Here is a 57,671-nt window from a genome sequence, read left to right as displayed (position 1 = left end):
TACTTGATTGGCATAACCGATATCTGCTAAGGCCTTTACTCGTGCTGGCTTATCCATGAATTCTCCGCTGGCAGCCCATGCATCTAGTTCATCTGCCACACGGTAATAATGCATGGAAGCGGTATCAATTTTCAAAGCAGCATCAGCAAGTAATGAATGGAGAGTAGGTGAATCAACTAAATTTTCTACACCAATATGAGCAGCTTTTCGATTAGGCAGTACTTGCTGGAAAAATTCTAACGCTGCCTTTACCAATCCTAATCCTGGCAATGCCAGAGACAATGCTAGAGCTGGAAAAAGTGCTGTATTATATAAAGGTATATCCCTGAGATGATCTGATTTAAATTGTCCATTCAGAACTTCTGCAAATGAAACCACTCGGTGTTCTGGAATAAATACGTTCGTCATTTTCACACTGTTACTTCCTGTACCCTTCAAGCCCATAACATGCCAGTCATCCATTATCTCTACTTCCTCAAAAGGCACTGTCATTAAGGCCTGATCTACAAGGTTTCCTTCATCATCCCTGATCGCCATTCCGAAGTATCCCCAAGTGGCATGAAGTGAACCTGAACAAAACATCCAAAAGCCTTCTTCGATTAAATAACCACCCTCAACTTTTCTAGCGATACATTTTCTAGGTTCATAGACTCCTGCGAAAAGAACATTATCTTCATTTTCTCCGAATATTTCTTGATGTGTTTTTTCCGTAAATGATTCCGCTACCATCAGTTCACGAATAGCACATAGTGATAAAATCCAGCCAGTCGAAGCACAGCCGCGGGAAATTTCAACAATAACATCAGAATAGGTTCTCATACTCGTTTGATAACCGCCATAAACTTGTGGACGAAGCAGCTTAAAAAGCCCAGCTTCTTTTAATTCATTTATGGTTGCTTCAGGAATTCGTCGAATTTCTTCCGTTTCTTTAGCTCTTTCCTTTAGCTTTGGAACAAGTGATTTTGCTTTATCTACAAGATAAGTGTCACTATAGGCTACTTTGTTCATTATAAAATCTCCTTTTCAACTTTATTTCTCGTATTCGTTTAAGATCTTATTTAAATTTTAGAAAATTTCAAAACCTTTTTATAGGGTAAAAACCTTTCAATTTTCAAATGTTTTTAGGTAACTTTTATTAGTTTTTAGGATTTTAACTAATGGCTTTGTCGCCAGGACCAGAATATAGTAAGGAATTTTTTACGAATTTTGTAATTCCTTTATTTTGATAAATTGGGCTGCATTTTCACCTGCAATTTTTCCAAAAACAGATCCAGCCGTTAATCCTGCACCGCCAGGGTAGTTAAAGTAAAATAAACCACCTACCACTTCTCCTGCAGCATATAGTCCTGGAATAGAGTTGGATAATACATCTTGAACTTCAGTTGTTGAGTTAATTTTTAAGCCGCCAAAGGTAAAGGTGATGCCGCAAGTAATGGCATAGGCTTCAAACGGACCGTCCTCCAATGTGTTTGCCCAGTTTGATTTACGTACCGCTAATCCTTCTGTACATCTGCCATCTTTGATATTTGGATTAAACGGGATATCTGTCCGAATAGACGCATTGTATTCTTTTACAGTTTGTAAAAACCCTTCAGAGTCAACACCTTCAAGTTTTCCAGCTAATTCCTCCAGAGTATTGGCTTTAACTTTTGTAACCTGTCGGCCTTTATATTCCTCTCGTAATAGTCGAGCTGTTTTTTGATCGAAAATCTGCCAGGCAAATTGTCCCGGCTGTTCAAGAATTAACCTTCCATATTTTGCATAGGTGTAATTACGAAAATCAGCTCCCTCGTCCACAAAGCGCTTTCCTTCTGCGTTTACCATGATTCCAAAAGGATAGCTAAGCTTTTGAAAGCCTTCCGTAAAGTCTGGGAGATACCTGTCCCCGCCGACCGAATGGCAGCCCGACCAGTTACCAGTGGCAAGAGCACCAATGTTTAATGCCATCTGAATACCTTCACCGGTGTTAAATCGGCTCCCTCTAGCATGAGCCAAATCCCATTTTGGTCCTAAGTATCGTGTCCGCATTTCAGGATTTGCGTGAAAGCCCCCAGAGGCCAGGATCACACCTTTAGCATGTACCCTTGTTGTTTTGCCATTGTGCTTAAATATCACTCCATGCACACCATTGTCATCATGAATCAACTCAGTCGCCATGGCATTGAAAAGAGTTTGAACACCTAAAGAAGATGCTTCTTTATGCAGGGCTTCTACTAATCCAGGCCCCCCGCCCACGGATTCAACAATCATTCCGCCCCAGAACTTAAATTTACCGTCAACCTTAAAGGCTTGACGACCATATATAGGTACCCAGCGTACCTTATGGGAGGAGAGCCATTTAATCGTTTCAAAACTTTTTCCTGTTAAAATCGAAGCTAATTCTGGGTCAGTCCGGTAATCTGTTACACGGCACATATCTTCATAGAAATTTTCTTCGGAATAGACTCCAAAATCTGAAGACTCAATATCCTCTGGAGAAAGATCTGGCATAATCTCCTTTAAATCTTCGACACCATTATAAGCAAACCGAATGGAACCATGAGTATAGGTACTGTTCCCTCCTTTTTCAGCTTCCGGCGATTTTTCAAGCACCAAAACATTAGCGCCATTTTCCCTGGCTGAAATGGCTGCGCACATTGCAGCATTTCCTGCACCGACTATAACAATATCTGTTTCATAAATTCTGTTATCACTCATTACGATCTGCCTCTCTTTCCTATGGTGGACACTTCCACCTAAAAATCTCTTTGAAAAAAGCTGACTCAATTACTTTTGAGTCAGCTTTTTAATTTAAGCCTCAATTGTTGGTTTGTTCATTTCCTTGTCCATAACGGAATCGCCCCAATAGGTGTTAGCAATGGAATGATCCTCCTCTGTCCACTCGACAGGCTCCCAATCCGGTTCAAATATTAAATAGGAATTACTAAACAATTCAACACGGCAGCCACTGCCTGGATCAATTACATATAAGTATAAAGCTTGAGAAACTCCGTGCTTACCAGGACCGATGAACTTTATGCCTTCTTCACTTAAAATATCTGCTGCCCTTAAAACATCCTGTGCGTTATCCAGCCAATAGGAAATGTGGTGAAGCTGGTTTGGCGTTTTTGCCTGTGGTCTTGTAATAACAGCTATATCGTGAACGAGAGGCGTTACGCTCATCCAGCCGGCTAAGGTTGTTTCATTGTTATACCTCACATATTCACGCAGCTTAAAGCCTAATTGGTTACCCAAGTAATCTAGAATTTCTTGAACATCCATGGATGTAGCAATATTTACATGGTCAAATCTTCTAGGTGAGCAGCCACGTGCCCAAGCCTTGTATGTTTGATTTTTCAAAACTGAACGTCTTTTTTCATCCGCTTTCGGTTTTTCTACATCATAATAGATTTCAAAGGAATGCTGACTTGGCAATTTAAAACGAATCGCTCGTCCTTGACCAGTCTCTTCTCCTGCTTCAATCCATTTTACTTCTGTTCCAGCTTTTTCAAGCAGCTGAGCAAAACCTTCCACATCTTCTGGACGCTTCGTTCTCCAGCCGATATGATCAACATATCCTCTATCCCCTGCTGTTAATGAAAGTGAGTGGTGTTCAAAATCACCCCATGCACGTAAATAATACGTACCGTTTACTTCCTCCGTTACTTCTAAACCGATTACATCACGGAAAAACCAAAGTGATTTTTCAAGATCCGGTGTTACGAGTGCTACATGCCCTAACTTTGCAATTTCAGGTAAAGACATTCTACATTCCTCCTTTTATTAATTAAATGATATCTGCAAAATAATTTTGAATGAGCTGATTGAAGCTTTCCTGCTTTTCGATTTGTGTCCAGTGACCGCATTTACCGTATACATGCAATTGTGAATTCGGGAGATGTGAAAGTAAGTAATAGCTGGACTCTACCGAGCAAACCATATCATCTCGACCATGAACGAGTAGGACTGGATGCTCGATTCTTCTTAGTGCTGTTACAGGAACAGGCACCGCAGCTGTTGCGAAAATAGAATCATTGGAAATTCGGACATCTGGTTTCATGGCTGTTTCATATCGATAATCGGTGATTGCATCGATGATTGGCGCCATTGCCTCCGCATCATATACAAACCAGCTCATAATTTGACGCAATTTCTTAGGTGATGGATTGTCATAAAATCCTTTTGCACGAGCTAACTCTGGGCTTAATTTGGTATTTGGTGTTCCTCCTGGTCCCATCAAAACCACTCGGCCAAATCGCTCTGGATGTTCTAACAGAAGCTCAAGTGCAATGGAACACCCCAACGAATTCCCAACTAAATGGGCCTTTTGAACGCCTAAATCATCTAGAAGCTCCATAAGTTGATCTACCCATAAATCCATCCAACCTTGTCGATTCTTTGGCAAACTTTGCGGATGACTGCTGTTTCCAAACCCTAGAAGATCTGGTGCAAGACAGTCATATGTTTCAGAGCAGGCATTTAAGGCATAACGCCAATTGGCAAACGCTGTAACACCTGGTCCTGAGCCATGTAAAAATAAAATCACTTCCGAGTTCCCTTCACCAGCACGATTTAAATATGTTTCAAAATTAGTAGTTTTAATTGATTGTTGAGTAATGTTCGTCACTTCCTATTCTCCTCCTTGTAAAAACAATCTCATTTGAAATCCCTTACATTTTGTTGTTACTGAAATTTTAGAAGATTTGATTATATTTATCTAGAATAATAACTATTTGATTTTACCTTGATTTTTAGTAGGTTTTTATTGGATTTTAAATCTATATTTCTAGCTCCCCTAAAGCTAAGAGTGAATCTAAAATCAGCAGTAACTGATAGCTTTGTGATGAGTCTCGTAAATCTTTATTGATTAGATTTTCTATCTTGTTAATCCGATACATAAGTCCGCTCATTGATAAAGATAAATCATCCATCGTTTGTTGAAGTTTTCCACCATTTGATAAAAAAACATAAAGTGTTTTCAATAATTCTTTTTGTTTGCTCTCCCCTAATTTATAAAGAGGTCCTAATTCTTGTTTGGCAATTTTCTTAATCCCGCTAACATTTTTCGAATTAATCAAGATACCCACAATCCCCAAATCTTTAAAATGAATGATTTTTTTCTCCGTGGACATTCTCAGGCTGATTAGTGATTCATCTAAATGTTCCAAAACATGTTCAATTTCTTCAGATTTGTCACTAATTCCAATTTTATATTTGTAGGAAGGATGCGTCGTTTCAATATGTTTTAAGACTTTTTGCATATTAGGTAATAGATTTGACAACTCAGGTATCAGCATAATAATTTTACCGTCATATTGACCGATAAGTGCTTTATATCCTTGAATATCCAAATATTTTGCCATTGATTCTAAGATTTGGTCATAGTGATCGTTTCTATCTTTTACTGCCTTGCCATTCTCTATATAATCTATTGCTGCAATATAAAATGGAGATTCAAGATCAACCCCCATGTATCGACCGCGATTAATAATTTCTTCCCTGCAAGTATATTGTCCCTTTAGAATTTGTTCCAAAAAATAACCCTTCATTTTTTCAAGTGCTTCAAAGCTAGTCTTTTCATTTAAAAGGTATAAAGAAGCTGCATTTGCTACCCTCTCAATAAACATAATATTATTTTCAGCACTTTTCTCTGTATCATTTAAATAAAGAAATGTACAATATCCAATTACCTTTTTTTGCACAATGATTGGAGTTACTAGTCGTTCCTGATTTTCAGTTTTTAGTCTAGTGGTCTCTTTAAAAAGGGGCAGTATGTTGTTTTTCCTATTTTTCCGAATTAAGCTCTCTTTCAATTCTTTACTCAGACTGCTATATTCTTCCTCGTTCATTCCCGAGTAAACAATTTTTTGAAAGCTTAAATCTTCGATTGATATTGGAATTTGTAATAACCCAAAAGTGGAATCGGCAATATCCTGCAAATTGCTGCCATTAGAAATACTTTCCGTTAGTTTTTTATGAAATTTGGATACCTTATCGATATAATTACGCTGCTCTAACAATTGTTCGTAAGTATACTCTAATTCTTCAATTATATTTATCTCATGATAGAGTTTTACCTCTTCCTGAATCTCCAATCCCCAATCCTCTTGGAGTTTCATTTCGAAACAGCATTCAGGGTCTCCTTTAGCGATACAACTAATTTCTTTGACAATGACACTCTTTTTACAAATCGTAGACATATAGCCACTTGCATATCCTGTTAGGGTGTGACATACAGGTGCATCTGATTTTCCATGATGTTTAAGATGCTCATATGCTTCAAATGAATGGATCCACTTCCCTTTTGCTCTGATTGTTTTTATATTTTCAGGATCAACCAATTCAATAAATCTTTCAGACTGGACATCTCCAATATGCCCTGTACTTAAATGGAGAAGGGAGGCTTGTTTAATAAGATATTCTATTGAGGTACTCGTTACCATTGCTTCTTCAGCGTCACTGACACCCAAGCTCCAGCCATAACGAAGCAAAAAACCCTTGGCTCTCTTTGACCCTAAGTTCTCTATTATTCCCTTACGTAATAGTCCAAAGGCACCAGCAGTGGTAAGAATTTTTTTATTTCCATCTTCTATGTAGTTAGGTTCCAATAGTTTGCCTGAGTTACCCTTCATAAACTCACCTTTTTCCCATTTAAGATTAAGTATTAAAAAGATTCTTTTCATATATTAGTTCTTAATTTAAAATAAAGACTCCTTACATTTTACATACAAGGAGTCTTAATCTTTTTTAGCGTGTTTCTATTTCTTGAAAGAAGCAGTTACAACGCCTATATTTTCAAATTCAGCTGTGAATGTATCTTCATCTTCAATCGGAATAGCTTTTGAAAGTGCTCCTGAAAGAATTACTTCACCAGCATTAAGAGAAATGCCGTAGCTGCCAACTGTATTGGCTAACCAAGCAACGGCTTCGGCAGGATGTCCCATTACCGCTGAACCAAATGCTGAGTCTAAAAACTCACCGTTTCTTGTTACTGTCATACTAACCGATGCTAAATCTAAATCATCAAGTTTAGCAGTTGTACTTCCAATAATTGCACCGGCAGATGAACCATTGTCTGCAACTGTATCCTCAAATTTGATTTGCCAATCCTTTATTCGACTGTCAATAATTTCAAGCGCAGGGACGACATAATCCGTTGCTTCAATCACATCGTTCATAGTCACTCCCGGACCTATTAAATCCTTTTTCAGAACAAACGCAATCTCAAATTCAATCCTCGGCTGAATAAATTTATTAAGACGAATCGTGTCACCATCTCCATATATCATGTCATTTAGGAGATGTCCATAATCTGGTTCGTTAACATTAAGCATTTCCTGCATTGCTTTGCTTGTTAGCCCAATCTTTTTTCCAACAATAACAGCACCGTTTTCTACCTTTTGGCGAATTTGGTAAAGCTGGATGTTATAAGCATCGTCAACAGAAATTTCTTCTGTTGACGATGTGAATGGAGCAATCGGTTTTTTCTCATTTTCTGCTTCCAATAAAGCAGTTCCTGCTTTTTGAATATCCATTACAGCTTTCCCCTTTTCAATTAAGGCTGTTTTCGTAAAGATTGTTGTTAAAATCTTAAAGCCGATTTTAACGTGGAATAAGCTGTTTTGAGCTCTAGAACTAAGTTTGCAGGCTCTTTTCTCATTAATTTAGGCTATTCTCAATGTAAATAATGCACAATCAATGGTATTTACTTTCAAAAAGCAACAATATTTGAGAAAAGAGCCTTAATTAAAGTGTTAATTATACCGGTACTGCTTTTTCTTCAACTAAAGCTCGGTACTTTCCACTGTAAAATACAAGCGGTTCAGCATCTTCTAAATGAATATCTGTGACTCTTCCAATGAATAGTGTGTGATCGCCTTCAAGATGTTCTGCTGATACCTCACAGGCAATTTGTGCAACTGCCCCTTTTAAAACAGGCTTTCCATCAAGTTGGTCAAACTCCACTTCGCGGTGTTCCTTCAACTGTCCTGCAAAAATCATCGAAAGTTCCTGTTGGTCAGCAGCTAAAATATTGACTGAAAAGGATTTGCTTTGTTTAATTTTTTCAAGAATTCGAGCTTTTTCTCCAATAGAGATTACAACCAGTTTCGGATCAAGTGACACGGACATGAAAGCATTCGCTGTCATCCCATGCACATCTCCTTCCACATCTGTAGCAATAACGGTTACTCCTGTTGCAAATTTCCCCATAGCAGTTCGAAATTGACGATCATCCATATCATAAGTACCTCTTTTCTATTTAGTAATTATCGAGACGGCTGTCTAGACACTTGCCATTCTATTACGCTTCAATGGTTGGATTATTTTCAGGTAAGGTGTCTGTTTGGTCTCCCCAGAAGGTAAAGCCTACATCCATTTCATCTAAAGTCCATACAATCGGCTCCCAATCAGGTTCAAAGATTAAATAACCATTCGTGAACAATTCAACGCGTACTCCACTGCCTGGGTCGACAACATATAAATACATCGCTTGGGAAATACCGTGCTTACCAGGACCTTTAAACTTGAGTCCATGCTCAGTTAAGATATCAGCGGCTCGAAGAAGGTCTTGGGCATTATCAAGCCAGTAGGACAAGTGATGAATCCGATGTGTTGATGGTGAGAATGGGTCATGGCTGACTGCAATATCATGAACCAGAGGTGTTACGCTTAACCAAGCACCTAGTAATGAATCATCTGGAGCTTGAACACATTCTCTCATTTTGAAGCCAAGCTTTTCCATTAAGTAATCTGATATAACATTTGCCTTTAATGATGAAAGAATATTAACATGGTCAATTCTTCGCGGTGAACATCCTTTTGCCCAAGATTTATAAGTCTGATTCTTTAACACTGAACGTTTGGATGGCTCAGCTAATGTTTTTTCCATGTCATAGTAAATTTCAAACCGGTGCTCACTTGGCAATTTAAAGCGAATTGCCCTGCCTTGACCTGCTTCCACTCCAGACTCTACCCAGTTTACTTCTGTACCTGCTTCTTGAAGTAGATTAGCAAATTGCTCTACATCTTCCGGACGTTTTGTTCTCCATGCGATATGATCAACATATGACTTTTCACCCGCAGTTATGGACAACGTGTGATGTTCAAAATCTCCCCATGCGCGTAAATAATGGGTGCCATTCACTTCTTCTGTTTCTTCTAATCCGATTAATTCCTTAAAGAACCAAAGTGACTTTTCAAGATCCGCTGAAACTAAAGCGACGTGTCCTAACTTTGCGATTTCTGGTAAACTCATGTTTACTCCTCCTATAATTTTCTTGTAATTTTCTTGTAATTTTCAGAATATAGAAAGCCTTTTCATTTTAGATTAAACAAAATAGGTATTTGGTTCTTGACCGCAAAGAATTCTTCCGTATGTTTCAATTAAGCTTGATGGTGTAATGAAACCATGTAGGTGCATGGCGAAAAAGTCACGATAAACTAACTGTAACGGATTATTATGGTAGGTAAACATGGAACCGACTCCAGCAACTAGAAGATCAATCGCTTCCTTACATAATTGATTTACATAGCCGAAATCCGCCTTCACTTTTACAATTTCAGCAGAATCCATTACCTCTCCGCGTTCAGCATAGCTATCAATTTTATCCACAGCACGGTATAAAAACATTTCAGCAGTATCAATTTTCAATTGCGCTTGGGCAACTTGGTGATGTGTGATTGGTGCTTCATTTTGTTTATGATAAAAGGTGTTTCCAATTCCAGCTTTCGGAAGTCTTTCCATATATAGATCCATCGCTGCCTGTGCAAGCCCTAAAGCCGGCCCTACAATCGATAAGGTAAGTGATGGAACAAAAGAAGATTTGTATAAAGCAACATCCTTAAGCGGATCAATTAAGTAATGACCTTTGCTCGCTAGTCGATCCAATGATACCCTGTGTTCAGGTACAAATACATTTTGAATTCTACAGCTATTGCTGCCGGAACCCTTTAGTCCCATAACATGCCAGTCGTCAAGAACCTCAAGTTCTTCATGCGGAATAACCATAATGGCCATTTCCATTCCGCCTTTTTCATCCACCAATGGGAATCCAAAGTAGCACCAGTCAGCATGAGGGCTGCCAGAAACAAATGGCCATTGGGCTTCTTCAATGTAATAGCCGCCATCTACTTTTTTGATATCACACTTAATCGGTTTGAAATTTCCTGCAAGGACTACATCTTTGCCAGTATTATAGATTTCATTCAGTGCTTTTTCTCCAAATGTGTAAGAGATCATATAATCACGAATATTACTTAGACATACGAACCAACCTGCTGAACCATTCCCGCGGGATATTTCGGTAACGACCTCTGTGAAAGCTCTCATATTTGTTTGATAACCACCAAACATATGTGGTCTAAGTACTTTCAAAAGACCCTGATTTTTCAATTCGTCAATAATAACATCAGGAATTCTGCTATTCTTATCAATGTCATCACTATACTCTCTCAGTTTAGGAATAAGAGCCCTCGCTCTTTCTACCAATTCATTTTTGGTTTCCAACACACTTTGTTCCATCTTAATACCTCCCGCAAAATAGTGGCAAATCCGTGTCTTGCACTAATTCTAGTTAAACATATGCTGATTTGAATCTATATCCTGGTATTTCAAACCTACTGCTTCGGCAACCCGAAGCAAATGTTTTTCCATCAGCTTTTTTGCTAATTTAGAGTCTTTTTCTTTTAAACTATAATAGATTAACCAGTGTTCAGCTTGTGATTGCTTTCTTCTATCCTTTGAAAACAAAACTACTGGATTTCCAACATAATTAAGGTAATCCCAAAGCTGCTTAGCAAGACTAAGTGCATACGTTAACTTGGAGGCTTCATAAATAGTTCGGTGAAACTCAATATTGAGGGCAGAAAACTCATCCTCGGATAAATCTGGATTGTCCATCATCGTCAATGTCTCTTTCATATATGTAAGTTCATCTTCGTTGAGCTTAAATGCAGCACGTTCTGTCATTAAGGCATCCAGATTTGCACAAACCAATAACCGTTCTAAAACGTCACTTTGCTCTGGTCTTTTAACATATACCCCTACTTGAGGAATAATAGATAGAAATCCCTCTTGTTCAAGCCTCGCTAATGCCTTATGAACAGGAGTTCTGCTTATGTTCAGATGTGCAGTAATGTCATTAACATTAATTGCGGATTCAGGTTCCCATGTACCATCAATAATTTGCATTTTAATATATCGATATGCCTGATCTATTTTCATTTTTCTATACACCCTTTATCCTCTTTTTGTTTATGTTCCCTTAATAATAAGGTAAGGGATTCAACGGTATATTTAAATAGATAAATACTATCAATATATTAATTCTTATATTTCACCGTTGAAAAAATCTGATGTAAGTTTAATAAATCTCTCTTTTTGCTCCACCTGAGCCCAATGTCCACAACGTTTGAAGATATGAAGCTGTGCATTTGGCAAATAATCCATAACATAAAGACTGCTTTGAAGCGGTACAAAACGATCTTGATGTCCATGTATAAGTAAAATTTCATGCTTCATTTCTTTGAGTGCTGAAGGTGGAACCAGCATATCTGACAAATGGGTCTTTGAGAAATTTTCTTCATAAGATTTGCGAACATCCTGTCTTAAGAACAGCTCTAACCGCTCTGATACGATTTTCTCAAGTTTATCCTCAAGAATACTTTTATCATATAAGAACCAGCTCAATAAGTTTTTAAAGGCAACTGGATCCGGATCTTTGTGGAAGTTTGCCAGTTTTGCCAACTCAGGTGTAGGTTCTGTTAATCCTCCGCCTGCTCCCATTAAAACGACACGGTCAAACCGTTCTGGAGCATACATTAAAAGGTGTAGAGCGATAACACCTCCAAGAGAGTTTCCAACTAAATGGGCTTTATCAACCTCTAAAGCATCCATTAGCTCAATCACCTGCCTAACCCTGATGTTCATCCACTCTGCCCCATTTTTCGGGTAATTCTCAGGATGATCGGTATTTCCAAAGCCAAAGATATCAGGTGCCACTACATGGAATACCCCCTGAAAATGAGGTAATATTTCCTTCCAATTTGACTGCGCACTTACCCCTGGGCCGCTGCCGTGAAGAAAAATAATGGTCTCAGCTGACTGCTTATCTCCACCCTCATTAATAAAAGTTTGATAGTTTCCGGTTTGAATTTTTCTAGTATTAACATCCGACATCCTTCATAACCTCACTTTCTAAAAAACTTTAAAGTAGTAATGTTTCTCTTAACTGGAATTTTAGTTTTGTGTTTTTAACCTATAAACAGTGAAAATATTAAATTAAAAACGCTTTCATTAACTAACTATAATTTTACTTCCGCACTTTTAATTTGTCAATGAATTCTAAATATTTTATAAATTTAAAATTAAATAAGAAGACAAGCCTAAAGGATTCTAATCCAAAACCAACAAAACTACTAAAAAAAGGATGTACAAAATTTCTTTGTAACATCCTCTCATTCATATAATGTTAATGATTTAAGGTAGCCTTTAAATCCTTGTTCGATTTCATTACAGCTATCGCCCATATCAGAGCCAAGATAATTAATCCTATTGCACTTACTGCTAATGGAAATCTACCAATATCCTGATTAAAAATGTTCTGTACCATCAGGAATCCAAATGGCCCTAAAATACCGCCTAAACCCTGGCCTACCACAACTAACCCTACTGCTGGAGGGGCACCAGGAGGAGTAAGTTCTGAAACTTTAGTGAATACCCCAGGAAGTCCAATTCCCATTGCAAACCCACCAATAATACTGCCAACAAAAATCATTGTTAAGGTTGGTGAGAAATAACAGATAGCCATCCCAATACCTGTTACTAAAACGCCTGCAGGCAGATAGAAGGTTGGCAGTGCATGTTTTATTTTTCCGAATATAAACCCAGCTATCAGTGTACCAAAAGTGAATACGGATATCGCCATACCTGCCTCTGTTGCATTACCTAGTTGGTCCCCCTGTATAACAACTGAAATATTCGTTACATAACCAAAAATCAAACCAGAATAAAATACCTGTCCTAAACAAACCCAATAAATTGCATTCGGAAGCTTGACCTTAACTTTCGAGCCAGTAGCTTCTGATATCTGTTTCTTCTCAGGTTCAGGAAGATACAACATGGTAATAGCTAAAATCCAAATTGGGAAAAGGTATGTTAGGAAACCATATTGCCAGCCAAAGGAATCAGCTAAAATCCCGCCGCCTAACTGGAAGAATATTGCCCCAATACAAGCAACCGTGGAAGTCCCAAATCCAATTAAGAAATCTCTTTCTCTACCGTCAAAGAAATCTGTAATTACATCTATTGATAACGGCATTGTTATCCCTACACCTAACCCTAAAAGTCCTCTCATTGCAATAATCAGCGGCAGGTTATCTATAAAGGTTGGGAGTGTGCCACCAACAATAAATAAGGTCAAACCGATAAATAACAATGTTTTCTTTTTAAACATTTTTGTCAGTTTTCCATAAAAAAGTGCAGGAACGATTTGTATGAGACCCGGGAATGTAGCTACCAACATGACAATAGTTGGATCATATTCAGGAAATGCCTTAATGATGTCAGCCATAATGGATCCTGCTACACCAGCAGCTACATCTTGGAACGCTAGAATGACGACTAAAAACTTAAGCATATTTTTACTGATATTCTTTGCCATTTAGATCCTCCCTATATTTGTTTTCATTCTCTAAAAATGACAAACTCTGCTGCCCTTGTGGCCTGCAAGAAACAACAGCTAAAATTTCAGTTTTAGATAAACTAAAATTTTACTTTTTCATTTTTCTATTTTTTACCGGTAAAAAGCGTAAAAAAAGCGCCTTCTTTTACTAACTGTAATTCTACATTTGGGCATATACACTTGTCAATATATTCATAATGTTTTCTATTTTCTGAATAATTACCATTAGAATATCTACTAGAAAATGAAAAAAACGCTGAAAATTCAGCGTTTTTTATCTAATTTGTTTATACCAAATATATAAAGAATAGCCTCATTAAATGCACCTGAAGCTATTTATCTGAAATACTACTTCAATGGCTTAACGTTACAATTAGAATTCCGAAACAAGCCGCAGTTAATAAAAACACAATAGCAAAGCCAATTAATAGTCCCTGCCCCAATCTTTTTTTCCCCTTTAAGAAGCTAATAACAATAAGGACAATGATTGCGATGATTCCAAAAAAAATCGAAAATATCCCCATTAATCCGAGCAATAAGAAAAAAGTAAGAGCGTAAATCCCAATTGAAATCCCAATCCCAATCCAAAGGTCTTTTAAGGAGCCATCATTCCTCTGATTTTGAACCATCAACAATCACACTCCTGTTTTTTCACTTTACAAATTTTCTTGTCTCAAGTTCTTCCTGAATCTTCTTCAATTCTAACTCTTTGTCGTCTCGGTAAAATAAATTATAGGTATCAAACGGAATAATTCGACCATCGGGATGAGCAATATGGACACACGATTTTTTAACTGAGCGGACATCAAAGTTATAGGCATCTAAAAACTGCATAATAATGACACGAAAAACGTTGTCATAACCAATATCACCTGGCATCGAAACCTTTGGAAGACAACACAATAAATCTTTTAATGACAACGCAGAGGAATCTGGGGAATGATTTAATGAAAACAATTTATAAATCATATTCTTAATATTTTCATCTTGTTCAAAGACAATCGTATTACGTTCCCCTTCGAGTAATATATTCGGATCAATCAAACCAGTCAGCGGAGTGGCTTCACCATTCATTTTCAATGCATATCCCATGGCAAGACAATCTGGATGGCATGGTACTGGAATGATATCTTTCGAACCAAAAACATTCGATTGGTCAATAATCATTTGCCTTACCTCACTTAAAGTCAAGCGATTGACAGATGGATCATATTCTTCTAACCTCCCCGCTGCTTGAATGGGCTGGAAAGTTACTCCGCGGACACATTTTTGTTGAAGACCATATTGGATGATTTTTCCTACTTCATGATCATTTAAGCCTTTTTTCAGCGTGACCACAAGTGTGGTCGAAATATTATATTCGTTTAAGTTTTCAATTGCCTTTTGTCTAATATCCCTTAAGTCTACGCCTCTTAACTCCTCGAGTGCTTCTTTTTCAAAACTATCAAATTGAAGATAGATTTCAAATCCAGGTGTATAGGCTGCCAGTCTTTTCACAAATTCTTTATCATTGGCAATTCGTAAACCATTTGTATTCACCATAATATGTCGAATCGGTCTAGATTTCACCATATCAAGAATGTCAAAAAACTGCGGATGAATCGTTGGTTCCCCGCCGCTGATTTGGACAATATCTGCTTGATGCTCATTTTTAATAATGTTCTCTAACATAAATTCAATTTTCTCCAAGCTTCGGAAACTACCCTTTTGAGGAGAAGATTCTGCATAACAAATCGGGCACTTCAAATTACATCTTTCGGTTATTTCCAAAAGTGTTAAACAGCTATGCTGCTCATGGTCAGGACAAAGCCCGCAATCATAGGGACAGCCATACTTAATTGGCGTGTTCCAGCGATACGGCATTTCTGAAGGTTTAATAAATTCCCGGCACCACTTGTAATAGGCAACATCGGTGGATATTAACACCTTTTCAGGTCCGTGTTCCATACATCTTTTCAGTAGATAAACTTTTTCATTTTCAATAATGACCTTTGCCTCCACTTTTCGCAAACAAGTCGAACATATGCTATTCGTCAGTTCGTAAAACAAATAAGGACGATTAGGCATGGAATCCTCTCCTTTTCTCACTTTGTTTTTTTGAGATGAGCCAGATGTAATACGCTATTCCTAGTAAGCTTGCAATTTGTATATTGTTAAAACCCCAAAAAGGATGTGGAGTAGGTTTAATAAAATCTATCATTAATCGAAATCCCAAATAACCAAGCATAAACAATTGGAATAGTAAACCTTCCCAGCCGCTGCTATTCCTTTTAAGCTTATAAAGGAAAAGAAGCAGAATTCCCAAGAATACTATTTCATACAATTGTGTAGGATGGCGATTTATTCCATCACCAAAATCAACTCCTGTAATCCATGTTGTCTCCACGCCATATGTATGGTCATCCAAGCCAGTTAAAAAGCAGCCGATTCTCCCGATCATCATCCCAACCGTGAGGGGCAATACAAAATCATCACCGGTTGAGCGTTTCCAGCCAATCAACTTTTTAGCCGTTTCAACGCCAATTAATCCCCCTAATAATCCACCTACAATCGTTTTACCCTCCATCAAATAGATGATACGATTCCAATTTTCTATTGTCTTAAAGGGATCTTCAAACCAATAAAGCAGTTTCGAGCCAAATGCTGCACCAAGTACTGCACCTACTACCACCCATAGGAATTTATCCAGCGGAATCTTATCCTTATTCCGCGTGTATAAATACACACGAAAGCCTATAAAGTATGCAAGCGCTTCAAACATTAGATGGGGATGAATTCCAAATATATAGAAAGGGAAATCCAAGTTTTCCTCTCCTTTCTAACAATAATTATCTATACCTCTATAATATCAGAATATTAAAAATAAACACTTATTATTCGCGGGAAATGTAACCGCATTCACTAAAAATATTGATATATCAATGAAATATTTTGATTCTTTTCTATTTAAAGTATTAGAAAATATGTTATATTCTAATAAATGAAAATGGGGAGTGAGAAAATGAAATCACTAATACAACGTGCCTATAATTTTAATGCAGGACCATCCGCCCTTCCACTTGAGGTGCTTGAAAAAGCCAAGCAGGAACTTATTGATTTTCGTGGCACTGGTATGTCAGTCATGGAGCTTAGCCACCGAAGCGCAGCCTATGAAGAAGTACACAATAATGCCATTGCCCTTCTAAAAGAATTATTATCAATTCCGGAAGATTATGAGGTACTTTTTCTACAAGGTGGAGGAAGTCTTCAGTTTTCAATGGTACCCATGAACTTCTTGAAGCCAGGGGAAAAAGCAGGCTATATTATGACAGGTTCTTGGTCTGAAAAGGCCTTTTCTGAAGCTAAGTTATTTGGGGATCCATATCATGTTGCCAGCACGAAGGAAAATCAATATCGACAAATCCCTCAATTAGAGGAATTACAATACAATCCAAGAGATGCTTATATTCATCTCACGTCAAACAATACGATATATGGAACACAGTGGAAGGACTTTCCAGATACAGGTGAAGTACCATTAATTGCGGATATGTCTAGTGATATCTTATCCAAGCCCTTTGATGTCAGCAAGTTTGGCTTAATTTATGCCGGTGCTCAAAAAAATCTCGGTCCTTCTGGTGTTACAGTGGCAATTATTCGTAAGGATATGATTGAAAAAGCTAATCCTAACATCCCGACAATGTTAAAGTATAGTACCCATTCAAAAAACAACTCTTTATATAACACACCTCCGACATTCGGAATCTATATGCTTGGTGAAGTTTTGAGCTGGATAAAAGAATTAGGCGGAATCAATGCCCTTACTGATCGTAACGAGGGAAAAGCGAAACTAATATATGATGCAATCGACCAAAGCAATGGTTTTTATGTTGGCCACGCTGAACCTGAAAGCCGTTCACTTATGAATATTACATTCCGAGTAAAAGATGAAGAATTAGAGAAGAAATTCTTATCAGAAGCTAAGCGCGAAGGATTCGTCGGTGTAAGCGGACATCGTTCTGTAGGAGGCTGCCGGGCTTCTACTTACAACTCTGTCCCTTATGAAACATGTAAAGCTTTTAGTGAGTTCATGATTCAGTTCCAAAATACAAATCGATAAACAATATAAAAAGGGAAATAAAGTTTTTATATATTTCCCTTTTTTATTTTTCTATATAAGCGATACCCTTTTCTGACACTGTTGACAATAAAAAAAGGAATAGGCAGATGATATTTATAAATAAACGGCAGATAAATTTTGTAATACGCTTTTTTCAAGTCATCCCATTTACGACATTTACCCTGCTTATAAAAATCTGAAACATCCACAATATACCCTCTTCCGTTACTCATAACAACATTTTTTCCATGGACATCAAAGGGATTTAAACCTACTGAACGAGCATATGCTATCCCCTCATCTACATCCCGGATAACTGATTCTGGTATAGGGTTGCCTTTTACAACTGCATCGAACAAATTCATTCCATCTATCCTTTTTAAAACTAAATAATTATCACCATAGTCAACTAATGCAGAAAAGGATTCGTGCTGACCTAATTTTTTATATACCTCTACTTCCTTTTTTAATTCCTCAGGTTTTCTTCCATACACCTTAACCACCCATTTAGGATTTGATTGATGCAAAAAAACGCCTGCATAATTTCCGCTGCCTATTGTTTTCCACGTATTCGAGAAATTCTTCACAATAATTGGATCAAACGGACCTTCCGTCGATAGTTGGATATTGGGCAGTAATTCATTTCCAATTAATTTTATATATTTCTCTATATTCATTGCACACCTCAGAAAAAAACGGATTAATTATTTCTTTATCTTAGTATATAACTCGATATACACTTAGAATAGATAAAATATTCTTTATTTTAAAGAAAAATTTCTTAATCACGAGGTGGTAACACGCATTTTCCAAAATTAGAAACTTAGAGATTAAAATTAGTCCTCTATTACTCATAAATAAACAAAGCCAGGAAAGTATATCCTGGCTTTCATTATTCCTCAAAATAGTCTTTAAATGCTTTGGGATTGCTGGTTTCCTTCCCCTGATAATATGGGTTGTTTTCAGTAGAATCCTGTGGGTCGAGATTGGTCTTAATAATCAAATGGGGTTCTGAGGGCTGCTCAGCAATCATCCTGTCGTTTAATTGGTCGAAATCAGGCAGTTTGTTATTTCCGGGTTGTCTAGGCTCCATAGCATTGACACCTCCTAAAAATAGCTTGCTGATTTTTCTTTTTAATCATACATTATTTCTTCTATAGATTTATAATACTATTATTAAAAAGAAAAAACTAGGAAGTAGAAACTTCCTAGTATGTTTATTCTTCTTCGACTCCAAGTAAGAAATCTGGGTTTAATTCCTCAAATTCCTCATCGTCAACATCCATTCCCCAATCATCGTCATCATCATGGCAGCCCTTTGGATTAATGGCGACACATACTTTTGTTTCACCAATTACTTCCACTAGGAATTCCTTTTCAACATGGACAATGATTCGATTGCCATTTGGGGAGATGACTGCTTCACAACAATTAGGCTGTTGCAAAACACGAGCACAAATCTCATTGTCATCCAAGCAATCATGGTCACGGTATTTTAACCTAATGACATCTGTGTATTTAACACATTCAGTAACAACTTCTGTTCTGGTATTGTCATTGTATGAGTACCATACATTGATGTCATAAGAGCCGTGTATCTCTACAGTTTTGCCGACTTTTTTCGCGTTGTATTTATGGTTGATAATCCAACAGCCAAGTATGCTGGTTGGACTATGTGCCGGGCTAATCGTATGATTGGAATTGGTGAATTTACGCCCTTTCGCTACTACGGCCTTAACAATTATCTCTCTGTATTCTCCCATTTCGCGCGAAACCTCCTCATTCATTTTCATTTCATCCTATGCAATTTTTTAGACTAGTGTGCGATATATTTCTGAGAATACTGGTTAAAAGTTTAGTCATAGTTCATTTTATGCGGGAGTTTTAGGTAGGTTACAATTAGGCATGTATTTAAGTCAGGGGGATTTTCTTCTGTGAGATAAATGCATAAAAAAACCAGGCATTAACTAAGCCTGGTTTGATTTATTTAGTGATTGTGGTCATGGTCGTCGTGATTCCCGCAAGACCCGCCATTGCTTAGGCTTGCACCTGTTTCACCTTTTAATACATCTCCACCGGTTGATTCAATAATGACATCTGTTACCTTATTTGAGATGGTTGTGGAAATTAACTGAAGTAATTCATTTACTTCAATTTGAGATTGCTTAAACTCTTGAACAACCGGAATATCGTCTAGTTCCTGTTCGATGGAAGCAATTTTGTCTTCCACCTTTTTAAGTGCTTCTGGCTTACCGTAATGCTGTAGATTAACTGCTTGCTTTTGCAAACCCTTAATATCAGAAATTAGCGTACTAACTTTTGCGTTTACGTGAATCTGTGCTTCTGCACGTTTAAAGAAATCAACTTCCTCTGTTTCCGCAATCATACGTGCTAATTCTTGTGCGCGGGCGATGATATCGTCTTTTGTGTATTTAGCCACTTTATTTCACCTCTACTGGTTCTAATTCTTCCACCATTTCTCCGTTTAATGACCATGTTTTTGCATCTGTAATTCTCACTTTAACAATTTTACCAATTGCTGATTTAGGTGCAGCAAAATTAACAAGCTTGCTTTTAGAAGTGTATCCTGCAAGTACTTCAGGATTATTCTTGCTTTCCCCTTCGACAAGAACTTCGACGATTTGGCCTTTATATTTCTTCATTTCCTCAGCAGACATTTCATTAACTAAAGCATTTAAACGCTGTAAACGTTCCTTCTTTACCTCCATTGGGACATTATCCTGCATTTTTGCAGCAGGGGTACCCTCACGAGGTGAATATATGAACGTATACGCTAGTTCGTAGCCCACTTCACGATATAAAGACATTGTTTCTTCAAATTGTTCATCCGTTTCATTTGGATAACCAACAATAATATCAGTGGTTAAGGAAACATTGGGAATCGCTGCTTTAATCTTGCGTACCAGTTCTAGATATTGTTCTCTCGTATATTTACGAGCCATAATTTTTAATACATCAGTGGACCCAGATTGAACAGGAAGGTGGATATGATCCATTAAATTGCCGCCTTTTGCAAGAACTTCAATCAAATGGTCATCAAAATCACGTGGATGACTTGTCATAAAACGAATACGCGGAATATCTATCTTCCGTAATTCATCCATAAGTTCACCTAGACCATAGTTCACACCCTCTAAATCTTTCCCATACGCATTAACATTTTGGCCCAGAAGTGTAACCTCCTGATAGCCTTGTGCGGCTAAATGGCGAACTTCTTGGATAATCTCATCAGGACGACGGCTTCGCTCTTTACCACGTGTAAATGGAACAATACAATAGGTACAAAATTTGTCACAGCCGTACATAATGTTAACCCACGCCTTAATATTTCCGCGTCTTACTTTTGGAAGGTTTTCGATAACATCACCTTCTTTTGACCAAACCTCTACTACCATTTCTTTGGACATGTATGCTTCATGTAAGATATTTGGCAGACGATGAATATTGTGTGTACCGAAAATCATATCAACTTGGTTATATGTTTTTAGAATCTTATTAACTACGGATTCTTCCTGTGACATACATCCACAAACACCCAATAGTAAATCTGGCTTTTCTAACTTTAAATGCTTTAAATGCCCTAGTTCACCGAACACTTTGTTTTCTGCATTTTCACGAATTGCGCAGGTATTTAAAAGAATAACATTGGCATCCTCTGTTGAATCTGTAGGCTCATATCCAAGAGCCAAAAAGATCCCTGCCATTACTTCCGTATCATGTTCATTCATTTGACAGCCATAGGTACGGATATAAAACTTACGACCTTCTCCCATACCGCGAAATTCTTCTGGAATAGAGAAATCGTTATGATACTTCACTTCTTCTTTACCACGCTTTTTAGCGTCTTTTAAAGAAGGTGCAGTAATTACTTGCTCAAAATACTTACTGTAATCCTTGGCGGATTTTTTGTCCGAAGAATTAGCAGCTTCGATTTGTTGAGCATCTATACGTTGTTTTTCATTCATGAATAATAAATCTCCTTTCAATCGGATTCAAATTTGTCTATGAATAGGTAATTTTTTCCCTGTACTAGTGTATTAGGATTCTGCCTAATATACCTCTGCACATTATTATAGTATAAAGGTTAATAGGCTTGAAAACAATAGAAAATCCCGTAGTAATCTACTACGGGACTTTCTTTTAACTTTACATAAATTCATTAACTAATTTATCAAAGTATCCTTGATCAAGGTTAAGATCTGCTTTTGCTAATGGAGTTTCGGAGTAATTATTAATCAATTCCTGGTAGGATTTACGTTCTGTGTTTTGATAAATCAAACCAGTAACTAAACCATTATGCTTCATCAATGTCTGCATAGCGTTTTCACGATTTGAAGGATCATATCCTTCAATATCACTTAACTTCGTAAGATTTTCTTTAAACCAATCATAAGTGTTGACCTTATTATAGGTTACACAAGGACTGTAAACGTTAATTAAAGAGAACCCTTTATGCTTAATGCCTGCTTCAATTAATGCAGTTAGATCTTTAAGATCCGTAGAGAAACTTTGTGCAACAAATGTTGCCCCTGCAGTTAAAGCCATCTCCATTGGTGAAATCGGTTGTTCAATCGAACCTAGCGGCGATGATTTCGTTTTAAAGCCGGTAGCAGAACGTGGAGACGTTTGTCCTTTTGTTAAACCATAGATTTGGTTATCCATAACAATGTAAGTGATATCTACATTACGACGGATCGCATGAATGGTGTGTCCCATACCGATAGCAAAACCATCACCGTCACCGCCAGAAGCGATAACCGTTAAATCACGGTTTGCCATTTTTACACCTTGAGCGATTGGTAATGAACGGCCATGAATACCATGGAAGCCATATGAATTAATATAACCAGAGATACGACCAGAACATCCGATTCCAGAAATAACAGCTAAGTTTTCAGGCTCTAGCCCTACATTTGCTGCTGCACGTTGCATTGCCGCTTGTACAGAGAAGTCGCCACAGCCAGGGCACCAGTTCGGTTTTACATTATTTCTAAATTCTTTAAAAGTGGCCATGTTTAGAACAACTCCTTACATTTTGTATATACTTCGTGAGGCAGGAATGGATTTCCATCATATTTTAAATGTTTAATAATCTTTTCAGCATGCCCAACATTCATTTTCATAATGTTAGCCAATTGACCAGTAGCATTGTTTTCAACAACCACTACTTTCTTTGCAGAACGAACAAGCGGTAATACTTCATCCGTTGGGAATGGGTGAATCAAACGAATATGAGCGTGATTTACTTTCATTCCTTCATTTTCTAAACGAACCATAGCTTCCTCAATTACACCTCTAGTTGAATTAAAACCAACTAGTAAAACGTCAGCATCTTCATGCTTAGTGTTTTTATACACTGGTGTATTGAAACGAATATTTTCAATTTTACGGAATCGCTTGTCCATTTGAGCGTTCCTATTTACTGCCGATTCAGAAGGTTTTCCTGTTTCATCATGTTCAACACCAGTTACATGGTGAATACCATTTTTCATACCAGGAATAACACGTGGTGAAACACCATCACTCGTCACTTCATAACGTTTGAAATAAGCTTTATTTTCATTCTCAGGAATTTCATCGGTTACAAGCTTTCCGCGTCTGATTTCCACTTTATCCATACTTAAAGGTTCAACTGTCTGCTTACCTAAAGATAATTGAAGGTCAGTAAGAACAATTACAGGACATTGATATTCTTCAGCAAGGTTAAATGCCTCAGTTGTATCATAGAAAGCCTCTTCTACAGTACTTGGCGCCATAACGATTTTAGGGATTTCTCCATGTGTTCCATAGATCATAGCCATTAAATCTGACTGTTCTTGCTTTGTTGGTAATCCTGTAGATGGACCGCCACGTTGAGTATCAACAACAACAAGCGGAGTCTCAGTTATACCTGAAAGACCAATTGCTTCCATTTTCAATGATAGTCCTGGACCAGCAGATGCCGTAATTGTACGAACACCAGCATAGTTAGCACCAATAGCCATTGTACAAGCAGCAATTTCATCTTCCGTTTGAATAACCGTACCACCAAGAGCAGGAAGCTTTTTAATTAAATATTCCATTATTTCAGAAGCTGGTGTTATTGGGTATGCAGCCATAAAACGACATCCAGCCGCAACTGCTCCCAATGCAATAGCGTCATTTCCAATCATGAACATGCGCTTCTTGCCGTCAGCTTTTTCAAGTTCCATTATTTCAACGCCATCTACAAGCTGTTTTTTCATATAATCATATCCAGCTTTAATGGCATCCATGTTTTTCGCAACTACTTGAGCACCTTTTTTACCAAAAATCTCTTGGACTACTTCTTCAAAAACATGAATATCAAGATTCAAGACAGCTGATGTAGCACCAATGGCTACCATGTTTTTCATTAGGGATGTTCCTAATTCAGTAGCGATTTCTGTAAATGGAACCGCATACAATGCTGCTTGTGTATCTTCTGGTTTCTTCGGCGTGAATTTTGCATCCGCAAGTATTACACCTTTGCTGTGTAACTCTTTGTAATTTAAATCGACCGTTTCTTGGTCAAATGCGACAAGAACATCAAGATCATCAGAGATTGAACGAACTTCTGTCGTACTTACTCTAATTTTGTTGTTTGTATGACCGCCTTTAATACGAGATGAAAAGTGACGATAACCATACAAGTAATAGCCGAGGCGATTCAATGCAATAGCAAATATTTCCCCAGTACTTTCAATACCTTCCCCTTGTTGTCCGCCAACTTTCCACGAAAGTTGATTGATCATGACTTACACCCCTTTGGATATGTAAAAAGTATATTTTATAAATCTCTAATAGTGTAGCACAATTCCGAGTAATTCACTAGATTTTAGCCTTTAAAGCTTTAAAGGCTAACTCAATTGAAACTAGGAGATGTACTAAACGCTTACAATTCTAGACCTCTAAACCAAAAATTGCAACCCTTTCAGACGAAATATTGTCTAAAATATGAATATTTTTTTATATTTTAAAAATTGACATTTATTAAATCCGCATAACCCCATGTAAAATTGATGTAAAACGTTGTTGCTATGCGATTTATTAATAAATCTAACAAAATATATTATTTCAACACTTAAACTCAGAAAGCGTTTTCATTTATACTAGAATAACATTTTTCTTAAATTTTGTATATAAAAATACCTGCTTATAATTTAAGCAGGTAAAAGATTGTTTTATTCTTCTCTTTCACATCATTGATTCTATCTCTTTCATCTTGGTTCAACAATCAGCTTTATAGCCGTGCGTTCTTCACCATCAATCTGAATATCAGTGAACGCAGGGATGCAAATCAAATCAACTCCGCTAGGTGCTACAAATCCTCTTGCAATCGCTACTGCCTTAACAGCTTGATTCAATGCACCTGCACCAATCGCCTGTATTTCTGCTGCACCTCTTTCACGCAGAACTCCAGCAAGTGCACCAGCTACAGAATTAGGATTAGATTTTGCTGAAACTTTTAATATTTCCATTCCTAGCTCCCCCTTGTATAATCCCGATCCTGGCATGAGCAGTTTCATGAGCAAATCAGGTATATAAGATTCCACTGCTACTATATTCATTCTGCAAAAGACATATTCCGGCTTGGACAAAAAAAGTGCATATTTATCAGTGAAATTTGAAAAGCGGAAGCGCCTTGTACAGGGGCGACAGGCATAAGACGAGCCGGCGAGAAGGTTGGTCTTTACCTTCTTGACGGATTGGCTTATGACCCCGAGCCCCTAGGCGCTGAAGCTAGACAAAGAAATAACCTTCCACAATTGGAAGGTTAAGAATACCAAGGATTATCTTCATTTATTAAAATTCTTTCCATTTTTTTGCTCTTGCCAGTTTTTCTGTCAAGTTCCATGTAGACTCCACTAAGCTGGGTTCTACCCGCTTTAGGAACTTCAAATCTTACTGGCAGGCTTGTAAGGAATTTGGTAATGACCGCTTCCCTTTCCATACCAAGAATTCCATCATATGGACCTGTCATCCCTACATCCGTTAAATAGCCTGTGCCGCCTGGCAGGATACGGCTATCAGCGGTTTGAACATGTGTATGTGTGCCTACAACAGCTGAAACTCTTCCATCTAAGTACCAGCCCATTGCCTGCTTTTCGCTTGTTGCTTCTGCATGGAAATCCACAAAGATAAATGGTGTTCTCTCTTGTGCTATTTCCACTAATTCATCCGCCTTTTTAAAAGGACAATCTAGAGGCGGCATAAAAGTGCGCCCTTGTAAATTGATAACTGCTACTTCTACGTCATTTACCTTAAAAAATACTAATCCTTTACCAGGGGTACCTTCAGGGAAATTTGCCGGCCGTACCATATTCTTTGCCGATTCGATGAATTCAAAAATCTCCTTGTTATCCCACGAGTGGTTTCCGAGCGTTACAGCCTGTGCACCGGAACCCAAAAACTCCCGATAAATCTTTTCTGTAATCCCTCTGCCTCCTGCAGCATTTTCACCATTAATTATCGTAAAATTAGGTCTATATTTTTCTTTAATTTTTGGCACATACTCTTTCACCATATCTCGGCCCGGTGAGCCTACAACATCTCCAATAAATAATAAGTTCATTTGTAATCCTTTCGTGATGCATTTATTTACTATAAATTGTATCACACTTTTATTTTATTTAACCGTTAGACACCTAGCAAAAAAATAAAGCAGTGCATAAGCACCGCTTTATTTTGCGTATTCCACAGCCCGTGTTTCACGGATGACTGTCACTTTTATATGTCCTGGATAATCTAGCTCTTCTTCGATTCGTTTCCGAATATCTCGAGCCAAACGATGTGCAGCTAAATCATCAACTGCATCAGGTCTTACAATAATCCGCACTTCTCGGCCAGCTTGAATGGCGAAGGATTTCTCAACACCATCATAGGACTCGGAAATCTCTTCCAGCTTTTCTAAGCGGCGGATATAGTTTTCTAGCGTTTCACTACGTGCTCCAGGTCTTGCAGCTGATAATGCATCTGCAGCAGCCACTAGAACGGATATGGTTGATGTTGGTTCCGTATCACCATGGTGTGAGGCTATACTGTTGATAACCACTGGGTGTTCCTTGTATTTAGTTGCAAGTTCAACCCCAATTTCAACATGGCTTCCTTCCACTTCATGGTCAATTGCTTTTCCGATATCATGCAATAGCCCTGCACGACGTGCCAGCGTTTCATCCTCACCAAGTTCAGCTGCAAGTAAGCCTGATAGCTGAGCAACCTCCATTGAGTGCTTTAGGACATTCTGTCCATAACTTGTACGGAACTTTAAGCGTCCAAGGATTTTAATAAGATCCGGATGTAATCCATGAACTCCGACTTCAAAGGTCGTTTGTTCACCCACTTCACGAATATACTCATCCACTTCACGACGTGATTTTTCTACCATTTCCTCAATACGCGCAGGATGGATACGTCCATCTTGAACTAACTTTTCAAGCGCCAATCGAGCCGTTTCACGGCGGATTGGGTCGAATCCTGATAGAATTACTGCCTCTGGCGTATCATCGATAATCAAATCAATTCCCGTAAGTGTTTCTAGAGTACGGATATTTCTTCCTTCACGGCCAATAATACGACCCTTCATTTCATCATTTGGAAGGTTGACTACAGATACAGTCGTTTCCGCTACATGGTCAGCAGCGCAACGCTGGATTGCTAGCGATAGAATTTCTTTCGCTTTCTTATCTGCTTCCTCTTTCGCGCGGTTTTCACTTTCCTTAATCATTATCGCAGTGTCATAGGTTAATTCCTGCTCCATTTTATCGATAATGATGTTCTTCGCTTCCTCACGAGTTAAACTCGAAATACGTTCAAGTTCAGATTGTTGTTTTCGTACCAACTCGTCCACTTTGCTTTCCATCTGTTCAATATGCTGTTGTCTTTGGTTTAGAGAATCATCCTTCTTTTCTAATTGAATTTCTCGTTTATTTAACGATTCATCCTTTCGATCTAAATTCTCTTCTCTTTGCAGTAAACGGTTTTCTTGTTTTTGCAGTTCATTTCTTCGTTCACGAACCTCACGTTCGGCTTCTGTACGAAGCTTGTGAATTTCATCCTTTGCCTCAAGCAAAGCTTCTTTCTTCAATGAATCAGCGTCACGCTTTGCATCTTCAAGAATCTGCTCTGCAGCATTCTTTGCACCTGCTATTTTTGCCTCAGCAATGGATTTACGAACAAAATAGCCAACAACGGCACCGACGATAATGCCAAGCAAAATGGAGATGATAGTAATAGTGTCCATCGTTACACCTCCTCTTGCTATGAACTTTTTTGTTACACTTTTTTAAGTGTCGGCATGTATATTGGTTAGGTTCAACATACAGCAAGCACCAGGCTTTTCATTGTAATATTAACAAAAATGTAAAATATACATGTTAATTGTAAATGTGTGTATATTCATTGTCAAGGGTAACTCCTGACAGCTTTTTGAAATATTTAGACTTTGTTCATAGTTTAACAATATTTAGATAAATATTATACGAATAAATATACATGCAGATTAATAAATATGCATTTTGTTAAAAAGAGCAAAACCTAATCAGGCTTTGCTCTTTTTGTTAATCTATTAATTCAAACTGCTCATCATCATCATCGGCTTCAGTGACCATCTTTTCACCATCTAATCCGTAGTGCGCACGGATTTTTTGCTGAATTTCAAGACGAATGCTTGGATTTTCTCGTAAGAAAGTCTTTGCATTTTCGCGGCCTTGACCGATTCTTTCCTCATTGTATGAGTACCAAGAACCGCTCTTTTGAACGATATCTAGTTCAGAGCCAATATCTATGATTTCGCCCTCTTTAGAAATTCCTTCACCATACATAATATCCACTTCAGCTGTACGGAATGGAGGGGCAACTTTATTCTTTACAACCTTGATTTTTGTTTTGTTTCCAACGATATCAGTACCTTGCTTTAGTGCTTCTCCACGACGCACTTCAACACGAATCGTAGAGTAGAATTTCAACGCACGACCACCAGGAGTCGTCTCAGGATTTCCAAACATGACACCAATCTTTTCACGAACCTGGTTGATAAAGATTGCGATTGTCTTCGATTTGTTAATGACACCAGAAAGTTTCCGGAGTGCTTGAGACATCAAGCGGGCTTGAAGACCCATATGAGAATCTCCCATTTCTCCTTCAATTTCTGCTTTTGGAACTAATGCAGCAACAGAATCGACTACTAGAATATCAATTGCACCGCTTCGTACAAGTGCCTCTGCGATTTCTAGCGCTTGCTCCCCAGTATCTGGCTGGGATAACAATAACTCATCGATGTTTACTCCTAGTTTTTGCGCATATGCTGGATCCAGAGCATGCTCAGCGTCAATAAACGCTGCTTGTCCGCCAGCGGCTTGTACTTCTGCAATGGCATGTAAGGCTACAGTTGTTTTACCTGAGCTTTCTGGACCGTAAATTTCGATAATTCTTCCTCTAGGGTATCCGCCAACTCCAAGTGCTGAATCCAGGGCTAATGAGCCACTAGGGCTTGTTAAAATTCTTGTATCTGTTTTTTCTCCCATTTTCATAATGGAGCCTTTACCGAATTGCTTTTCAATCTGTTTTAGCGCCATTTCTAAGGCCGCTTTACGATCAGTCACTACTAGTTCCTCCCTTATATATAAACCAAAAAGTTAATAGCCAAAATCTATAATTTAAATCCTATTAATAATATAACCTCTTTTTAGACTTTTGTACAGCAAAAAAACGAACATTCATTCGATTTATTTGAAGCTTATAGTCATGTAATAATAGGTAATTCTCTCGGCAAATTATATCTTTTCGATTAACTTTTCCATCCATTTCTCCTCTTTCTTCTATATTCAGACATTTCTTTAGGATAGGCTGTGTTAAAGCTGAATGTTGATTTTACTGTGTTTGGAAAATAAGCGGAGAATTTTCGTTTAAATTGGGAAATACCCATTTTTACCTTCATAATAAGCGGAGGTTTTCCGCTTATGGTATCCAAATCATTGGATTTTGTCTTATTTAAAGCAGTTAACCGGAATATTTCCGCTTATATCGGCTTCTTAAGGTTCCTTTATCTACAATAGACGGAAATTCTCCGCCTATGAATGATCAACCCTACACGAAAATCAACAATGAATCATAACACAGCCTTAGGATAAAAAAATCACAGATAGCTTAGTTAGCTTTCTGTGATTCTTGCAATTGCTTTATTAAGTAATAGCAGCCATATTTTACCGAACGGCTTCGGTTTGCTTCCCTTGTACCGCCAAGTTCGAGTTTTTCAACCACTGTTTGTTTCCCTTTTATCGTAATACCAATGTAGACGGTTCCGACAGGTTTACCCTCAAGCTCATCCGGCCCAGCAACACCAGTGAAACTTACGCCAATATCAGCAGATACTAAGGCCGCAGCATTTTCAGCCAGCTCTTTAGCACATTCTGGACTTACTACACCAAATTTTTCAATTGTTTCTTTTTTAACTCCTAAGACTTTCTCCTTAACTTCATTCGTGTAACAAACAACTCCGCCCTTAAGGACTGAACTAACACCTGGAAAACTAGTTAGTTCCTGTTGAAACAATCCTCCTGTTAAGCTCTCAGCAGCTGTGATGGTTAATTTTTTATCCTTTAAAACTTTCATTAGTTCAGCAACTAAAGAAGTATTGTCATACCCATATAAGTACATTCCTACACGAGCGTTAATTTTCCCCTCAGCTTCATCAAGCATTAACTCTGCAGTTTGCAAGTCTTGGTGCTTCGCAGTAAGCCGTAAGGTACATTCCCCTTCTGCGGCAAGCGGGGCAATCGTTGGATTGGTTTGCTGTTCTATTAAATCAATGATTTCAGTTTCTAACGCAGCCTCTCCGATACCAAAGAACCTTAATACTCTAGAAACTATTTTCTCATCCGTTTTTACTTGTTTTGATAGAGCGGCTGTACCAAATTGTAAAAACATTGGCTCCATTTCTTTCGGAGGTCCAGGAAACAGCATATAAATACAATCACCTATCTCTGCCATCATACCAGGTGCCATCCCATGATGGTTTGGCAGTATAGTTGAACCTTCCAAAACCAGTGCCTGCTTCTTATTATTTTCTGTCATTACCCTATTTGACTTTTTAAAATAGAGTTCAATAGATTCTAATGCCTCAGGATCCATTACGAGTTCTTTCCCTAAATGTCGAGCAATGGTTTCCTTTGTCAAATCATCTTTAGTCGGTCCAAGCCCGCCAGTAAAAATGATTAAATTTGAGCGTTTTTCTGCGATCTCAATCGCAGATCTTAATCGGTCGGGATTATCACCAACCACTGTATGAAAAAAAACATTAATGCCAAGTCCCGCAAGTTGTTGCGATAAAAATCGTGCATTACTATTAACGATTTGACCCAGCAGTAATTCAGAACCAACAGCAATAATTTCTGCATTCATCACCCATTACCCCAAGTTCTATTTAGAATTTTTGAAAACATGCATATTCTTTGAAAAATAATCCCATCCAGACCAGACAGTAAAAATCAATGCAACCCATAATGCTACGTCATCAAATGGAAATCCAATCATTTCAAAAATAATATTATGTAATAAAAGTGCTGAAATTGCGATGATTTGTGCCCAGGTTTTGATTTTTCCGAGGTTATTGGCAGCTACCACTTCTCCACCCTCAACTAGCAAAAGACGAAGACCTGTAACAGCAAATTCCCTGCTTATGATGGCAATTACAATCCAAGAAGCTGCATATCCAAGATCAACAAGGACCACTAGCGCAGCAGAGACAAGTAATTTATCGGCAAGCGGATCGAGGAATTTCCCCATATTGGTAACAAGATTATATTTTCGAGCGTAATAGCCGTCTACCCAATCTGTAGCAGAAGCAAAAATAAAAATTAATGCTCCAACAAAATGGGTTACCGGAAGGTCAGCTCCCAGTAGATGCATATTTCCCCACTCAAAGGGGGCAAGCATAATGATCAAGAAAATTGGAATTAAAAGTATTCTTGATATCGTTATTTGATTTGGTACATTCATTGTTTTGCCTCCAAATAATATTAGAACGAAAAATAGTCATCACTAGATGACTATTCGTTCTTCGGAACAAATTGAATCGTAATGTTCTGACGAACCACATCAGCAGGTGCGATTGCATACTCAAGCTTCTGGTCATTTACGTAAATTTCTGTATCGAGCGTTCGACCAACAACAATTACTGCTTTGGTTTCGCCAGTCAGATCTACTTCCGTACTTTGTGTACCCGTGGTTGATAATAACCCCTGGAACTTGGATTGACCACTGCTATTACTAACACTTACCCATGTTTCCCCAGTTGAAACCAGTTTCACTACAAATTTATCAGCATTTTTCAAATCATAGGTAGAGTTTTTTCCGCTGTTTTGAACGGGTGTTAATTCCTGTTTCGGTGCTTCTACAACAGGAGTTTCCTCCACTGTCTCTTTTTCATCAGTTTTTTCTTCTTCCTTTGGCTTGTCTTTTTCAGCGTCCTCCGCCTTTTCAAGATTGTCAGAGCGGACAAACTTTACAGGTTCATTTTCATTGTTAATCAAATCATTCGCCTTGTCTCCGACGTTATTTACAACGAAATAATACAATACCCCCGCGGCACCAATAATAAAAACTCCAATTAAGACTTTTGGGATAATATCAAAAATTTTTGAGGATCCTTCTGATACCGTCCTGCGTGTTTTAACTCTAGACAATTGTTCAGGTAAATCATCATGATGAGTTGCTGGTATTTCATTCTTATACGTTTCAAAAATTTCTTCCGGATTAAGCTGAAGAGCCTCAGCGTATTGTTTTACAAAGGCACGAACATAAAAATTTCCTGGCATGCTAGAATAATTTCCTTCTTCAATACCTATTAAATACCGCTTTTGAATTTTTGTGAGAGACTGTAAATCCTCTAAGCTTAATCCTTTGGCTAATCGCGCTTCTTTTAGTCGATTACCTAATTCAGTCACCTATTAACACCTTCCAATTATTTAAAATCCAAAATCCCCAAAATCAGAGCCAGAGAATAAGTTATTTTGGTCGACAATATCATATGTAATTTCTTCGTCTGCCTCGTTCCGTAATTCGATAATATAATCAAAATCATCTAGCGTATACTCAGAATTCTGCACAAAGATATCAGGATGTTCGACCACTTTAACCGCAGGTAACCGCATGATTTCGCGTACAAGCTGCCAATGCCGTTCACTTGCACGTTTTGTTGAAACAATCCCATCAAGAATGAACAAATTATTTTCGTTGTATTCATCTTGAATTAGCTGATTACGTATGGTTTGTTTTAAAAGAGTCGAAGAAACAAATAACCACCGTTTATTCGCGCATACACTTGCAGCAACCACAGACTCTGTTTTACCTACCCTAGGCATCCCGCGAATACCAATCAGTTTGTGTCCATCCTGCTTAAACAATTCTGCCATAAAATCAACTAGTACCCCTAGTTCACTGCGAACAAATCGGAATGTTTTTTTATCATCTGCGTCACGTTGTATGTACCGTCCATGTCTGACTGCCAGCCGATCACGAAGCTTTGGTTCTCTAATCTTAATTACTTTTATTGTGTCCATTGTATTTAAAATTGACTCTAACCGTTTAATTTGATTATCATCTTTTGCTAAGATTAATAAGCCGCGCCGCCCTTCATCTACTCCATTAATCGTTACAATATTGATTGACAGCATTCCTAGTAAAGATGAAATGTCGCCCAGCAAACCAGGACGGTTTTTTTGAATCTCATATTCCAAATACCACTCTTTCTTCTCCATAAAAAACCTCCTAAACTAAAACGACAAATTTTTCAATTCCTTATCTATCCATAATAATATATGATTTTGAATGAAGATGAAAGCAAAAACAAGCTCAATGCTTATTTAATATATTTTGTTTCTTAAATGCAAAAAAAGAGAGGTTAAAACCTCTCTCCTAGCGACTTCCATTATTTTGTACTAATTTCACCATAATGTTGGCGATTGCTTGCTGCTCTTCCTTATCTGCAACAGACCATAAATCAGACAAGATTCTTTCTTGCTCATTTTTCGGTTCTACCTGCTCTGATAAATAATCACCAATTTGTAATGCAAGAGCACTTATAGCACCTTCGCTCATTCCTTCATTTTGTGCTTGATGAAGTCGGTCAGCAAGAAAGTCTTCCCATTGTTTCCAGTTATCTAAAACAGACATAATAAACCCTCCTTTATAGTTGTACATTGTTATTTTGCTATGAAAGGGGGGAATTTATTCACGGAATAAATGTATAATTTATGTATACCATCCGCCATTAATCGATAGAACTTGTCCTGTGATATACGATGATTCATTTGAAAGTAAGAATTTCACACCATTTGCTATTTCCTCTGGAACACCCAGCCTGCCCATTGGGATATCGTATTGAAGTAATTGAATATCCTCTTCTGAGAATCTACCCATCATCGCAGTTTCAACGGCACCAGGTGCAATGGCATTTACACGCACCCCGCTCAATGCAACCTCTTTGCTTAATGCTTTAACAAATGAAATTTGTGCCCCTTTTGCTGTCGAATAGGCTACTTCACATGCAGCACCCGTTTGACCCCATATAGAGGATATAAAGATTATATTTCCTGACCGTTTTTTAATTAGTTTTGGCAGCAGGTCTTTTGTAATCATTATTGGATTCATGACATGAACCCTCATTAAGGATTCTGCCTCTTCATGTTTTAAGTCGACGAGGAGACCATAATGGCTATTGCCGCTGCAATGAATAATGGCATCTAGAGAGAAAATTTGGGAACAAATCTTTTTATAGCCTTCTGATTCCTCTAATTCAGCCTGAATGGGTATATACTCAACACCAAAAGGTTTAATTTTTTCAATTAATTCCATTATTGACTTTTCATTTTTATTAAAGTGTAAATACAAATTATAACCTAGAGAAGCTAATTTAAGCGCCACTGCTTGTCCTATTCCGCCGCTTGCTCCCGTAATTAGTGCATATTTTCCCACGAAATTCACTCTTTCTATATTAACTAATCTTCATTTTAATCGAAAAGAAAAGCGCCGGCTAGCGACGCTTACCTCTTATTTTTTAGGGATTACTTGGCAAACGGAGAAACGCTCTTCTGAAATAACTTCAGAAGCTAATCTTTTCACATCATCTAAGGTGATTTTCTCTAAAGTAGGAACGACATCAAATAAGTTCATGTCATTAAAAGCATATCTTGTGAATTGATTTGCTATATACTCTGGAGAATTTACAGCACGTAAAAATGATCCAATTTTCTTCTTTTTTGCTCTTTCCAATTGCTCTTCTGAAAATGAGCTAGCATTTTTCGCATGAAAAAGCATATTTTTAAGCTGTTCAGTAAGTTTATCAGGATTTTCTGTATCTCCGCCAATCATCGCAAAGCCAAACCCCTGTTCCTGTGTATAATCATAGGAAAAAGTTTCATCAATCAAACCTTCATTATAAAGTTGGTTATAATTTTCTGAGCTTTTACCAAACAACAAATCCAAGAGTACATTCATAGTTAATTCATTCTTCAACAATTCAGATCCCGTTTGGTCCACATGAAGTGCTTTCATCCCAATTAAGCATTTAGAGGTTTGCACATTCATTTCAAGCACCTGTTTTTGTTCAGCTGTCTGAAGTGGCTCATCTTCAAATTTACGCTGAATCTCTGGCATCTCTTTGTAATCCTTTTTCATTTGGTTTTCTCTAACTTGCTCCATAAATTTATTCGGATCGACTGGTCCAACAATAAACAATAACATGTTACTCGGATGATAGAAGGTATTGTAGCATTCATAAAGCAAATCCTTTGTAATATGTGAAATTGATTCTATTGTTCCGGCAATATCAATCTTTACAGGATGGTTTTGATACAAATTTTGAATCAATCCGAAATACAGGCGCCAATCAGGATTATCATCATACATAGTGATTTCTTGACCAATAATCCCTTTTTCCTTTTCAACTGTTTTTTCCGAAAAGTATGGTTCCTGTACAAAATCAACTAACGTTTCCAGGTTTTTTTCTACATCTGAAGTGCTGGAGAACAAGTAAGCAGTACGGGTAAAAGAGGTAAAGGCATTAGCTGAGGCCCCCTGCTTGCTAAATTGTTGAAATACATCTCCGTCTTCCTTTTCAAAAAGCTTATGCTCAAGAAAATGAGCAATACCATCTGGAACTTTCATATATTCCTCTTGACCTAACGGTACAAAATGATTATCTATTGATCCATACTTTGTGGTAAAAGTAGCAAAGGTCTTATTAAAGCCTTTTTTAGGTAATATATAGACATTTAAGCCATTGGATAACTTTTCATGGTAAAGTTCTTCTTGGAGCTGGTCAAAATTTATTTTCTCCATTATTTTACCGCCTCACTTCCAGTTAAGAAATAGATGGTATCAAGTTCAATTTTAGCAGCGACAGCGACAATTTCTTCCTTTGTCGTTTTCTCCATATCGGTAATCCACTGCTCAAGTTTTATATCCTTGCCTGCAACAACATTATGGTAAAGGATCTCTGTTAATCCTCTTGAGGTATCAATGGTTTCGAGTATCTGATTTCGAATGACAGCTTTTGTTTGAACTAATTCTTGATCTGAAAAGTCGCCTTTTTTCATTGCTTCCAATTGATCGCGAATAATTCCCACTGCCTGGTCAAAGTTCTTAAGGTCTATCCCTGACATTACCATCATTAATCCCTTATGGCTTTCAAGCCTGCTTGAGACATAGTAAGCTAAGCTTGCCTTTTCACGGACATTGATGAACAACTTTGAGTGTGAGAAACCTCCAAAGATTCCATTAAACAATTGAAGAGCAAAGTAATCGGAATCCCCGTAGACAACATTCGTACGATAACCAATATTTAATTTCCCTTGTTTTACATCCTGCTCTTCTTTAATTTCATTTACCTTTTCCTTTTTCTGTACCCCTTTTAACTCAAGTTTCTTAGGAGTGCGTTCTTCAAAATTCAGCAAATCATTGGCAAAGGTTTTCACCTCTTCTTCCTTAACATCTCCAATCACATAAAGATCCATTTCATCTTCTGAAAAAGCCTTTTTATAATAGTCATATAAATTTTCAGGAGTTATTGCTTCTACATCCTCTGCTTCACCATTTACTTGAAGAGCGTATGGCTCCCCTTTACACATTTCTTGCAGCAGACGAACATTCGAATAGCGCATTTTATCATCATATACCGATTGAATTCGCTGCTTTAAAGACCTCTTTTCTTTGTTCACTGTATCTTGGTCAAATGCAGTACCTGAAACATTCGGTTTCGTTAATACCTCAGATAGAAGTTCGAAACCTTTTTTCAATAATGGGGTAGAATCACTTAAGAATTTCTCATTTGCAATCTCAAGCGTGAAACTGATAATATGATATTCACCTTTTTTCGCTAAATCAATAAACAGTGTAGCTCCATATAATTCGTCTAAATATGAGCGCAATGCAGTAGTTGTCGGGTAATTAGCGGAGCTGCTTTGTAAAACTTGAGGAAGCAGCGCTCTTTTTGTTACATCTTCCTTAGTTAACGGCGCTTTCATTTTCCAAACAAACGTATTCGTTTTATATTTATCGGTTTCAATGACATGGAGTTTGTATCCCTGCATAGCGGTAATTTTTTCGGCAGTTGAATCCATTTAAATACCTCCTTTAGATTTCAAAATCCTTCTTATTATATATGTAAGCATTCATCCGGTTATTTTACATCTTTTCCATTGTATTAAACCCTTATTCTTACTATAATTTGCCAGGCTTGGTTTTTACAAGCTAAAACCATTGGCTTCTAAACAAAATAAAGGCTGACTAATTAGCCAGCCTGTTTAACACCATATTTATCGTTTTCCTGGATCGAATGGTTCTCCAGCTGCTTTAGGTGCTTGTGAAGATTTAGAGAAGATAACTAATGCAATTAACGTTACTACATATGGGAAAATCTTTAGAATGATTGGCGGAATAACAGCCAATTCAGGGATTACTTGAGATACGTTAGCAATCGTGCTGGCAAATCCGAAGAATAATGTTGCCCCTAAGATCCCGAGTGGTCTCCATTGACCAAAAATTAAGGAAGCAAGAGCTAAGAATCCAAGACCTGAAACGGATCCAGTAAATTCACCTGCGTAGGTTAAAATAATGATTGCTCCGCCTAATCCTGATAATGCACCAGAAATCATAACGCCGATATAACGGATTCTTACTACATTAATACCTGCTGCTTGAGCAGCCTGTGGAAACTCACCACAAGACTTTAAACGCAAGCCAAATTTCGTTTTATTTAGAATAAACGCACTAACAAGCAAGACTATTAAAATAAACCAAGTTGTCGCATACGTTTTTGTAAATAATAAATCACCAATGATAGGAATTTGAGATAAAACTGGCACATCAAATGGTGTGAAACCGCTGGTAATACGAATATTACCACTTCCAGTCATATTTCTAGCCAAGAATACCGTTAAAGCCATTGCAATCATGTTAATGGCTGTACCACTAATGACTTGGTCTGCACTAAGATTAATACTAGCAAAGGCATGTAATAGGGAAAATAAAACACCTACTACCACAGCTACTAATAATCCAATCCATAGTACCGTTGATCCTTGCATAGTATCCTGCAAAAAGTTAACCGTTATCGCACCCGCAAATGCTCCTGAAATCATTAATCCTTCTAAACCAATATTTACGATACCGCTTCTTTCACTAAAAAGACCGCCTAGTGCTGTTATAAGAAGTGGAATGGTAAAAACAATCGCGTAAGGGAATATTTGTTCAATTATGGTCCACATTTTATGATTCTCCCTTCTTGCCAACAGGTCCATTTACATCATTTGCATTTGCAGTAGTCTTGCGGAATTTATTTAATACACGGTGAATCAGTACGCTGGTAGCGGCAAAATAAATAATAATGGCAATAATGGTATTAGCAAGTTCTGGTGGAATCTCGATCATCGCATTCATAAAGCCAGTTCCTGAATAAAGAATACCAAAAAGAATTGCTGCAAAGAACACGCCCACAGGTGAGTTTGCCCCAAGTAATGCTACGGCAATGCCATCATAACCCTGCGTTGGTAATATACCAATTTGGATACTTGATGCGTTACCAGTGTACAGTGCAACTCCACCTATACCTGCAAGGGCACCTGAAATTAACATAGATAAAATAATATTTCTATTAACTTTCATACCTGCATATTCTGCTGCGTGTCTATTGAACCCTACAGCTTTTAGTTCAAATCCAAGTGTTGTTTTATTAATAATAAACGCAACGATGATTACAGCAATAATGCCAAAGAATAATCCTAAATTTATATACGAACCCTGAAACATTTCTGTCAACCACGGTGTTCTCAAAGTAGAATCCTCTGCCAGTTTTCGTGATTCAGTTTCCAGGAATTCTCCTTTAAAATAACCAGGAACAACATAATAAACTGTCCAGTATGCAATCCAGTTCATCATGATTGTGGAAACAACTTCATGCACATTAAATTTAGCTTTAAAGAGGCCAGGAATAAATGCCCATAATCCTCCACCTATAATTCCGGCAAGTACCATTACAATAAGTAGAATCGGTCTTGATAAATCAAATGTTAAGGCTACTGCAGTGGCAGCAAGACCGCCAATCAACATTTGACCTGGAGCACCGATGTTAAATAGACCTGTACGGAAGGCAAAAGCAACAGCAAGTCCTGTAAAAATAAGTGGTGTTGCAGTTGCAAGAGTATCACCAATACGTGAAACATTTTTTAATGCACCTTGGAATAAATAGGTGTAACCTTCAATAGGACTTGCCCCTATGAAGAGCATCAGTAATCCTCCAGCTATTAGTCCTAATATAATTGAAATTAATGAAACTATGGTGTTTCTCATACGCTTCTCTCCTTACTCACTCCTGCCATCATCAGTCCTACCTCATTCTCATTGGTCTCAGAAGCAATAACTGTTCCGATTAACTCTCCATTGTTTACGATGGCAATACGGTCTGAAAGCTGCAGTACTTCATCAAGCTCTAAAGAAACCAGAAGGACAGCCTTTCCTTTATCGCGATGCTCGATTAATCTTTTGTGGATATATTCAATTGATCCGACATCCAATCCACGTGTAGGTTGTACAGCAATGAGCAAATCAGGATCTAATTCCATTTCACGGCCAATGATTGCCTTTTGCTGATTACCTCCTGATAGTGTCCTTGCAATGGATGCACCGCCTTCACCAGAACGAACGTCAAATTTTTCTAAAATACTCTTAGCATATTTCTTAATTGCGGCACCATTTAGTAATCCAGCCTTTGCAAAAGGTGGTTTATTGTAAACCTCTAAAACCATGTTATTTTCTAGTGTATAATCAAGAACAAGGCCTCTTCTATGTCTATCTTCTGGGATATGGCCAATTCCACTTTCGATTCTTTTACGAATTGGAATATTTGTAATTTCCTTACCATTTAATAGAATTTTTCCAGATTCTACTTTTCTAAGTCCAGTAATCGCTTCAACGATTTCTGATTGTCCATTCCCTTCGACCCCGGCAATACCGACTATTTCTCCTCGTTTAACTTCAACAGAAAAATTTTTCAGTCCCAATACTTTTCTGTTATTTTTTACAGAAAGAGAATCTATTTGAAGTACAACCTCACCAGGTGTACTAGCTTTCTTATCCACTTTAAAGTTCACTTCGCGGCCAACCATCATTTCTGCCATCTGTGCTGTGCTTGTTTCTTTTACATTCACTGTTCCGATTCCTTTTCCACGCCGTATAACCGTACAACGGTCTGCAACCGCTTTAATCTCTTTTAATTTATGTGTAATAATAATGATAGATTTACCTTCATTAATTAGGTTACGCATGATTTTCATTAATTCTTCTATTTCATGAGGGGTTAATACCGCAGTTGGTTCGTCAAAAATAAGAACCTCTGCTTCACGATAAAGCATTTTCATTATTTCTACTCTTTGCTGCATACCTACAGAAATATCTTCAATCTTTGCATGTGGGTCAACATTTAAACCATAATGTTTTGATAAATCTGCAATTCTCTTTGCTGCCTTATCAATATCTAGGACCATACCTTTTAATGGTTCACTGCCTAGTATAATATTTTCTGTTACCGTAAAATTTTCTACTAATTTAAAATGTTGATGGACCATACCAATACCAAGATGATTGGCTACATTAGGATTAGTAATTTTAACTTCCTTCTCCCGAATTTTAACGATCCCTTTTTCTGGTTGATACATACCGAACAGAACACCCATTAATGTGGATTTCCCAGCACCATTCTCACCTAATAGGGCATGGATTTCCCCCTTTTTTAATGTCAGGGTAATATTATCATTTGCTACAATACCAGGGAACTCTTTCCTAATATTCAGCATTTCAACCACATAACTCATAGTAGCACTCACCTTTTTAATTAGACTCGGGGATACTTTGAAAATAGGGAGTCCCCTATCACATCATAAAAAATCATTCATTTAGGACATAAAAGAGACGGAAAAGACCGTCTCTTTTATGATCTTTTTTACTTGAATAAGCTGCCTTGTTCAGCTGCAACTTTAATTTCTCCAGCCTTAATTTTTTCAAATACTTCTTTTACTTTAGTAGTTGTTTCATCGCTTAAGTTTGGATTTTCTTCTGGAAGACCAATACCATCGTTTTTAGCATCAAATGTTAATGTTTCGCCTCCAGGGAAATCACCATCTAACTCACGCTTAATTAAGTCAAATGTTACGTTATCTAATTTCTTCATTGCTGAAGTCAAGATAATTGATTTTTCACCTTCATAAATACCGTCTGCATATTGGTCACTGTCAACACCAACAATCCAGATTTTGTCTCCGGCTTTTCCACGTGTTTTTGCTTCATTGATAGCTCCTACACCAACTCCGCCAGCAGCTGTAAAGATTACATCTACACCACGGTCATACATTTGTGCAGCAATTTGTCCACCAGCAGCAGCGTTATCAAATGAACCTTGGTAAAGTACGTTTTCAGCTTTCATGGTTAAGTTTGTTCCTAAGTTATCGTTAGCATATTTAACACCTTGTTGGAAGCCCCAGTTAAACTTTTGAACAGCTGGAATTTCCATACCGCCGATAAAGCCTGCTTCGCCTTCTTTTAATTCAAGGGCAGCAGCAACACCTGCTAAGAAACCTGATTCATGTTCAGCAAAGAAAACTGCAACAGTGTTTTCTTTTACGACTGGTTTGAAGTCACCTGAATGTGGATTACCATCAAGAATAACAAATTTTGCATCTTTATATTTATCTTGAGCCTGGAATACTGCTGTTTCAAACTTAAATCCAGGTGTGACGATAAACTTATAACCTGCATCGTATAAATTGCCCATTTCCTTTAGGTATTCTGCCTCTGTTGTACCAGCTGGCTTAAGATATTTTGATTGAATGCCTAGTTCTTCTTGAGCTTGTTGAATACCTTCCCAAGTACCTTGGTTAAAAGATTTGTCATCAATTGTACCAGCATCGGTAACCATACCAATTTTAACTGCATCCTTACCATTATCCTTAGTGCCAGTATCTTTGTCGTCGTTAGCGCCACCACAAGCTCCTAATATTGTGCCTGCAGCTAAAATTAATGACATGGACAAGCCAAATTTACTTTTTTTCAAGGCATTTACCCCCTATATATGTTGTTTGATTTAGTAGAAATGTACTAAATTGCAGACATGTTTATGCTTCCGTAATGAAAAAAATTAAAATCTTTTTCTCAATACCTGAAAACTAAATTTATCCGCTTTAAAATAGTTTACCGAAAAGAGTACAGGTTCATCCATTTCATCAAAATGCATTTGCTTTAAAACTAGCAAAGCCGTTTCTGGTTCACATTCTAAAATGGGAGAAATTTTCTCATGATAACCAATAGGTTCGATTTGAGCAACCGCGTATGTAATTTTTCGGTTTGCCTCCTCTTCCAAAATGGAAAAAATAGATTCCTCTCCATGTGAAAAAGTTTCTGGTAAGATTTTTTCAGGTACCTTGTCGATACAATAAACAACTGGTTCCCCGTTTGCAGTTCTAACCCGCTCCATGATCACAATTCCCTCATTTGCAGAACATGAAAATCGACGAATGTCCTCTTCAGTAGCTCCAACAGTTGATGAACTTAAAAAGATTGTACCTGGCTTCATACCCGCCTGAAATATCATGTCCGTAACACTATTAAGTTGTTCAATCCCTGAGGTAAACAGCGGCTTAGAATTAACAAACGTTCCAACACCGTGGCGCCGAATGATAACGTTTTCTTCTTCAAGTATGCGTAATGCCTCTCGAAGAGTGGCTCTGCTTACTCCAAGATGTTTGGCAAGATCGAATTCAGATGGCAGCTTTTCTTTTTCTTTGTAAACTCCTTGTTCGATATCTTGTTTTAACCGATCGATAACTTGCAGATATAAATGTCGGTTATCTAGCTTAATAGACATGGGGGTACCTCCAGCTTCTTCCTAAGACATCAGACATCTGATGTATAATCATTCCTACTAATCGAAAATAATATACCACTTTTTTAGGCATATGGAAATAGTAATTCAATAAATTGTCGAAAAAAGCAATATTGTCGAATAGTATTTTGAAAAATAGGCCTTTTTACTCTTATTTCTGCTATAATTTATTATTGTCTAAACCAATTAGGAATATTTTAGTAAAAAAAAAAGCCGTTAGGCTTTTTTTTAATTTACTTCTTCGTTTGGTTTGGACTGTAATACCGCTCTTGGTTTACTGCCTTCATATGATCCGACAATTCCTCGTGCTTCCATTTCATCAATTAACCGCGCTGCTCTTGTATATCCTATTCGAAAACGACGCTGTAACATGGAAACAGATGCCGTTTGCATATCTATTACTAAATCCACAGCGTCTGAATACAGGTCATCATCAACCTCACCAACTGCTTCAGGTGTATCGTCTGGAATCATCTCATCTTGATATTGTGCTTTTTGCTGCCCAATAACAAAATTAACCGTTTCCTCCACTTCATTATCTGATAGAAAGGCACCTTGTACACGCACTGGTTTGGAAGCACCAACTGGTAAAAATAACATATCTCCTCTTCCCAGCAGTTTTTCTGCGCCGCCCATATCCAGGATCGTTCTTGAATCCGTAGCACTCGATACAGCAAAGGCAATTCTTGAAGGGATATTTGCTTTAATCACTCCGGTAATGACATCAACGGATGGACGCTGTGTTGCTATAATGAGGTGAATTCCCGCAGCCCTCGCCATTTGTGCAAGTCTAGTAATGGAATCCTCAACATCAGAGGAGGCTACCATCATTAGATCAGCAAGCTCGTCCACAATTACAACAATATAGGGTAAAAGTGGCTGCTTATCGTTTTCCTCCATGTTATGCCTTTTGATATGATCATTATATCCTTCAATATTCCGTGTACCAGTATGAGAGAACAGTTCATAACGTCTCTCCATTTCACTAACTACTTTTTTCAAAGCTTGTGATGCTTTTTTAGCATCCGTTACGACCGGTGCCAATAAATGAGGTACTCCATTATAGACATTTAACTCCACCATCTTAGGGTCAATCATCATTAATTTGACTTCATGAGGCTTAGCTCTCATCAAAATACTTGTGATTATACCGTTAATACAAACACTTTTCCCGCTTCCAGTTGAACCGGCCACGAGCAGATGGGGCATTCTATTTAATTCAGCAAGTACTGCCTCCCCCGTAATATCCCTGCCAAGACCAATTAATAGTTTCGCCTCTGGTTTATTATTTTGAGTTGCTTCTAGTACTTCTCTCAGAGAAACAACTGCCACCTCTGAATTAGGCACCTCAATTCCAATTGCTGACTTTCCAGGAATAGGTGCTTCAATCCGTATATCTTTAGCAGCTAGTGCTAATGCTAGATCATCACTTAAGCTAACTATTTTACTAACTTTAACCCCGACATCAGGATGAACTTCATACTTTGTAACAGCTGGACCAAGATGTACCTGTGTTACTCGAGCCTTAACCCCAAAGCTTTGAAAAGTTCTTTCCAGTTTAGCTGCATTCGCATGAATTAATTCGTATTCTCCGCTTTGATCTGTTTTCTTCGGAAGCTTTAGAAGTCTTAGCGGCGGTAATTCATATGCAACATTCTCCACTTCCGTAAAAGTAATCGGCGGTGTGCTGTCGTCTTCTATTTTCTGGTCATTTCCTTTATTCTTTGAATCCTCTTTCCTTCGTTTAGCTCTTTGCGGCTCTTCATCAGGATAAGCACGATCTGCAAAGCTAGAAATGAGGGGTTCAGGTATGACGATTTCATCCTGTTCATTTTGTAATGGGGGGATGATTTCTGGCTGAACTGAAGCGATTGCTCTGTTTTCACGTTCCCGTTCCAGCTGTACCCGTCTTTCTTCCCGCCGCTCTTGTTTTTTCTGTTTCCATTCTTCTAAATCTAATTGAAAGGCACTCCATTGTCCCTTTGAAAAATCAATCATCGTCGTTCCTACTTTTGCAACAAACTCTCCGAATGATTTACCAGTAAGTAAAATAAACCCTATTAGTATAAAGATAAAGGCAATAATCTTTGTGCCAGTTTCAGCAAAGAGATAATGAAACATAGCAAAAAGAACGGCGCCAATCATCCCTCCACCAAGGTCAATTGTGCTTGTTTCCCCTCTAACCTCCATCATAAATATTTCCCATGTGTTACTAATAACACTAGGATTCTTAAAGTTTCCATCATTTGTTAGTAAATGAAAAAGCGTTACATGGCTTAAAAGGAGAATAGATGAAACAATAAGATAAGTTCCAATTAATTTTATATTAAAAATAAAAGGGATTGTTCGTTTCCACATAAGATATACGCTTAAAATAACCAGACCAATCAAGCTTAGCATGTACCATTCACCCATCCAAAATCGGAAGAATAGTACGGCTGCTTCACCAACAGCTCCCAATTTAGCTATTGATATAATTGCAAGCGCTAATAAGGCAAGCGCGGAAAGTTCGTATTGTACGGTTTGTTTTAAATGATTATCTCGCTTTTTTGATCTTCTCTTTTTCTTCGCCATCTTATCACCTGTCTGTATAAGTGTAGTACTATCATCATTATCAACCTTTTACATTATTAATCGCAATGCAATTAGAAAGTTACCCACAAAAGGAGAAAGCAGCCTTCAATGGCTGCTTAAGCTTGGTATCCTTATTATACCATAATATTCTATTAGTTTGATGACAATCCTTCAATGCTGGCACAAGAAATTTTAGCACCTGGACATAAGCGCTCGTCTAAATAATGCTGCGGATCACTGCTTAATATGCGAATGACCTGAACATTTTGGGCATCAGATTGTTCTACTATCATTGACACCCCTTGATAGGTTACCGTTTGTTGTCTGCTAAAGGCATCCGGGTCATTTGGAAATATAAATTCCTGCGGCATCGTTGTATACAGAATCATTGAATCAGCCCCTCAGCTGCCGCTTTAGATTGGTCTATTAATTCATTTAACTTCTTCATCGCCTGCCCTAGTCCGCCAACCTCGTCAATCAAGCCATACTCTACAGCATCTGGACCAACGACATTTGTCCCGATATCACGAGTAAGATTTCCTTTAGCAAACATTAAATCCTTAAATTTCTCTTCAGTAATATTTGAGTGTTTCGTTACAAAATTGACAACCCTATCCTGCATTTTATCTAAATATTCGAAGGTTGCTGGTACTCCAATGACAAGACCAGTTAAACGAATTGGATGAATGGTCATCGTTGCTGTTTCAGCAATAAAGGAGTAATCACAAGAGACTGCTATCGGTACTCCTATTGAATGTCCTCCACCTAAGACAATCGAAACAGTTGGTTTTGAGAGTGTTGCCATCATTTCAGAAATGGCCAGTCCAGCCTCAACGTCTCCACCCACTGTATTTAATATTATCAATACTCCTTCTATTTTAGGATTTTGTTCAATCGCTACTAATTGAGGAATCAAGTGTTCATATTTTGTCGTTTTATTTTGTGGAGGCAGTGCTAAATGACCCTCTATTTGTCCGATAATTGTCAAACAATGGATTCTTGAGTCGGATGAAAGCTGAGGTACATTCGTTTGCCCTAGCTGCTGAATTTTTTCCATTAAAGAAGAAGGCTTATCCTCTTTTTGAGGTTCTTGCCCTTCTTGATTTCCCGATTCACTTTTTTCTATGTCCTTATTCATCATAAGTCTCCCTTCACGCATGATAACGTTAGTATTGACCTATGAAACAATTTCATTCTTAGATTGATGGAATAATATCCTATGGACATTGAAAAGCGGAAGCGCCTTGTTCAGGGGCGACAGGCATAAGACGAGCCGGCGAGAAGGTTGGTCTTTACCTTCTTGACGGATTGGCTTATGACCCCGAGCCCCTAGGCGCTGAAGCTAGACAAAAAGAAGCATTGGTTTATCCAATGCCTCTTTTACCTTCTTAAACTTCCATAATGATCGGAAGTATCATTGGTCTTCTTTTTGTTTTTTCAAACAAATACCTGTTTAACCCATCCCTTATATCTTGTTTAAGGCTTGACCATTCAAAAGAATCTTTAGAAATGTTCTTCTGCACAATATCTCGAACTAATTTTGTGGATTCATCCATTAACTTTTCGGATTCACGGACATAGACAAAACCACGTGAAATAATTTCTGGACCTGCAGCAATCCGCTTATCCTGCCTAGTTAATGTAACCACTACAATTAAAATACCATCTTGAGAAAGTAGTCTTCGATCTCGTAAAACGATATTTCCAACGTCGCCCACACCAATACCATCAATTAATACATTCCCCGAAGGAACTTTACCACTGATAGAAAACTTCCCATCCTTAAATTCTACCACATCACCACGGTCTGGGATAATGATGTTCTCATCCGGTACTTCACAATCAAGTGCTAGTTTCCGATGTGCCTTTAGCATTCTATATTCCCCATGCACTGGAATAAAGTACTTGGGCTTCATTAAGTTTATCATAAATTTTAATTCTTCTTGGCTGCCGTGGCTAGAAACATGAATCGTTCTTTTTCCTGAGATCACATTTGCTCCTGCTCTAAAAAGCATATCCACTGTTCTGGATATCAATAATTCACTTCCCCTAAGTGTTGAAGCAGCTATTAGAACCGTATCGCCAGGCTGAATATTTACATATTTTGCAGATTGCTTTGCCATTTTTTGAAGGGCTTCTATTGGCTCCCCTTGACTTCCCGTCATTAATACAACGATTTCCCTGTCTTCATAGTTATTTATTTCACTAACAGGGATAATTAGATCTTCGCTCACCTCTAAATAGCCTAAATCTAGTGCAATATGATAAATTCTTTCAAGACTTTTACCAACTACTGCTACTTTACGGCCATGATCCCTCGCCGCGTCAAAAATATGCTGAATTCTGTTAATGTCTGAAGCGAAGCATGCAGCTATCATTCTGCCGCGTGTATTATAGAATGCAGTGGATAACTCTCGCTCAACGATTGCTTCAGAGGTAGTGTATCCGGGCTTCTCTGCTTCCGTACTGTCTGAAAGTAAACATAGTACGCCTTTTTCTCCTAGAGCGGCCATTTTTCCTATTTCAGGTTTATAAAGCTTTGTTGCTGCTTGATCAAATTTGAAATCACCCGTATATACGATGCTGCCTTCTGAAGTATGGACGCATACACCAACTGAGTCTGGAATACTGTGATTTGTTCGAAAGAAGCTAACTTCGACAGAATCCATCTGAACAATCGTATCCGATGTTACTTCAATAAAATTAGTCTTCCCGCTATATTCCTGCTCCTTTAATTTAGCAGCTGCAAGAGCTAAGGTAAGTTTTGTTCCATAAACAGGTACGTCCATTTGACGTAGAAGATAGGAAAGGGCACCTATATGATCTTCATGACCATGTGTGAGGAATACTGCCTTCACTCTTTCCTTGTTTTCTGTTAAATAACTGATGTCTGGAATCACGATATCAATGCCAAGCATTTCATCCTCGGGGAACATTAAACCAGCATCAATGATATAGATGTCCTTGTCCACTTCGACAAGATACATATTTTTCCCGATTTCTCCAATACCACCAAGCGTAATAATCTTAATGGAACTATTTTTTCTATTTATCAATTTCCGTTTCCTCCTATGATGATTGTCTAGCTCTCTTTCACTAAAAAGTCTTCGACATTTCAAAATTGCCCGATCGAAATCAGTTATGATTATTATACTTGATATTTGAAAACCTTTACAACCAAATTTAGTTGTTTTACCCTTTGAAGGAAAATAAGTGAATTTTTATTGATTCCATGTAAAATGCCAACCGAGTTTTTTCGATTGGCATTTTGTAAAAATTATAATAGTAATTTAGTTAATGTTGACCTTTCTTGTTCAGTTAATGGAACAAGCGGTAATCTTACCGAGCCTACATCTAGTCCTTTAACTTGAAGTGCCGTTTTAACAGGTGCAGGACTTGGAGCCGCAAAAAGTCCCTGCATGAGTGGAAGGAGCTGTTGGTGCAGCTTTGCTGCTTTCACATTTTCTCCTTCTAAAAAGGCCTTTACCATCTCTTGCATTTCGTTCCCAATTACATGAGAGGCTACAGAGACAACCCCTACCCCTCCAATAGAAAGAACTGGAATGGCTATACCATCATCACCACTGTATAGATCAAAATCACTTTCAGTATTTGCAATAATGTGAGTCATTGCATTTAGATCCCCACTTGCTTCTTTAACAGCAACAATATTCGAAACCTTTGAAAGCCTTATAATGGTATCAGGATGAATATTTACTGATGCTCTTCCTGGGATATTATAAACCATTACAGGAAGAGAAGTAGCTTCAGCAACAGTCTTAAAGTGTTGATATAAACCTTCTTGATTCGGTTTATTATAATAGGGCGCCACTACCATAATACCATCCACCCCAAGCTGTTCGGCCTTTCTTGTCAGTTCAACTGAAGCATAGGTATTATTGCTGCCTGTTCCTGCAATTACCGGTATTCTTTTTTTAACTACCTTTACTACATGTGCAAATAAAGCTAACTTTTCTTCCTTTGATAGTGTAGGCGATTCACCAGTTGTACCTGCCACCACAAGGGAATCCGTACCATTTTCTATTAGATAATTTACTAATTGAGTGGTCTTCTGAAAATCAATATGCCCTTTTTTATCAAAAGGTGTAACCATGGCTGTTGAAACCCGCCCAAAATGAACCATTATACTACTCCTCTCAATTACGAAATCCAGTTTCGACAATGGCATTTATCCTTTCAAACTGCCATTTATCGTTTCCTTTACTATATTAGATATCCGTAAGTTTTGTTTCAAGTGTTTCTTCTTCCAGATGAAAGGCATCATGCAAGGCATTCACGGATTTTACCAAGTCGTCCTGTTTTACTAGGACCCAAATGGTCGTATGGCTATCAGCAGATTGAAGAATCCGAATTCCATTCTCAGAAAGAGCAGTAACAATTTTAGAAGTAACACCCGGTACTCCGGCAATCCCGGCTCCAACGACAGAGACCTTTGCACAATGGCGCTCTACCAATGGGTCATGACCTATTTCTTTTAAGACTTTTATTGCTTTTTCAGTCATTTCATCCGTAACCGTGTAAACAACACCATTTGGTGAAATATTGATGAAATCCACACTAATTTTTTCATTTGCCATTGCTTTAAATACTTCTGCTTGTAAATAGTATTGGTCTTTTTTTGCAAAAACTTTAATCTGGGTTACATTGGAAACATGCGCAATCCCCGTGACGGTTCTTTCTTTAATATCACTTCCTCGAGACTCTTTCGAAATAGCCGTTACCAATGTGCCTAAATTATCTGAGTACGTGGAGCGAATTCGAATGGGAACCTTTGACTGCATAGCTATTTCAACTGCTCTTGGATGTATCACCTTTGCTCCCTGATAGGCCATGTTACACAGTTCAGTATAGGTAACCACAGATAGGCGCCTAGCATTCTCAGCTATTCTTGGGTCAGCGGTCATGATGCCTTCTACGTCGGTGAAAATATCAATCCATTCGGCGTTTAGAGCAGCCCCTAAAGCAGCTGCTGAAGTATCACTGCCACCTCGTCCAATTGTTGTGATGTCACCGTTCTTTGCAGCACCTTGAAATCCAGCCACTACAACCACATCATTTTGTTCTAACTCTCTTATTAATCGATCGCATTTCATTTCTACAATCTTTGCTTGTGAATGATCGTTATTCGTTCGAAACCCTGCCTGCGCCCCTGTCAAAGCAATTGCATTTATGCCATTGTCTCTCAGCATATTGGCAAAAACAATACTAGAAATGATTTCACCACAGGATAAAAGCAGGTCATGTTCACGTTTCGAAACCTTACTTTGATTACCCCCAACTAATGAGAGCAGTGTATCTGTTGCATATGGATCACCCATTCTCCCCATCGCAGATACTACTACTACAACCTTATATCCATCCTTTATTGCTTTTTCGATATGTTTCTTTGCATGATCTCTTCCTGCTTCATCCCTGACAGATGTCCCGCCAAATTTTTGAACTATCATTTTCATAGACATAAAAACCTGCCTTTATCATAAAACCATTATTTTTTTTCTTTAATTAATCCAAGCTTTATTAAGCTTTCTGCAATTTGAACTGAATTCCAGGCAGCACCCTTTAATAAATTATCAGAAACAACCCACATATGGAAGCCGCGACTCTCATTTAAATCGTTACGAATTCGTCCTACAAACACATCATTACTTCCTACACAATTTGCAGGCATTGGATATACTTGATTCTCTGGGTCATCTTGTAAAACAACACCTGGTGCAGATTTTAATAATTCCTTTATTTCATTTGCACTGACGTTGTCTGCTTCAATTTCAAAATAAACAGATTCAGAGTGACCCACGGCGACAGGTAATCTAACACAAGTTGCGGCAACAGGCAGCTCTGGCAAATGCATAATCTTTTTTGTTTCATTAATCATTTTCATTTCTTCAAAAGTATAGCCGTTATCTTGAAACTTATCTATCTGTGGGATCGCATTAAAGGCAATCTGATAATGGTTCTTGTCACCCTTAACAGGTAAAATCTTAGGTTCTATTGTCTCACCATTAATAATAGCTTTTGTTTGATTCTGTAACTCCTCAATTGCAACGGCTCCTGCACCTGAAACTGCTTGATAGGTGGAAACAATCACTTTCTTTAGACCAAATTTTTGTCTAATTGGTTCTAAAGCTACGACCATTTGGATGGTTGAACAATTCGGATTTGCGATAATACCATTATGATTGTGCAAGTCATGTTCGTTAACTTCAGGCACAACTAGCGGAATTTCTTGATCCATTCTAAATGCACTTGTGTTATCAACTACGATTGCTCCGTGTTTTACAGCTTCTGGAGCAAGTTCTTTTGAAATACTGCCGCCAGCCGAGAATAAAGCAATATCGACTCCCGCAAAGCTTTCAGGCTTTGCTTCCTGAATCGTATGCTCGACACCGTCAATCGTAACTTTTTTACCGGCTGAACGAGCAGAAGATAGAAGCGTTAATTGTCCAATAGGGAATTTTTCTTTCACTAATGTTTGGATCATTTGTTGACCCACTGCTCCTGTTGCACCTACAACAGCCACATGATAACCTTTTGTTTGCTTCATATTCTAGTACCCCTCTCAATCTTTCATCTATAATTATTGGTCATTTCTGTTTCGATGGTTTAGAAATCAGAAAAGATTAATATAAATTCTCATCAGTGAGATGATTGGTCCCACTGATGATTGAATTATTAATATATTAACATATTCCTTAAAAGAAATAACCATATTTGACGAAAGGAGTGAGAATTAGTCTGTATCCCTATATCTTTCCACCAAGACAGGTTGAATTTGCCTGCCTTCAATTGCTGCTTCAACCGTCTCCATTAACATAGGCATTCTTGCTACCATCGAATTAGGCTTCTTTACCGGATCATCTTGACCATATGGGATAAAATATATATTTTTTGTTGCCATTAATCTCATTAAATTAACTCCATTTAATCCTAATGCATCATTTGTAGATATTCCGAGTACGACTGGTTTTAAATTTCTCAGTGTTGCTTTTGCAGCCATTAACACTGGACTATCATTCATTGCATTTGCAAATTTACTCATTGAAACACCAGTTAATGGGGCTATAACCATACAGTCTAAAGGAATTTTTGGACCTAATGGCTCTGCTTTCACAATTGAATCTATCGCTCTGTTACCAGTTAAGTCCTCAATTCTTTGAATCCAGTCCTCCCCTTTACCAAAACGGGTTTCTGTATTTTTGACTGTAAAACTAACGACTGGTAATACCTCAGCACCTGCTTGAACCAGTTTCTCTATTTCTGGAAATACAGCATCATACGTACAATGAGATCCTGTTAAACCAAAGCCTATTTTTTTCCCTTTTAAACTCATTTTATTATCCCCTTTCGCTTGCCTAAATCATCTTGAAGCAATTGGGCCAGAACATTCGCTAGTATTTGACCAGCTGTTTTTGGCGCGACAATACCAGGTAATCCTGGTGCAAGAAGTGCTTTTATACCTCTTTTTTCTGCATATCTAAAATCTGTTCCACCTGGTTTTGAAGCTAAATCAATAATCAAAGTATGAGCAGGCATTTTGGAAATAACGGATGCAGTTACAATTAATAACGGGATTGTATTGATTAAGATATCTGTATCCTTCACCTGCTGTTCTATTTCGTTTAAATGAAATGGTGTTAAACCCATTTCCGTAATTCTTGCTAGATGTTCAGTTTTCCTGGCACCAACCTTTATTTTTGCTCCAAGCGCATGGAACGTTCTTGCCACACTCATCCCAACTCTTCCTAGGCCTAGTACCGTAATATTTGAGCCATGAATTGTGAAATCAGTATGCTGGATGGCCATCATGATTGTTCCTTCTACAGTAGGAATAGAATTGTAAATAGCCACATCGTCCCTTTCAAAAAGCTGTACAAGTGGACGATTCGCTTCCTTCGTAATACCGTTTAAGAAAGTATTACTAATTCCGGAGTAAATGGTACAATGTTCTGGTGTGTTCAATAGCATTTCGGCTGTCAATATTACCTTTTCATTCGAAAAGATTGTTTCAACATGCCCCTCTAAATTTGTACCGGGTACCGGTAAGATTAAGGCATCCATATTTGAAAAATCGACTTCATCCAACTTTTCCTTAACAGCGCCTGTGAACGCGTGGTCAAGCTGCTCGAAGCCAATTAAAGATAATCTGGCATCTAACTCGGTTAACTTCCGGATAATTTCCAGCTGTCTTGCATCTCCACCGATCACGGCTATCTGCATCCCTGTCAGCATGAAATCATTCACCTTCTTTTCAAAAAATCCAAGCAGAAGTCTTTTTCTTCTTATCACTTCAACATCTTATGTAAGAGTGAATGAATCTGTGAGTTTCCCTTTACATAAAATAAAAAAGCCCAAGCAAAATTTTATTTGCTTGGGCTTTTTGACCTTTTGTTATTCTTCAACCTTTTCTTCTTCGTGTACATCAATAATAATCATATCAGTTCCAATCTTCTTTATATGCTGCCATGGTACCCTTATTTCCCCGCCTTGTTTTCTAAATCCAAACCACTTTACGGACGGAATCAGCAAAGCTTGTATTTGCCCGGTGCTCTCATTGATTTCCAGGTCTGTTTGACCAAGAACTCCCAAACGCTCTGCCTTTTTCACATCCACTATTTCTTTTCCACTTAATTCGCTTAACCTCATTATAATGAACTCCTCTCTCTTCACTCTTTACTATAAGTTTATCGATGGAAGTCCTAAATTAGACTAAGAAAAGTGGAAACCCCTAAGCTGCTTGCACTAGACACTAAAAGAAAAAACAGTTCTAGAGTGAACTGTTTTTCCTTTTATATTAGAGTATTGGGTAATTCCCCATTGGGACTAATTAATGAAACAGAGTATTTGTCTGTAAAAACAGATGTCGCCATCCCATCTACACTTTGTTTCGTAACTTGGTCAATTTGCTCAATAATTTCATCAAGAGATCGGTGACGCTTTAAGAGAAGTTCATTTTTACCGTTTCGGCTCATCCTGCTATTTGTACTCTCTAAGCCTAACATTAAACTTCCTTTTAACTGTTCTTTACTATTATTTAATTCTTTTTCTGTAATTCCATCTTGTTTTAATTTTTCAAGTGTTTCCTGAATCGTTTCGTATAACACATCAAGCTGCTTAGCCCCTGTCCCACCGTATACAGTCACAACTCCATTATCCTGATAAGCGGAATGATAAGAGAATACTGAATAGGCTAAGCCTCGCTGTTCACGAACTTCTTGGAACAATCTGCTGCTCATAGAGCCGCCTAATATATTATTTAAAATGATTAAGCTGTATACATCTTCATGTCCAATCTTTAATCCTTCAAATCCAAGACAAAGATGTGCTTGTTCTGTTTCTTTCTTTCGTGATAATCGGTTGGATTGGAAGACTGGAATATTCTCAAGTGTTGAACTATTTCCACCCTCATAGGAGCCAAAGTACTTTTCAACCGCTAGTATAAATTTATCTGAAACATTCCCTGCAATCGAGATTACAACATTTTCTGGTGTGTATCGATTATGGATATAATCCTTCAGGGTTTCACTTGTAAAGGTATTTAGGGTTTCTTCTGTCCCCAATATCGGATATCCAAGTGGATGATTTCCATAAATGGCCCGGCTGAGTAAATCATGGACAATATCATCTGGAGTATCATCATACATTTTTATTTCCTCAAGAACGACATTTCTTTCTTTATTTAATTCTTCCTCGACAAAGGTTGAATTAAAGAACATATCCGCTAAAACATCTAATGCGAATTGTGCATGTGTATCCAGTACTTTAGCATAGTAGCAAGTGTATTCTTTTGATGTAAAAGCATTCACCTGACCGCCAATACTATCAAATGATTCAGCTATTTCCTTCGCAGATCGAGTTTTCGTTCCTTTAAAAAACATATGCTCTAAAAAGTGCGAAATACCATTCGTTTGGGGATCTTCATTTCTTGAACCAGTGCCAATCCAGACTCCAATTGCCACAGATCTCACTGTTGGAATATTTTCTAATACAATTCTTACTCCATTTTTGCAAGAATATTTGTTAATCATCAAAATCCTCCTGTCTATAGAAAAGCGAAAAATTAGCTATTTTCCTTTATTATCTGGATACTCTGTTAAATTTATTTTATAATTCTTTCTTCACTCATTAAGTCACTCACCGTACCTATTTTTAAACCTTTTTCTTCAATAAGTGTTATTAGAGTGTCTAATGATTTTGCAGAAGATTCTGTTGGATGCATGAGTACCATTGATCCATTACTAATTTTAGAGGTCACACGATTGATTAGTTGGTCTGGCGATGGCTTTTGCCAATCAATGGTATCTACTGTCCACATAACTGTTTTCATTTTGAGTTCGGCTGCGATTGTAACGGTTTCATCCCGGTAACTGCCGCTGGGCGGTGCAAACCAAATGCTTTTTTTACCCGTTGCTGCTTCAATTACTTCATTTGTTTTGACTAATTGCTCCCTAGTCTGTGCTGCTGATATTCTTTTCATATCAGGATGTGTGTAGGAGTGATTCCCAACCTCATGACCAGCACTCACGATCATTTTTGCCAATTCAGGATTATTTTTCACCCATCTTCCCTCAAGGAAAAAACTTGCTTTCACTTGGTGCTTTTTAAGGGCAGCAAGCATTTCAGGCAAATATTCATTTCCCCAAGCTACATTGATTATGAAGCTGACCATTGGTTTATCAGGATGACCCCGATAAATGGGAGATGGAGTTAATTCGTTAAGATGTACGGTTGGTTCTGTTTGTATATATACTAATTTTTTTTCATTGAACGTGCCTATTTTCTTCATATTTCTATATGAAGCTTCAATATCGACAGTTATTCCATTATAGCCTGGAATCGCTTTCCATACTCTATCAATTTTAGCATTGGAAGGCGGTATTTCATATGTAGAAGCATTTTTTACAATACTTTGATATAGAGGATCTTCTTGCTTTCCAACAGTTAGCGCGTTTCCCTTAAGTGCAGCAACATATGTATCTACAAGAGGATTGTTAACAGAAACCCAGGCAGCTAGAAATAAGAAAGCAATCATACTCAACTTCTTCATTTACCTTCCCCCTTCATATTGAATATATGAATAATGGGGACAAGGTAGAACTAAAAGCGGAAGCGCCTAGACGCTCCTCAGAATAGCTAACGCTTTTCTTTCGTGCGAGGTAACGCTTCCAAAGCTTACTCTTTTGCAGCTAGATAGAACTAACATGGAAAAAGTCAGGGTTCCCCCTGACCTTTCTATTTCACTTTTAACGAGTATGGCTTATTGTTGTTTCTCTGCTTCAGCCTTTTCACGTTGTTCCTTTAATATTGCTTTACGTGATAAGTTCACACGACCTTGTTTATCAATTTCTGTAACTTTCACTAAAAATTCGTCACCAATTTTAATGACATCCTCCACTTTTCCAACTCGCTCTTCAGCCAATTCGGATATATGGACAAGTCCATCTTTTCCGGCAAATATTTCTACAAACGCACCAAATTTTTCAATACGTTTGACTTTGCCAAGATACATTTCGCCAACTACAACCTCACGAACGATATCTTCAATAATCTTCTTTGCTTTTTGATTCATTTCCTGATTTGTAGAGGCAATAAATACTGTTCCATCTTGTTCGATATCAATCTTAACACCAGTTTCCTCAATAATTTTATTGATTTGCTTACCGCTCGGCCCAATAACATCACGGATTTTATCTGGGTTAATTTTCATTGTTAAGATTTTTGGTGCAAATTGAGAAAGCTCGGTTCTAGGCTCAGCAATAGTTGCCAGCATAGATTCTAAGATATGCATTCTACCTTTTTTAGCCTGTTGCAATGCTTCTTCAAGGATTTCACGGGAAAGTCCTTTAATTTTAATATCCATTTGAAGGGCAGT

General features: G+C 37.8%; 53 protein-coding genes (2 of these 53 only partly in view). 1 reads left to right on the top strand and 52 read right to left on the bottom strand.

Annotation, left to right across the window (positions count from 1 at the left end):
* The 15 genes from ACY3XC_RS09395 to ACY3XC_RS09325 all read right to left on the bottom strand — a co-directional run.
* Nucleotides 1-1,008, bottom strand: the 5' portion of a protein-coding gene (locus ACY3XC_RS09395) for an acyl-CoA dehydrogenase family protein (RefSeq protein WP_464868286.1). The gene continues 189 nt to the left of window position 1, outside the view; only the first 1,008 of its 1,197 coding nucleotides appear in the window; its start codon is at nucleotides 1,006-1,008; its stop codon lies beyond the left edge, outside the window.
* Between the two features lie 189 nt (nucleotides 1,009-1,197).
* Entirely contained in the window at nucleotides 1,198-2,697 is a 1,500-nt protein-coding gene (tcuA, locus tag ACY3XC_RS09390) for an FAD-dependent tricarballylate dehydrogenase TcuA (protein ID WP_464868285.1), read from the bottom strand.
* Between the two features lie 93 nt (nucleotides 2,698-2,790).
* Entirely contained in the window at nucleotides 2,791-3,744 is a 954-nt protein-coding gene (locus ACY3XC_RS09385) for a VOC family protein (RefSeq protein ID WP_179157338.1), read from the bottom strand.
* A gap of 22 nt (nucleotides 3,745-3,766) precedes the next feature.
* Nucleotides 3,767-4,606, bottom strand: a complete 840-nt coding sequence (locus ACY3XC_RS09380; protein ID WP_464868284.1) for an alpha/beta fold hydrolase — start codon at nucleotides 4,604-4,606, stop codon at nucleotides 3,767-3,769.
* A gap of 151 nt (nucleotides 4,607-4,757) precedes the next feature.
* The gene (locus ACY3XC_RS09375) at nucleotides 4,758-6,611 is read right to left on the bottom strand and encodes a V4R domain-containing protein (RefSeq protein ID WP_464868283.1); all 1,854 of its coding nucleotides are present in this window, start codon (nucleotides 6,609-6,611) and stop codon (nucleotides 4,758-4,760) included.
* A gap of 126 nt (nucleotides 6,612-6,737) precedes the next feature.
* Nucleotides 6,738-7,514 carry a 2-keto-4-pentenoate hydratase gene (locus ACY3XC_RS09370; protein ID WP_464868282.1) on the bottom strand — a complete coding sequence of 259 codons (777 nt, stop codon included), beginning with the start codon at nucleotides 7,512-7,514 and terminating at the stop codon, nucleotides 6,738-6,740.
* Between the two features lie 223 nt (nucleotides 7,515-7,737).
* Complete coding sequence (locus ACY3XC_RS09365) at nucleotides 7,738-8,217, bottom strand: flavin reductase family protein (RefSeq protein ID WP_464868281.1); 480 nt, start codon at nucleotides 8,215-8,217, stop codon at nucleotides 7,738-7,740.
* Nucleotides 8,218-8,281: 64 nt separating this feature from the next.
* Nucleotides 8,282-9,235 (bottom strand): VOC family protein, encoded by a 954-nt coding sequence (locus ACY3XC_RS09360; protein WP_464868280.1) that lies wholly within the window; start codon nucleotides 9,233-9,235, stop codon nucleotides 8,282-8,284.
* Between the two features lie 72 nt (nucleotides 9,236-9,307).
* Entirely contained in the window at nucleotides 9,308-10,501 is a 1,194-nt protein-coding gene (locus ACY3XC_RS09355; RefSeq protein WP_179161159.1) for an acyl-CoA dehydrogenase family protein, read from the bottom strand.
* Between the two features lie 48 nt (nucleotides 10,502-10,549).
* Nucleotides 10,550-11,203, bottom strand: coding sequence for a GntR family transcriptional regulator (locus tag ACY3XC_RS09350; protein ID WP_179161160.1), 654 nt, complete (start codon nucleotides 11,201-11,203; stop codon nucleotides 10,550-10,552).
* Between the two features lie 105 nt (nucleotides 11,204-11,308).
* Entirely contained in the window at nucleotides 11,309-12,157 is an 849-nt protein-coding gene (locus ACY3XC_RS09345; RefSeq protein WP_464868279.1) for an alpha/beta fold hydrolase, read from the bottom strand.
* Between the two features lie 292 nt (nucleotides 12,158-12,449).
* Nucleotides 12,450-13,640 carry an MFS transporter gene (locus ACY3XC_RS09340; protein ID WP_464868278.1) on the bottom strand — a complete coding sequence of 397 codons (1,191 nt, stop codon included), beginning with the start codon at nucleotides 13,638-13,640 and terminating at the stop codon, nucleotides 12,450-12,452.
* 374 nt (nucleotides 13,641-14,014) lie between these two features.
* Nucleotides 14,015-14,293, bottom strand: a complete 279-nt coding sequence (locus ACY3XC_RS09335) for a hypothetical protein (RefSeq protein ID WP_464868277.1) — start codon at nucleotides 14,291-14,293, stop codon at nucleotides 14,015-14,017.
* Nucleotides 14,294-14,312: 19 nt separating this feature from the next.
* Nucleotides 14,313-15,728: a radical SAM protein gene (locus tag ACY3XC_RS09330; protein WP_464868276.1), complete on the bottom strand. Its 1,416-nt coding sequence runs from the start codon at nucleotides 15,726-15,728 to the stop codon at nucleotides 14,313-14,315.
* Nucleotides 15,721-16,464, bottom strand: a complete 744-nt coding sequence (locus ACY3XC_RS09325; protein ID WP_464868275.1) for a prolipoprotein diacylglyceryl transferase — start codon at nucleotides 16,462-16,464, stop codon at nucleotides 15,721-15,723. The genes ACY3XC_RS09330 and ACY3XC_RS09325 overlap by 8 nt, the downstream gene beginning before the upstream one ends.
* 198 nt (nucleotides 16,465-16,662) lie before the next feature.
* On the opposite strand from ACY3XC_RS09325, the gene serC reads away from it, so the two are divergent.
* Nucleotides 16,663-17,760, top strand: a complete 1,098-nt coding sequence (gene serC, locus ACY3XC_RS09320; RefSeq protein ID WP_464868274.1) for a 3-phosphoserine/phosphohydroxythreonine transaminase — start codon at nucleotides 16,663-16,665, stop codon at nucleotides 17,758-17,760.
* A 26-nt stretch (nucleotides 17,761-17,786) separates the two neighbouring features.
* Here serC and ACY3XC_RS09315 read toward each other — a convergent pair whose 3' ends face one another.
* The 37 genes from ACY3XC_RS09315 to pnp all read right to left on the bottom strand — a co-directional run.
* Complete coding sequence (locus ACY3XC_RS09315) at nucleotides 17,787-18,437, bottom strand: serine/threonine protein kinase (RefSeq protein WP_464868273.1); 651 nt, start codon at nucleotides 18,435-18,437, stop codon at nucleotides 17,787-17,789.
* A 215-nt stretch (nucleotides 18,438-18,652) separates the two neighbouring features.
* A complete protein-coding gene (locus ACY3XC_RS09310) occupies nucleotides 18,653-18,853 on the bottom strand; it encodes a hypothetical protein (protein ID WP_179161169.1) in 201 nt (66 codons plus the stop codon).
* A gap of 124 nt (nucleotides 18,854-18,977) precedes the next feature.
* Nucleotides 18,978-19,523, bottom strand: coding sequence for an outer spore coat protein CotE (locus ACY3XC_RS09305; protein WP_179161170.1), 546 nt, complete (start codon nucleotides 19,521-19,523; stop codon nucleotides 18,978-18,980).
* Nucleotides 19,524-19,747: 224 nt separating this feature from the next.
* Nucleotides 19,748-20,200: a YlbF/YmcA family competence regulator gene (locus tag ACY3XC_RS09300; protein ID WP_179161171.1), complete on the bottom strand. Its 453-nt coding sequence runs from the start codon at nucleotides 20,198-20,200 to the stop codon at nucleotides 19,748-19,750.
* Between the two features lies 1 nt (nucleotide 20,201).
* Complete coding sequence (miaB, locus tag ACY3XC_RS09295) at nucleotides 20,202-21,746, bottom strand: tRNA (N6-isopentenyl adenosine(37)-C2)-methylthiotransferase MiaB (RefSeq protein WP_464868272.1); 1,545 nt, start codon at nucleotides 21,744-21,746, stop codon at nucleotides 20,202-20,204.
* A 181-nt stretch (nucleotides 21,747-21,927) separates the two neighbouring features.
* Nucleotides 21,928-22,794, bottom strand: a complete 867-nt coding sequence (locus tag ACY3XC_RS09290; protein ID WP_464868271.1) for a 2-oxoacid:ferredoxin oxidoreductase subunit beta — start codon at nucleotides 22,792-22,794, stop codon at nucleotides 21,928-21,930.
* Nucleotides 22,795-22,796: 2 nt separating this feature from the next.
* Nucleotides 22,797-24,533 (bottom strand): 2-oxoacid:acceptor oxidoreductase subunit alpha, encoded by a 1,737-nt coding sequence (locus ACY3XC_RS09285; protein ID WP_464868270.1) that lies wholly within the window; start codon nucleotides 24,531-24,533, stop codon nucleotides 22,797-22,799.
* Between the two features lie 465 nt (nucleotides 24,534-24,998).
* Complete coding sequence (spoVS, locus tag ACY3XC_RS09280) at nucleotides 24,999-25,259, bottom strand: stage V sporulation protein SpoVS (RefSeq protein WP_003181955.1); 261 nt, start codon at nucleotides 25,257-25,259, stop codon at nucleotides 24,999-25,001.
* A 296-nt stretch (nucleotides 25,260-25,555) separates the two neighbouring features.
* Nucleotides 25,556-26,353, bottom strand: coding sequence for a TIGR00282 family metallophosphoesterase (locus tag ACY3XC_RS09275; protein ID WP_179161175.1), 798 nt, complete (start codon nucleotides 26,351-26,353; stop codon nucleotides 25,556-25,558).
* Between the two features lie 108 nt (nucleotides 26,354-26,461).
* On the bottom strand, nucleotides 26,462-28,021 hold the full coding sequence (gene rny, locus ACY3XC_RS09270) for a ribonuclease Y (RefSeq protein ID WP_464868269.1): 1,560 nt from the start codon (nucleotides 28,019-28,021) through the stop codon (nucleotides 26,462-26,464).
* Between the two features lie 316 nt (nucleotides 28,022-28,337).
* Nucleotides 28,338-29,381 (bottom strand): recombinase RecA, encoded by a 1,044-nt coding sequence (gene recA, locus ACY3XC_RS09265; RefSeq protein WP_464868268.1) that lies wholly within the window; start codon nucleotides 29,379-29,381, stop codon nucleotides 28,338-28,340.
* A gap of 544 nt (nucleotides 29,382-29,925) precedes the next feature.
* Nucleotides 29,926-31,179, bottom strand: coding sequence for a competence/damage-inducible protein A (locus ACY3XC_RS09260; RefSeq protein ID WP_464868267.1), 1,254 nt, complete (start codon nucleotides 31,177-31,179; stop codon nucleotides 29,926-29,928).
* An 18-nt stretch (nucleotides 31,180-31,197) separates the two neighbouring features.
* Nucleotides 31,198-31,776 carry a CDP-diacylglycerol--glycerol-3-phosphate 3-phosphatidyltransferase gene (gene pgsA, locus ACY3XC_RS09255; protein WP_464868266.1) on the bottom strand — a complete coding sequence of 193 codons (579 nt, stop codon included), beginning with the start codon at nucleotides 31,774-31,776 and terminating at the stop codon, nucleotides 31,198-31,200.
* Nucleotides 31,777-31,826: 50 nt separating this feature from the next.
* The gene (locus tag ACY3XC_RS09250; RefSeq protein ID WP_464868265.1) at nucleotides 31,827-32,723 is read right to left on the bottom strand and encodes a RodZ domain-containing protein; all 897 of its coding nucleotides are present in this window, start codon (nucleotides 32,721-32,723) and stop codon (nucleotides 31,827-31,829) included.
* Nucleotides 32,724-32,744: 21 nt separating this feature from the next.
* Entirely contained in the window at nucleotides 32,745-33,536 is a 792-nt protein-coding gene (locus ACY3XC_RS09245; RefSeq protein ID WP_179161181.1) for a DUF3388 domain-containing protein, read from the bottom strand.
* A 157-nt stretch (nucleotides 33,537-33,693) separates the two neighbouring features.
* Nucleotides 33,694-33,951, bottom strand: a complete 258-nt coding sequence (locus ACY3XC_RS09240) for a DUF3243 domain-containing protein (RefSeq protein ID WP_179161182.1) — start codon at nucleotides 33,949-33,951, stop codon at nucleotides 33,694-33,696.
* Nucleotides 33,952-34,029: 78 nt separating this feature from the next.
* A complete protein-coding gene (gene ymfI, locus ACY3XC_RS09235; RefSeq protein WP_464868264.1) occupies nucleotides 34,030-34,752 on the bottom strand; it encodes an elongation factor P 5-aminopentanone reductase in 723 nt (240 codons plus the stop codon).
* 75 nt (nucleotides 34,753-34,827) lie between these two features.
* On the bottom strand, nucleotides 34,828-36,117 hold the full coding sequence (gene yfmH / locus ACY3XC_RS09230; protein ID WP_464868263.1) for an EF-P 5-aminopentanol modification-associated protein YfmH: 1,290 nt from the start codon (nucleotides 36,115-36,117) through the stop codon (nucleotides 34,828-34,830).
* Nucleotides 36,117-37,397 (bottom strand): EF-P 5-aminopentanol modification-associated protein YfmF, encoded by a 1,281-nt coding sequence (yfmF, locus tag ACY3XC_RS09225; protein WP_464868262.1) that lies wholly within the window; start codon nucleotides 37,395-37,397, stop codon nucleotides 36,117-36,119. The genes yfmH and yfmF overlap by 1 nt, the downstream gene beginning before the upstream one ends.
* Nucleotides 37,398-37,592: 195 nt before the next feature.
* The gene (locus tag ACY3XC_RS09220) at nucleotides 37,593-38,543 is read right to left on the bottom strand and encodes an ABC transporter permease (RefSeq protein ID WP_464868261.1); all 951 of its coding nucleotides are present in this window, start codon (nucleotides 38,541-38,543) and stop codon (nucleotides 37,593-37,595) included.
* A gap of 1 nt (nucleotide 38,544) precedes the next feature.
* A complete protein-coding gene (locus ACY3XC_RS09215; RefSeq protein WP_464868260.1) occupies nucleotides 38,545-39,624 on the bottom strand; it encodes an ABC transporter permease in 1,080 nt (359 codons plus the stop codon).
* Nucleotides 39,621-41,144 carry an ABC transporter ATP-binding protein gene (locus ACY3XC_RS09210; protein ID WP_464868259.1) on the bottom strand — a complete coding sequence of 508 codons (1,524 nt, stop codon included), beginning with the start codon at nucleotides 41,142-41,144 and terminating at the stop codon, nucleotides 39,621-39,623. Before ACY3XC_RS09210 ends, ACY3XC_RS09215 begins: the two co-directional genes overlap by 4 nt.
* 128 nt (nucleotides 41,145-41,272) lie before the next feature.
* A complete protein-coding gene (locus ACY3XC_RS09205; RefSeq protein ID WP_464868258.1) occupies nucleotides 41,273-42,379 on the bottom strand; it encodes a BMP family lipoprotein in 1,107 nt (368 codons plus the stop codon).
* 84 nt (nucleotides 42,380-42,463) lie between these two features.
* Nucleotides 42,464-43,189 carry a GntR family transcriptional regulator gene (locus ACY3XC_RS09200; protein WP_464868257.1) on the bottom strand — a complete coding sequence of 242 codons (726 nt, stop codon included), beginning with the start codon at nucleotides 43,187-43,189 and terminating at the stop codon, nucleotides 42,464-42,466.
* Between the two features lie 246 nt (nucleotides 43,190-43,435).
* Nucleotides 43,436-45,781, bottom strand: coding sequence for a DNA translocase FtsK (locus tag ACY3XC_RS09195; RefSeq protein WP_464868256.1), 2,346 nt, complete (start codon nucleotides 45,779-45,781; stop codon nucleotides 43,436-43,438).
* 152 nt (nucleotides 45,782-45,933) lie between these two features.
* Complete coding sequence (locus tag ACY3XC_RS09190) at nucleotides 45,934-46,170, bottom strand: YlzJ-like family protein (RefSeq protein ID WP_464868255.1); 237 nt, start codon at nucleotides 46,168-46,170, stop codon at nucleotides 45,934-45,936.
* Nucleotides 46,167-46,919, bottom strand: a complete 753-nt coding sequence (locus ACY3XC_RS09185; protein ID WP_464868434.1) for a ClpP family protease — start codon at nucleotides 46,917-46,919, stop codon at nucleotides 46,167-46,169. The genes ACY3XC_RS09190 and ACY3XC_RS09185 overlap by 4 nt, the downstream gene beginning before the upstream one ends.
* A gap of 250 nt (nucleotides 46,920-47,169) precedes the next feature.
* On the bottom strand, nucleotides 47,170-48,837 hold the full coding sequence (locus ACY3XC_RS09180) for a ribonuclease J (RefSeq protein WP_464868254.1): 1,668 nt from the start codon (nucleotides 48,835-48,837) through the stop codon (nucleotides 47,170-47,172).
* A 221-nt stretch (nucleotides 48,838-49,058) separates the two neighbouring features.
* Nucleotides 49,059-49,925 (bottom strand): 4-hydroxy-tetrahydrodipicolinate synthase, encoded by an 867-nt coding sequence (dapA, locus tag ACY3XC_RS09175; RefSeq protein WP_179161195.1) that lies wholly within the window; start codon nucleotides 49,923-49,925, stop codon nucleotides 49,059-49,061.
* 85 nt (nucleotides 49,926-50,010) lie between these two features.
* Nucleotides 50,011-51,255, bottom strand: coding sequence for an aspartate kinase (gene dapG, locus ACY3XC_RS09170; RefSeq protein ID WP_464868253.1), 1,245 nt, complete (start codon nucleotides 51,253-51,255; stop codon nucleotides 50,011-50,013).
* Nucleotides 51,256-51,287: 32 nt separating this feature from the next.
* The gene (asd, locus tag ACY3XC_RS09165; RefSeq protein WP_179161197.1) at nucleotides 51,288-52,346 is read right to left on the bottom strand and encodes an aspartate-semialdehyde dehydrogenase; all 1,059 of its coding nucleotides are present in this window, start codon (nucleotides 52,344-52,346) and stop codon (nucleotides 51,288-51,290) included.
* Between the two features lie 186 nt (nucleotides 52,347-52,532).
* On the bottom strand, nucleotides 52,533-53,132 hold the full coding sequence (gene dpaB, locus ACY3XC_RS09160) for a dipicolinate synthase subunit B (protein WP_179161198.1): 600 nt from the start codon (nucleotides 53,130-53,132) through the stop codon (nucleotides 52,533-52,535).
* Nucleotides 53,129-54,031, bottom strand: a complete 903-nt coding sequence (gene dpaA / locus ACY3XC_RS09155; RefSeq protein ID WP_464868433.1) for a dipicolinic acid synthetase subunit A — start codon at nucleotides 54,029-54,031, stop codon at nucleotides 53,129-53,131. The genes dpaB and dpaA overlap by 4 nt, the downstream gene beginning before the upstream one ends.
* Nucleotides 54,032-54,190: 159 nt before the next feature.
* Nucleotides 54,191-54,445, bottom strand: a complete 255-nt coding sequence (locus ACY3XC_RS09150; RefSeq protein WP_133369404.1) for a YlmC/YmxH family sporulation protein — start codon at nucleotides 54,443-54,445, stop codon at nucleotides 54,191-54,193.
* A gap of 143 nt (nucleotides 54,446-54,588) precedes the next feature.
* Nucleotides 54,589-55,827, bottom strand: a complete 1,239-nt coding sequence (locus ACY3XC_RS09145) for a M16 family metallopeptidase (protein ID WP_464868252.1) — start codon at nucleotides 55,825-55,827, stop codon at nucleotides 54,589-54,591.
* 71 nt (nucleotides 55,828-55,898) lie between these two features.
* Complete coding sequence (locus ACY3XC_RS09140) at nucleotides 55,899-56,846, bottom strand: polysaccharide deacetylase family protein (RefSeq protein WP_464868251.1); 948 nt, start codon at nucleotides 56,844-56,846, stop codon at nucleotides 55,899-55,901.
* A gap of 210 nt (nucleotides 56,847-57,056) precedes the next feature.
* On the bottom strand, nucleotides 57,057-57,671 hold the end of the coding sequence (gene pnp / locus ACY3XC_RS09135; RefSeq protein WP_464868250.1) for a polyribonucleotide nucleotidyltransferase. 1,509 nt of this gene lie beyond the right edge of the window; 615 of the gene's 2,124 nt are visible here — the last part of the coding sequence; its start codon lies off the right edge, out of view; the stop codon is at nucleotides 57,057-57,059.

It is taken from the genome of Bacillus sp. CZDM1, from assembly GCF_055502545.1.
This window is presented reverse-complemented; position numbering and strand designations above follow the sequence as displayed.

Excerpts from the sequence above, each read along its gene's own strand:
- tcuA (WP_464868285.1), bottom strand. The coding sequence starts at position 2,697 with ATGAGTGATAACAGAATTTATGAAACAGATATTGTTATAGTCGGTGCA.
- ACY3XC_RS09385 (WP_179157338.1), bottom strand. The coding sequence starts at position 3,744 with ATGTCTTTACCTGAAATTGCAAAGTTAGGGCATGTAGCACTCGTAACA.
- ACY3XC_RS09375 (WP_464868283.1), bottom strand. The coding sequence starts at position 6,611 with ATGAAGGGTAACTCAGGCAAACTATTGGAACCTAACTACATAGAAGAT.
- ACY3XC_RS09370 (WP_464868282.1), bottom strand. The coding sequence starts at position 7,514 with ATGGATATTCAAAAAGCAGGAACTGCTTTATTGGAAGCAGAAAATGAG.
- ACY3XC_RS09365 (WP_464868281.1), bottom strand. The coding sequence starts at position 8,217 with ATGGATGATCGTCAATTTCGAACTGCTATGGGGAAATTTGCAACAGGA.
- ACY3XC_RS09360 (WP_464868280.1), bottom strand. The coding sequence starts at position 9,235 with ATGAGTTTACCAGAAATCGCAAAGTTAGGACACGTCGCTTTAGTTTCA.
- ACY3XC_RS09355 (WP_179161159.1), bottom strand. The coding sequence starts at position 10,501 with ATGGAACAAAGTGTGTTGGAAACCAAAAATGAATTGGTAGAAAGAGCG.
- ACY3XC_RS09350 (WP_179161160.1), bottom strand. The coding sequence starts at position 11,203 with ATGAAAATAGATCAGGCATATCGATATATTAAAATGCAAATTATTGAT.
- ACY3XC_RS09345 (WP_464868279.1), bottom strand. The coding sequence starts at position 12,157 with ATGTCGGATGTTAATACTAGAAAAATTCAAACCGGAAACTATCAAACT.
- ACY3XC_RS09340 (WP_464868278.1), bottom strand. The coding sequence starts at position 13,640 with ATGGCAAAGAATATCAGTAAAAATATGCTTAAGTTTTTAGTCGTCATT.
- ACY3XC_RS09330 (WP_464868276.1), bottom strand. The coding sequence starts at position 15,728 with ATGCCTAATCGTCCTTATTTGTTTTACGAACTGACGAATAGCATATGT.
- serC (WP_464868274.1), top strand. The coding sequence starts at position 16,663 with ATGAAATCACTAATACAACGTGCCTATAATTTTAATGCAGGACCATCC.
- ACY3XC_RS09315 (WP_464868273.1), bottom strand. The coding sequence starts at position 18,437 with ATGAATATAGAGAAATATATAAAATTAATTGGAAATGAATTACTGCCC.
- ACY3XC_RS09310 (WP_179161169.1), bottom strand. The coding sequence starts at position 18,853 with ATGGAGCCTAGACAACCCGGAAATAACAAACTGCCTGATTTCGACCAA.
- ACY3XC_RS09305 (WP_179161170.1), bottom strand. The coding sequence starts at position 19,523 with ATGGGAGAATACAGAGAGATAATTGTTAAGGCCGTAGTAGCGAAAGGG.
- miaB (WP_464868272.1), bottom strand. The coding sequence starts at position 21,746 with ATGAATGAAAAACAACGTATAGATGCTCAACAAATCGAAGCTGCTAAT.
- ACY3XC_RS09290 (WP_464868271.1), bottom strand. The coding sequence starts at position 22,794 with ATGGCCACTTTTAAAGAATTTAGAAATAATGTAAAACCGAACTGGTGC.
- ACY3XC_RS09285 (WP_464868270.1), bottom strand. The coding sequence starts at position 24,533 with ATGATCAATCAACTTTCGTGGAAAGTTGGCGGACAACAAGGGGAAGGT.
- spoVS (WP_003181955.1), bottom strand. The coding sequence starts at position 25,259 with ATGGAAATATTAAAAGTTTCAGCAAAATCTAATCCTAATTCTGTAGCT.
- ACY3XC_RS09275 (WP_179161175.1), bottom strand. The coding sequence starts at position 26,353 with ATGAACTTATTATTTATTGGAGATGTTGTAGGCTCACCGGGCCGAGAT.
- rny (WP_464868269.1), bottom strand. The coding sequence starts at position 28,021 with ATGGACACTATTACTATCATCTCCATTTTGCTTGGCATTATCGTCGGT.
- ACY3XC_RS09260 (WP_464868267.1), bottom strand. The coding sequence starts at position 31,179 with ATGAATGCAGAAATTATTGCTGTTGGTTCTGAATTACTGCTGGGTCAA.
- pgsA (WP_464868266.1), bottom strand. The coding sequence starts at position 31,776 with ATGAATGTACCAAATCAAATAACGATATCAAGAATACTTTTAATTCCA.
- ACY3XC_RS09245 (WP_179161181.1), bottom strand. The coding sequence starts at position 33,536 with ATGGAGAAGAAAGAGTGGTATTTGGAATATGAGATTCAAAAAAACCGT.
- ACY3XC_RS09240 (WP_179161182.1), bottom strand. The coding sequence starts at position 33,951 with ATGTCTGTTTTAGATAACTGGAAACAATGGGAAGACTTTCTTGCTGAC.
- yfmH (WP_464868263.1), bottom strand. The coding sequence starts at position 36,117 with ATGGAGAAAATAAATTTTGACCAGCTCCAAGAAGAACTTTACCATGAA.
- yfmF (WP_464868262.1), bottom strand. The coding sequence starts at position 37,397 with ATGGATTCAACTGCCGAAAAAATTACCGCTATGCAGGGATACAAACTC.
- ACY3XC_RS09220 (WP_464868261.1), bottom strand. The coding sequence starts at position 38,543 with ATGTGGACCATAATTGAACAAATATTCCCTTACGCGATTGTTTTTACC.
- ACY3XC_RS09215 (WP_464868260.1), bottom strand. The coding sequence starts at position 39,624 with ATGAGAAACACCATAGTTTCATTAATTTCAATTATATTAGGACTAATA.
- ACY3XC_RS09210 (WP_464868259.1), bottom strand. The coding sequence starts at position 41,144 with ATGAGTTATGTGGTTGAAATGCTGAATATTAGGAAAGAGTTCCCTGGT.
- ACY3XC_RS09200 (WP_464868257.1), bottom strand. The coding sequence starts at position 43,189 with ATGTCTATTAAGCTAGATAACCGACATTTATATCTGCAAGTTATCGAT.
- ACY3XC_RS09195 (WP_464868256.1), bottom strand. The coding sequence starts at position 45,781 with ATGGCGAAGAAAAAGAGAAGATCAAAAAAGCGAGATAATCATTTAAAA.
- ACY3XC_RS09190 (WP_464868255.1), bottom strand. The coding sequence starts at position 46,170 with ATGATTCTGTATACAACGATGCCGCAGGAATTTATATTTCCAAATGAC.
- ACY3XC_RS09185 (WP_464868434.1), bottom strand. The coding sequence starts at position 46,919 with ATGAATAAGGACATAGAAAAAAGTGAATCGGGAAATCAAGAAGGGCAA.
- dapA (WP_179161195.1), bottom strand. The coding sequence starts at position 49,925 with ATGGTTCATTTTGGGCGGGTTTCAACAGCCATGGTTACACCTTTTGAT.
- dapG (WP_464868253.1), bottom strand. The coding sequence starts at position 51,255 with ATGAAAATGATAGTTCAAAAATTTGGCGGGACATCTGTCAGGGATGAA.
- asd (WP_179161197.1), bottom strand. The coding sequence starts at position 52,346 with ATGAAGCAAACAAAAGGTTATCATGTGGCTGTTGTAGGTGCAACAGGA.
- dpaB (WP_179161198.1), bottom strand. The coding sequence starts at position 53,132 with ATGAGTTTAAAAGGGAAAAAAATAGGCTTTGGTTTAACAGGATCTCAT.
- dpaA (WP_464868433.1), bottom strand. The coding sequence starts at position 54,031 with ATGCTGACAGGGATGCAGATAGCCGTGATCGGTGGAGATGCAAGACAG.
- ACY3XC_RS09150 (WP_133369404.1), bottom strand. The coding sequence starts at position 54,445 with ATGAGGTTAAGCGAATTAAGTGGAAAAGAAATAGTGGATGTGAAAAAG.
- ACY3XC_RS09145 (WP_464868252.1), bottom strand. The coding sequence starts at position 55,827 with ATGATTAACAAATATTCTTGCAAAAATGGAGTAAGAATTGTATTAGAA.
- ACY3XC_RS09140 (WP_464868251.1), bottom strand. The coding sequence starts at position 56,846 with ATGAAGAAGTTGAGTATGATTGCTTTCTTATTTCTAGCTGCCTGGGTT.